General features: G+C 71.9%; 49 protein-coding genes and 3 pseudogenes (2 of these 52 running past the window's edge). 28 read left to right on the forward strand and 24 right to left on the reverse strand.

All coding sequences use genetic code 11. The features are described from left to right. Positions 1–700 carry the 3' end of a SpoIIE family protein phosphatase gene (locus ACZ4O3_RS38605; RefSeq protein ID WP_362720144.1) on the forward strand. Its footprint begins 1,385 nt before the window's first position, so only the last 700 of its 2,085 coding nucleotides appear in the window; its start codon lies off the left edge, out of view; the stop codon is at positions 698–700. A gap of 350 nt (positions 701–1,050) precedes the next feature. Here the strand turns inward: ACZ4O3_RS38605 and ACZ4O3_RS38610 are convergent, their stop codons facing one another. Both ACZ4O3_RS38610 and ACZ4O3_RS38615 read right to left on the reverse strand, forming a co-directional pair. Next, entirely contained in the window at positions 1,051–2,049 is a 999-nt protein-coding gene (locus ACZ4O3_RS38610; RefSeq protein WP_467726934.1) for a DNA polymerase Y family protein, read from the reverse strand. A gap of 5 nt (positions 2,050–2,054) precedes the next feature. Then, complete coding sequence (locus tag ACZ4O3_RS38615; RefSeq protein ID WP_467726882.1) at positions 2,055–5,507, reverse strand: DNA polymerase III subunit alpha; 3,453 nt, start codon at positions 5,505–5,507, stop codon at positions 2,055–2,057. A gap of 312 nt (positions 5,508–5,819) precedes the next feature. Between ACZ4O3_RS38615 and ACZ4O3_RS38620 the strand changes: the two are divergent. Together ACZ4O3_RS38620 and ACZ4O3_RS38625 are read left to right on the forward strand one after the other, a co-directional pair. Beyond that, positions 5,820–6,268: pseudogene (locus ACZ4O3_RS38620) on the forward strand (MarR family winged helix-turn-helix transcriptional regulator). A gap of 170 nt (positions 6,269–6,438) precedes the next feature. After that, the gene (locus ACZ4O3_RS38625; RefSeq protein ID WP_467726884.1) at positions 6,439–7,299 is read left to right on the forward strand and encodes an esterase/lipase family protein; all 861 of its coding nucleotides are present in this window, start codon (positions 6,439–6,441) and stop codon (positions 7,297–7,299) included. 76 nt (positions 7,300–7,375) lie between these two features. On the opposite strand, the gene ACZ4O3_RS38630 is transcribed toward ACZ4O3_RS38625, so the two are convergent. Further along, positions 7,376–8,335 carry a lytic polysaccharide monooxygenase auxiliary activity family 9 protein gene (locus ACZ4O3_RS38630; RefSeq protein ID WP_467726886.1) on the reverse strand — a complete coding sequence of 320 codons (960 nt, stop codon included), beginning with the start codon at positions 8,333–8,335 and terminating at the stop codon, positions 7,376–7,378. A gap of 185 nt (positions 8,336–8,520) precedes the next feature. On the opposite strand from ACZ4O3_RS38630, the pseudogene ACZ4O3_RS38635 reads away from it, so the two are divergent. Continuing rightward, positions 8,521–8,972 (forward strand): annotated as a pseudogene (locus ACZ4O3_RS38635) (GNAT family N-acetyltransferase). Positions 8,973–8,996: 24 nt separating this feature from the next. Here ACZ4O3_RS38635 and ACZ4O3_RS38640 read toward each other — a convergent pair. Next, entirely contained in the window at positions 8,997–9,131 is a 135-nt protein-coding gene (locus tag ACZ4O3_RS38640) for a hypothetical protein (RefSeq protein ID WP_362718018.1), read from the reverse strand. Positions 9,132–9,272: 141 nt separating this feature from the next. On the opposite strand from ACZ4O3_RS38640, the gene ACZ4O3_RS38645 reads away from it, so the two are divergent. Next, positions 9,273–9,887, forward strand: a complete 615-nt coding sequence (locus tag ACZ4O3_RS38645; RefSeq protein ID WP_467726888.1) for a class I SAM-dependent methyltransferase — start codon at positions 9,273–9,275, stop codon at positions 9,885–9,887. 26 nt (positions 9,888–9,913) lie between these two features. On the opposite strand, the gene ACZ4O3_RS38650 is transcribed toward ACZ4O3_RS38645, so the two are convergent. Further along, positions 9,914–10,414, reverse strand: a complete 501-nt coding sequence (locus tag ACZ4O3_RS38650; protein ID WP_467726889.1) for a ribonuclease FAU-1 family protein — start codon at positions 10,412–10,414, stop codon at positions 9,914–9,916. Continuing rightward, complete coding sequence (locus ACZ4O3_RS38655) at positions 10,395–11,324, reverse strand: GNAT family N-acetyltransferase (RefSeq protein WP_362718013.1); 930 nt, start codon at positions 11,322–11,324, stop codon at positions 10,395–10,397. The genes ACZ4O3_RS38650 and ACZ4O3_RS38655 overlap by 20 nt, the downstream gene beginning before the upstream one ends. Positions 11,325–11,394: 70 nt before the next feature. Here ACZ4O3_RS38655 and ACZ4O3_RS38660 point away from each other — a divergent pair, with 70 nt between their 5' ends. After that, positions 11,395–11,763 (forward strand): GntR family transcriptional regulator, encoded by a 369-nt coding sequence (locus ACZ4O3_RS38660; protein ID WP_467726891.1) that lies wholly within the window; start codon positions 11,395–11,397, stop codon positions 11,761–11,763. A gap of 7 nt (positions 11,764–11,770) precedes the next feature. Here the strand turns inward: ACZ4O3_RS38660 and ACZ4O3_RS38665 are convergent, their stop codons facing one another. From ACZ4O3_RS38665 to ACZ4O3_RS38675, 3 genes and pseudogenes are all read right to left on the reverse strand, one after another. Beyond that, positions 11,771–12,541, reverse strand: coding sequence for a DUF72 domain-containing protein (locus ACZ4O3_RS38665; RefSeq protein WP_467726893.1), 771 nt, complete (start codon positions 12,539–12,541; stop codon positions 11,771–11,773). A 15-nt stretch (positions 12,542–12,556) separates the two neighbouring features. After that, positions 12,557–13,651: a DUF5925 domain-containing protein gene (locus ACZ4O3_RS38670; protein ID WP_384996759.1), complete on the reverse strand. Its 1,095-nt coding sequence runs from the start codon at positions 13,649–13,651 to the stop codon at positions 12,557–12,559. Positions 13,652–13,943: 292 nt separating this feature from the next. Continuing rightward, positions 13,944–14,511: pseudogene (locus ACZ4O3_RS38675) on the reverse strand (lipopolysaccharide biosynthesis protein); the annotation flags it as partial. 280 nt (positions 14,512–14,791) lie between these two features. Here ACZ4O3_RS38675 and ACZ4O3_RS38680 point away from each other — a divergent pair. After that, complete coding sequence (locus ACZ4O3_RS38680) at positions 14,792–15,589, forward strand: SGNH/GDSL hydrolase family protein (RefSeq protein WP_384996757.1); 798 nt, start codon at positions 14,792–14,794, stop codon at positions 15,587–15,589. 11 nt (positions 15,590–15,600) lie between these two features. Here the strand turns inward: ACZ4O3_RS38680 and ACZ4O3_RS38685 are convergent, their stop codons facing one another. From ACZ4O3_RS38685 to ACZ4O3_RS38700, 4 genes are all read right to left on the reverse strand, one after another. Further along, complete coding sequence (locus tag ACZ4O3_RS38685) at positions 15,601–17,214, reverse strand: serine/threonine-protein kinase (protein WP_467726895.1); 1,614 nt, start codon at positions 17,212–17,214, stop codon at positions 15,601–15,603. A 45-nt stretch (positions 17,215–17,259) separates the two neighbouring features. After that, positions 17,260–18,825, reverse strand: a complete 1,566-nt coding sequence (locus tag ACZ4O3_RS38690) for a HoxN/HupN/NixA family nickel/cobalt transporter (protein ID WP_467726936.1) — start codon at positions 18,823–18,825, stop codon at positions 17,260–17,262. Between the two features lie 29 nt (positions 18,826–18,854). Continuing rightward, entirely contained in the window at positions 18,855–20,261 is a 1,407-nt protein-coding gene (locus ACZ4O3_RS38695; RefSeq protein WP_467726897.1) for a tetratricopeptide repeat protein, read from the reverse strand. Between the two features lie 144 nt (positions 20,262–20,405). Continuing rightward, complete coding sequence (locus ACZ4O3_RS38700; protein ID WP_362729213.1) at positions 20,406–21,929, reverse strand: DUF4331 domain-containing protein; 1,524 nt, start codon at positions 21,927–21,929, stop codon at positions 20,406–20,408. A gap of 206 nt (positions 21,930–22,135) precedes the next feature. On the opposite strand from ACZ4O3_RS38700, the gene ACZ4O3_RS38705 reads away from it, so the two are divergent. The 3 genes from ACZ4O3_RS38705 to ACZ4O3_RS38715 all read left to right on the forward strand — a co-directional run bounded on the left by ACZ4O3_RS38705 (position 22,136) and on the right by ACZ4O3_RS38715 (position 23,877). Next, complete coding sequence (locus ACZ4O3_RS38705) at positions 22,136–22,678, forward strand: sigma-70 family RNA polymerase sigma factor (RefSeq protein ID WP_362729215.1); 543 nt, start codon at positions 22,136–22,138, stop codon at positions 22,676–22,678. Continuing rightward, positions 22,675–23,478 carry an anti-sigma factor gene (locus ACZ4O3_RS38710; protein ID WP_467726899.1) on the forward strand — a complete coding sequence of 268 codons (804 nt, stop codon included), beginning with the start codon at positions 22,675–22,677 and terminating at the stop codon, positions 23,476–23,478. Before ACZ4O3_RS38705 ends, ACZ4O3_RS38710 begins: the two co-directional genes overlap by 4 nt. Positions 23,479–23,604: 126 nt before the next feature. Continuing rightward, positions 23,605–23,877 (forward strand): hypothetical protein, encoded by a 273-nt coding sequence (locus tag ACZ4O3_RS38715; protein ID WP_362732465.1) that lies wholly within the window; start codon positions 23,605–23,607, stop codon positions 23,875–23,877. A gap of 15 nt (positions 23,878–23,892) precedes the next feature. On the opposite strand, the gene ACZ4O3_RS38720 is transcribed toward ACZ4O3_RS38715, so the two are convergent. From ACZ4O3_RS38720 to hmgA, 4 genes are all read right to left on the reverse strand, one after another. Continuing rightward, on the reverse strand, positions 23,893–25,089 hold the full coding sequence (locus ACZ4O3_RS38720; protein ID WP_467726901.1) for a CaiB/BaiF CoA transferase family protein: 1,197 nt from the start codon (positions 25,087–25,089) through the stop codon (positions 23,893–23,895). A gap of 317 nt (positions 25,090–25,406) precedes the next feature. Next, complete coding sequence (locus ACZ4O3_RS38725; protein ID WP_467726903.1) at positions 25,407–26,558, reverse strand: type ISP restriction/modification enzyme; 1,152 nt, start codon at positions 26,556–26,558, stop codon at positions 25,407–25,409. Between the two features lie 12 nt (positions 26,559–26,570). Continuing rightward, positions 26,571–27,320 (reverse strand): GntR family transcriptional regulator, encoded by a 750-nt coding sequence (locus ACZ4O3_RS38730; RefSeq protein WP_362725396.1) that lies wholly within the window; start codon positions 27,318–27,320, stop codon positions 26,571–26,573. Positions 27,321–27,346: 26 nt separating this feature from the next. After that, on the reverse strand, positions 27,347–28,702 hold the full coding sequence (gene hmgA, locus ACZ4O3_RS38735; protein ID WP_362725394.1) for a homogentisate 1,2-dioxygenase: 1,356 nt from the start codon (positions 28,700–28,702) through the stop codon (positions 27,347–27,349). A gap of 157 nt (positions 28,703–28,859) precedes the next feature. On the opposite strand from hmgA, the gene ACZ4O3_RS38740 reads away from it, so the two are divergent. From ACZ4O3_RS38740 to ACZ4O3_RS38780, 9 genes are all read left to right on the forward strand, one after another. Further along, positions 28,860–29,402: a hypothetical protein gene (locus ACZ4O3_RS38740; RefSeq protein ID WP_362725391.1), complete on the forward strand. Its 543-nt coding sequence runs from the start codon at positions 28,860–28,862 to the stop codon at positions 29,400–29,402. Between the two features lie 64 nt (positions 29,403–29,466). Next, complete coding sequence (locus ACZ4O3_RS38745) at positions 29,467–30,084, forward strand: TetR/AcrR family transcriptional regulator (protein WP_362725389.1); 618 nt, start codon at positions 29,467–29,469, stop codon at positions 30,082–30,084. Between the two features lie 138 nt (positions 30,085–30,222). Next, the gene (locus ACZ4O3_RS38750; protein WP_467726904.1) at positions 30,223–31,605 is read left to right on the forward strand and encodes a CitMHS family transporter; all 1,383 of its coding nucleotides are present in this window, start codon (positions 30,223–30,225) and stop codon (positions 31,603–31,605) included. 23 nt (positions 31,606–31,628) lie between these two features. Further along, complete coding sequence (locus ACZ4O3_RS38755) at positions 31,629–32,873, forward strand: MFS transporter (RefSeq protein WP_467726906.1); 1,245 nt, start codon at positions 31,629–31,631, stop codon at positions 32,871–32,873. Positions 32,874–32,974: 101 nt separating this feature from the next. Then, on the forward strand, positions 32,975–33,688 hold the full coding sequence (locus ACZ4O3_RS38760; RefSeq protein ID WP_362732248.1) for a hypothetical protein: 714 nt from the start codon (positions 32,975–32,977) through the stop codon (positions 33,686–33,688). Then, entirely contained in the window at positions 33,675–34,322 is a 648-nt protein-coding gene (locus ACZ4O3_RS38765) for a class F sortase (RefSeq protein WP_467726908.1), read from the forward strand. The genes ACZ4O3_RS38760 and ACZ4O3_RS38765 overlap by 14 nt, the downstream gene beginning before the upstream one ends. Positions 34,323–34,481: 159 nt before the next feature. Continuing rightward, a complete protein-coding gene (locus ACZ4O3_RS38770; RefSeq protein WP_467726909.1) occupies positions 34,482–34,934 on the forward strand; it encodes a DUF3574 domain-containing protein in 453 nt (150 codons plus the stop codon). 89 nt (positions 34,935–35,023) lie between these two features. Beyond that, on the forward strand, positions 35,024–36,412 hold the full coding sequence (locus tag ACZ4O3_RS38775) for an aldehyde dehydrogenase family protein (RefSeq protein WP_467726910.1): 1,389 nt from the start codon (positions 35,024–35,026) through the stop codon (positions 36,410–36,412). 13 nt (positions 36,413–36,425) lie between these two features. Further along, positions 36,426–37,514, forward strand: coding sequence for a Zn-dependent alcohol dehydrogenase (locus tag ACZ4O3_RS38780; protein ID WP_467726912.1), 1,089 nt, complete (start codon positions 36,426–36,428; stop codon positions 37,512–37,514). A gap of 12 nt (positions 37,515–37,526) precedes the next feature. Here ACZ4O3_RS38780 and ACZ4O3_RS38785 read toward each other — a convergent pair whose 3' ends face one another. Together ACZ4O3_RS38785 and ACZ4O3_RS38790 are read right to left on the reverse strand one after the other, a co-directional pair. Further along, positions 37,527–38,486 (reverse strand): DMT family transporter, encoded by a 960-nt coding sequence (locus ACZ4O3_RS38785; RefSeq protein WP_467726914.1) that lies wholly within the window; start codon positions 38,484–38,486, stop codon positions 37,527–37,529. A gap of 74 nt (positions 38,487–38,560) precedes the next feature. Beyond that, positions 38,561–39,211, reverse strand: coding sequence for a TetR/AcrR family transcriptional regulator (locus tag ACZ4O3_RS38790; protein ID WP_362726378.1), 651 nt, complete (start codon positions 39,209–39,211; stop codon positions 38,561–38,563). 65 nt (positions 39,212–39,276) lie between these two features. Here ACZ4O3_RS38790 and ACZ4O3_RS38795 point away from each other — a divergent pair, with 65 nt between their 5' ends. From ACZ4O3_RS38795 to ACZ4O3_RS38805, 3 genes are all read left to right on the forward strand, one after another. Next, the gene (locus ACZ4O3_RS38795; protein ID WP_362726387.1) at positions 39,277–40,428 is read left to right on the forward strand and encodes an acyl-CoA dehydrogenase family protein; all 1,152 of its coding nucleotides are present in this window, start codon (positions 39,277–39,279) and stop codon (positions 40,426–40,428) included. Between the two features lie 59 nt (positions 40,429–40,487). Continuing rightward, on the forward strand, positions 40,488–40,775 hold the full coding sequence (locus ACZ4O3_RS38800) for a YiaA/YiaB family inner membrane protein (RefSeq protein ID WP_362726374.1): 288 nt from the start codon (positions 40,488–40,490) through the stop codon (positions 40,773–40,775). 91 nt (positions 40,776–40,866) lie between these two features. Beyond that, complete coding sequence (locus tag ACZ4O3_RS38805; RefSeq protein ID WP_362726371.1) at positions 40,867–41,490, forward strand: TetR/AcrR family transcriptional regulator; 624 nt, start codon at positions 40,867–40,869, stop codon at positions 41,488–41,490. A 35-nt stretch (positions 41,491–41,525) separates the two neighbouring features. On the opposite strand, the gene ACZ4O3_RS38810 is transcribed toward ACZ4O3_RS38805, so the two are convergent. Next, positions 41,526–41,987 (reverse strand): MaoC family dehydratase, encoded by a 462-nt coding sequence (locus ACZ4O3_RS38810; RefSeq protein WP_362726369.1) that lies wholly within the window; start codon positions 41,985–41,987, stop codon positions 41,526–41,528. A gap of 113 nt (positions 41,988–42,100) precedes the next feature. Between ACZ4O3_RS38810 and soxR the strand changes: the two genes are divergently transcribed. Continuing rightward, positions 42,101–42,559, forward strand: a complete 459-nt coding sequence (gene soxR / locus ACZ4O3_RS38815; protein WP_362726367.1) for a redox-sensitive transcriptional activator SoxR — start codon at positions 42,101–42,103, stop codon at positions 42,557–42,559. Positions 42,560–42,658: 99 nt separating this feature from the next. Here soxR and ACZ4O3_RS38820 read toward each other — a convergent pair whose 3' ends face one another. Then, positions 42,659–43,261 (reverse strand): hypothetical protein, encoded by a 603-nt coding sequence (locus ACZ4O3_RS38820; protein WP_384996709.1) that lies wholly within the window; start codon positions 43,259–43,261, stop codon positions 42,659–42,661. A gap of 268 nt (positions 43,262–43,529) precedes the next feature. Here ACZ4O3_RS38820 and ACZ4O3_RS38825 point away from each other — a divergent pair, with 268 nt between their 5' ends. After that, positions 43,530–46,319 carry a penicillin acylase family protein gene (locus ACZ4O3_RS38825; RefSeq protein WP_467726917.1) on the forward strand — a complete coding sequence of 930 codons (2,790 nt, stop codon included), beginning with the start codon at positions 43,530–43,532 and terminating at the stop codon, positions 46,317–46,319. 24 nt (positions 46,320–46,343) lie between these two features. On the opposite strand, the gene ACZ4O3_RS38830 is transcribed toward ACZ4O3_RS38825, so the two are convergent. Beyond that, a complete protein-coding gene (locus tag ACZ4O3_RS38830; protein WP_362728576.1) occupies positions 46,344–47,663 on the reverse strand; it encodes a serine-threonine protein kinase in 1,320 nt (439 codons plus the stop codon). An 80-nt stretch (positions 47,664–47,743) separates the two neighbouring features. Beyond that, the gene (locus ACZ4O3_RS38835; protein ID WP_467726918.1) at positions 47,744–48,994 is read right to left on the reverse strand and encodes an exo-beta-N-acetylmuramidase NamZ family protein; all 1,251 of its coding nucleotides are present in this window, start codon (positions 48,992–48,994) and stop codon (positions 47,744–47,746) included. Positions 48,995–49,227: 233 nt separating this feature from the next. On the opposite strand from ACZ4O3_RS38835, the gene ACZ4O3_RS38840 reads away from it, so the two are divergent. The 4 genes from ACZ4O3_RS38840 to ACZ4O3_RS38855 all read left to right on the forward strand — a co-directional run bounded on the left by ACZ4O3_RS38840 (position 49,228) and on the right by ACZ4O3_RS38855 (position 53,094). Next, a complete protein-coding gene (locus ACZ4O3_RS38840) occupies positions 49,228–49,992 on the forward strand; it encodes an SDR family oxidoreductase (protein ID WP_467726920.1) in 765 nt (254 codons plus the stop codon). Then, entirely contained in the window at positions 49,989–51,665 is a 1,677-nt protein-coding gene (locus ACZ4O3_RS38845) for a class I adenylate-forming enzyme family protein (RefSeq protein WP_467726922.1), read from the forward strand. Before ACZ4O3_RS38840 ends, ACZ4O3_RS38845 begins: the two co-directional genes overlap by 4 nt. A 29-nt stretch (positions 51,666–51,694) precedes the next feature. Further along, entirely contained in the window at positions 51,695–52,288 is a 594-nt protein-coding gene (locus ACZ4O3_RS38850; protein ID WP_362729047.1) for a TetR/AcrR family transcriptional regulator, read from the forward strand. 110 nt (positions 52,289–52,398) lie between these two features. Next, complete coding sequence (locus ACZ4O3_RS38855) at positions 52,399–53,094, forward strand: type 1 glutamine amidotransferase domain-containing protein (protein ID WP_467726923.1); 696 nt, start codon at positions 52,399–52,401, stop codon at positions 53,092–53,094. A 94-nt stretch (positions 53,095–53,188) separates the two neighbouring features. Here ACZ4O3_RS38855 and ACZ4O3_RS38860 read toward each other — a convergent pair whose 3' ends face one another. After that, on the reverse strand, positions 53,189–54,303 hold the 3' portion of the coding sequence (locus ACZ4O3_RS38860) for an acyl-CoA dehydrogenase family protein (protein ID WP_362726288.1). It continues 100 nt past the right edge of the window; 1,115 of the gene's 1,215 nt are visible here — the last part of the coding sequence; its start codon lies off the right edge, out of view; it ends in the stop codon at positions 53,189–53,191.

The raw sequence follows: 54,303 nt of genomic DNA on the forward strand, positions 1-54,303 counted from the left end.
CATCGCCCGTCCCGACGGAACCACCGAGGTCCTGGATCTGCCGAGCGGACCTCCTCTGGGCAGCGTCGCGGGGCCGCCCTTCGCCGCCACCACGGTCCCCGTCGCCGACGGCAGCGTCCTCGCCTTCTACACCGAGGCGCTGCCACGGATCTCATCGGCCCCGGACACCCTGCGACGGGTGCTCTCCCACCCCGGGCGGCCTCTGCAGGACCTGTGCGACGACGTGCTGTACCGGCTGCGCAACGGCGGCCGGCACAGTGACGTCATCCTTCTCCTCGCCCGCACCCGTGCCTTCCCCGCCGACCATGTCGCCACCTGGCATGTCGGTCACCACCCCAAGGCCGTGGCCACCGCCCGCAGCCAGGCCCTCCACCAGCTCCGCCGGTGGAGGGTCGACGAGGAGACCGCCTACACCACCGAGATGATCGTCAGCGAACTGGTCACCAACGCCGTCCGCTACGGAACCCCGCCGGCCCGGTTGCGGCTCATCAAGGACCGCACCCTCACCTGCGAGGTCCACGACAGCGACTCTCTGGCGCCACGGCTGCGCCATGCGAAGACCGCCGACGAAGGGGGGCGCGGCCTGTTCATCGTCGCCCAGCTCGCCCAGAACTGGGGCGTGCGCCATACGGCCGACGGCAAGACCGTCTGGGCCGAACAGACCCTCCCGCCCTCGGGCCGCCGTCGTCCGTGGCCGTAGACCGTGCGCCGCGGCGGGCGGCGTGACGTCGGACGACGGGAGGGGGACGGAGCGCGACCGTCCTGGCACACGAGAAGGCCCCGACTGGACGGGGGAGACCAGCCGGGGCCGTACGTGGTGGCGTGCGGAGGGCGGCCGCCTCTCGGCGAGGGGCTCCATGGGGCTTCAGCCGGACGATCGTCCCCATGGGCTGTAGGTGAGGCCCGGGGACACTGTCCCCTCCGCAGCCACGTAGAAGTGAACGGCCCGCCACCCAGGGGCGTTCCCCGTCCGCCGCCTCCACCGTGGTGACCTGCGGCACACCCTCCCCGGGGTCCGTGGAGCGCAGCCGGCAGGCCCCGCGACAGCGGTCAGTCGGCCAGGGCGGCCGGACGTACGGCCTGTCTCCCGAAGCGTCGGCGGGCCCGGTCCGCGGCGGCTTCGGCCGCGCGGGCGCGGGCGTCGCCGGGATCGAGGGAGAGCTGGCGGTAGGCGCTGTCGGCGGGCAGCAGACCGTCGGCACGGACCGCGAAGGCCCGGACCCTCGCTCGCTGCAACCCCAGGGAGGCCAGCAGTTCCAGGGCAGCCGCGGTGAGGGCGGGGGAGTGGGCGGTGGGTTCCGGCAGGGTCCGCGTGCGGGTGGTGGAGGTGCGGTCGGCGTAGCGCACGGTGAGGGTGAGCCGGACGGCGACCTGGCTGTCACCGCGCAGTCGTTGGCCGATCCGGTCGGCGAGTCCCAGGACCGCGCGGTGGTGCTGGGCCGGGTCGAGGCAGTCCCGCTCCAGGACGAGGTCGGTGATCAGGTGCGCTGCCGGTTCCGCCGGGGTGACCGGGCGGGGATCGTGGCCACGGGCGCGCTCGGCCAGCAGCCTGGCGGGACCCGCGCCGAGGAGCCGTTGCAGGGTCGCTGACGGCAGGTCGGTGATCTGGCCGATGGTGTGCAGGCCGTATCTGCGGAGCGTGTCCGCGGTGGTGCGGCCGACCCCGGGCAGGGCGGTGACCGGACGCGGATACAGCCACTCGGCCGCCTGCCCGGTGGGGACCCAGGTGGTGTCCCCCGGCGCGGAGGCGTCGGCCGCCATGGCCGCCAGCATGCGGTTGCCCGCGAGCCCCGCGCTGCTGTCGATGCCGTACAGAGCCTTCAACCGGAGCTTCGCCAACTGGACGACCTCGTAGGGGGACAGGCCGAAGTACCGGAGTGCCGACGTCAGGTCCAGTTGTACGGCGTTGGGCGGGACGGCCTGGACGTGCGGCGTGATACCGGACATCAGTTCGATTATGTCGGCGTACCGGGTCTCGCTCAGTGAGGTGTGCAGGTGGAGGTGGGCGATGTGCCGCTGCCGTGTGCCCGTCCCGTTCATCCCGTTCATCCCGTTCATCCCGCGCTCCCGGGGCTTCGGTGGCCGAACTTCTTCAGGTCGGCGGAGCGGGTGCCGGCGGGCTGGAGGTCGGCGTACGGGTGCAGCCGGGCGCCCGCGGTGCCGTCGGCCAGGGTGCGCGTCGGCTGGGCGGGGGTCGGGTGCGGGCGGCCTGCGCCGAGGAGGGCGAGGGCGGCCTGGGGGCCGTCGTCGCGGCGGGCGGCGGCGATCTCGTCCAGGTCCCAGGCCATGGTGCCGACGACGGTACGGCGGGTGCCGCGCACCTGGACCGTGCCGCGGACCAGGAGCAGGCCGCTGTGGAAGACGGTGTGGGCGCAGGCCGGGTGGGAGTCCTCGAAGAAGGCCAGGTCGACCAGGCCGGAGCCGTCCTCCAGGGTGACGAAGATGATCCGCCTGCCGCTCGCGATCGGCGGGGTCTGGGTGGAGGCCCGCACCCCCGCGACCAGTACCTGCTGACCGGCGCGCAGCCCGGCCAGGTGGGCCGCGTCGGTGGCGCCGATCTCGCGCAGCAGCCGGTGGTGGTGCTCCATGAGGTGCCGGGAGATGTCGATGCCGAGGGTGCTCAGCTCGGCGCTCAGGGCCTCACGGCCGGTCATCTCCGGCAGCCCGCTCGGCTCCGCCCCGCCGATCGCGCCGGTGTCGATGGGCAGTTGGCCCGAGGCCGCGGTCCGGTTGCGGGACTGGCGGTGGAGTTCGGCGATCTGGAGCAGCAGGTCGCGGCGGGTGAGCCGGCCGTCGTGCAGACAGGTGAGCGCGCCGATCTCGGCGAGGCGTTCGGCGACGGGTCTGCTGGGGCGGGCCCGCTGCCAGAAGTCCGACAGTGATCCGTACGGCTGTCCCGCCTCGATCCGGGCACACTCGTCCTCACCGATGCCGTGCACCGCGGACAGCGCGAGCCGCACGCCCCACTCCTGCTTCTCGGTCATCTCCACGGTGTGCCGCACCCGGGAGCGGTTGACATCGACGGCCAGTACCGGGACCCCACGGCGGCGGGCGTCGGAGACCAGGACCCGCTTGGGCCACATCCCGGGGTCGTGTTCGAGCAGGCCGGCCAGCAGGAACGCCGGATAGTGCGCCTTGAGCCAGGCGCTCTGCAGCGCGGGCACGGCGAAGGCGACCGCGTGGGCCCGGCAGAAGCCGTACGCGCCGAAGGCCTCGACGGTGCTCCAGACCTCGTCCCGGACGGCCGCGCTGTAGCCGCGCTCACGGGTCCGCTCGTGGAACCAGTCCTTGATCCTTGGCAGTTGCTCCTTGTCGCCGAGCGCCCGCCGGGTGATCTCGCCGAAGGCCCGGTCGCAACCGGTCAGCACCCGCAGCGTCTCGATGATCTGCTCGTGCCAGATGGTCACGCCGTAGGTGTCGGCGAGGACCGGCCCGAGGTCCGGGTGGGCGTAGTCGGGCGTGCCGCCGTGCCGGGCGGCGATGTAGCGCTCGGGCATGCCGCCGGCTACCGGCCCCGGACGGAAGAGGCTGATGTCGGCGATGACGTCCTGGACGTCACGGGGCTGGAGCCGGGAGAGCAGGTCCTGCTGGCCGGGGGACTCCAGCTGGAACAGGCCGAGGGTCTGACTGGCCTGGATGAGCTTGAACGCGAAGACGTCGTCGAGCGGCACCTGCCCGGGGTCGTCCAGGTCGATGCGGTCACCGGTGGTGCGTTCGATCTCGGTGACGGCGTGCGCCATCGCGGACTGCATCCGCACGCCCAGCACGTCGAGCTTGATGTTGCCCAGCGCCTCGATCTCCTCCTTCGCGGCCATGGCCATGGGGTAGTCGCCCTGCGGGGTGGGCTGCACCGGCAGCCGGTCCAGGAGGGTGGCGTCGCTGATGACCACACCGCAGGGGTGCATGGCCATGCCGTGGACGAGGGAGTCGAGGCCTTCGGCGAGTTCCCACAGGGGGCCGTAGCGGTGTGCCTCGGTGGCCAGTTGACGCAGCTCGGGCAGTTCGGCGAGGGCGCCGGTGATGTCGCAGGCGCGCAGGTGCGGGAAGCTCTTGGCGATCCGGTCGACGTCGGCGGGGGCGATGCCGAGCGCGAGACCGGTGTCCCTGAGGGCCCGGCGCGCCCGGTAGGTCTCGGGCATCGCGGTGACCGCGACCCGCTCCTTGCCGAACCGCTCGAAGATCGTGTCGTAGCACTCCAGGCGGCGGGCGGACTCCACGTCGATGTCGATGTCGGGCAGGGACTCCCGGCGTCTGCTCAGGAAGCGTTCGAACAGCAGACGGTGGTCGAGCGGGTTGGCGGTGGCGATGTCCAGGGCGTGGCAGACCAGGGAACCGGCGCCGGAACCGCGGGCGGCGACCCGGATGCCCTTGGCCCGGATGTCGGCGACGACCTGGCCGACGGCGAGGAAGTACGCGTCGTAGTTCCAGTGGGAGATGACGGCGAGCTCCTCGTCGAGCCGGGCGAGCGCCTCCTGGTCGCGGTCGAGGCCGCGCCGGGCCAGGCCGGCCTCGCTGCGCAGGCGGAGCAGCCGGGCCGCGCCGCCGGCTGTGGGTTCGGCGCCGAAGAGCGCCGGTTCGGGGAGGTGCGGGGTGCCGAGCCCGAGGCCGGCCGCGGGGTCGACGGTGCACTCGGCGGCCGTGGCGGCGGTGTCCGCCAGCAGCCGGCGGGCCCGGCGGACGTCTCCTGCGGCGCATTCGGCGATCATGAGGGCGACGGTCTCCATTCCTCTCTCGTCCTTGAGCCAGCGCTCTCCGCTGTCCAGCCGGCGCCGGTCGATCGGCCGCAGCAGCCGGGCGGCGTCCAGGACGTCGGCTAGGCGGTGCTGCTCGGGGTCGGCGTAGCGGACGGCGTTGGAGAGGACGGCGGTGGCGCCGGTGCGGTCGGCCAGGGCGAGGGTGCGGGCCGCCAGGCGCAAGGAGCCCGGACCCGTGCCGGAACGTTTCTGCGCGACGGCTTCCAATCGAACGCCCTTCCCGAAGATCTCCTGCCAGGGCGCCAGCAGCTTCATCGCCACGTCCTCCCGGCCCGCCGACAGCGCCCTTGCCGGTTCCGAGAGCGGGCCGAGCAGCACGGTCAGGCCGGGGCCCCCGTACTCGCGCAGTGCCTCCCACGGCACCACCGGCGGGGTGCCGGACACGGCGCCGACATGGGCGGCCGAGGTGATCCGGCACAGCCGGGCCCAGCCCGCCCGGTCCTGGGCGAGCAGCACGAACCGCAGTGGCGGCTCGATCACGTGCGCCCCACCGCGCGCCGGGGTGCGGCGGCGCCGGCCCGGCGGCGGAGGCGCGAGAGCCGCCACCGCCAGGTCGATGCCGAAGACCGGCCGGACCCCGTCCTTCGCGCAGGCCTGCGCGAAGCGGACGGCCCCGGTGACCGTGTCCCGGTCGGTGAGCGCGAGCGCGGACATGCCACGGTCCGCCGCCCGCCGGACGAGTTGCTCGGGATGGGAGGCGCCGTAGCGGGCGGAGTAACCGGACGCGACGTGCAGATGGGCGAAGCCCGTCATGCCGCACCTCCATCACTCCACCCCTTTTCGGCCACAAACCTGATACGCCCGATATGTTCATCGTACTCGCGTTCGATTACTCTAACCTCATCAGTCCAGGTAGGCGACACTAGATTCGAACGCATCAGCGATTCTTGAGGGAGGGGCGGCGTCCCGAACGGGCGCCGTCCGGTCGACTCTCCGGCGTGGCGGGGCAGTTGGGCGAAATCGTCTCCGCGATCTTCGTGGTCGGTCCACCGGGGGAGTGGCCGAGGGCACGGTCCGCCGGTTCGCCGGCCGGGGCCCCTTTCGGCGGGCCCCGGCGGCGTGCTGGTGCGCCCGCACGGCGAGGCCGTGGTCCTCTCCGCAGTCCTGCTCGCCGTCGCCGGCGAGCTGACCCGGCGCATCGACGCGGGGGTCGTCGCCCGCGGCCTCGAGGGGGTCGGGGCCGCCCATGGCTTCGTCTTCGCGCGGCTCGCCCCGGACGGGGCGACCGTCACCGAGCTCGCCGCGCCTCTCGGGGTGACCGGGCAGGCGGCGGATCGGCTCGTCGACGAAGCCGTACGCCAGGGGTGTGCCGAGCGGCGGGTGCGTCCCGGGGGTGCGCGGGCCCGGCTGGTCGTGCTCACCGAGCGGGGGTGGGCGTGCGCGCGAGCGGCGGAGGAGGCGGCCGCGGAGGTCGTGCGGGGCTGGAGTGACGCGTCGGGGAGGGTGAAGTGCGCGTGTTGCGGGACGGTTTGCCGCGTATCGCGCCCTATGGTCCCCTCAGGCCCGGCTGGTGACATCCCGTCAGGCGGGTGCCACGCGACTGGTTACTCGGAAGTTTTACCGACGCGTAACTTCACGCTTGCACTACTCGTCCGTAACTTGATGAGTGAAACAGCATCCTCGTGATCCGGATCACAGGGCGTAAGGCCGTCGCAACTCCCTTGAGCCGCAAGGAGATCACACGATGCTGCCCTGGAAGCGAGTGCTCAGACCCCTGACCGCACTGCTCTTCGCCGCCGCCGTCGCCACCGTCCCCGTCGCCACCGCCCATGCGTCGAGCGCCCCCAGCACCGGCTGGAACGACTACTCCTGCCGCCCCTCCGCCGCCCACCCCCGCCCGGTGATCCTGGTCCACGGCACGCTGGGCAACTCCGTCGACAACTGGCTCTCCCTCGCCCCGTACCTGGAGGACCGCGGGTACTGCGTCTTCTCCCTCGACTACGGGCAGCTGTCCGGCGTCCCCGTCTTCTACGGTCTCGGCCCCATCGACAAGTCGGCGGAGCAACTCTCCGCCTACGTCGACAAGGTGCTCTCCGCGACCGGCGCCGCCAAGGCCGACCTGGTCGGCCACTCCCAGGGCGGCATGATGCCCCGTTACTACCTGAAGTTCCTCGGCGGCGCCGCCAAGGTGAACGCCCTCGTCGGCCTCGCCCCCGACAACCACGGCGCCACCCTCAGCGGCCTCACCAACCTGCTGCCGTACTTCCCCGGCGCCTCGGACCTGATCAAGGCCACCACCCCCGGCCTCGCCGACCAGATCCCCGGCTCCGCCTTCCTCACCAAGCTCAACGCGGGCGGCGACACCGTCCCCGGAGTGCACTACACGGTGATCTCCACCAAGTACGACGAGGTGGCCACCCCCTGGCAGAGCCAGTATTTGAGCGGCTCGGACGTCCACAACGTCCTGCTCCAGGACCTGTGCTCGCTGGACCTCTCCGAGCACGTGGCCATCGGACTCTTCGACCGGATCGCCTTCCACGAGGTGGCCAACGCGCTCGACCCGGCACACGCCACCACCACCAGCTGTGCCTCGGCGTTCAGCTGAGCGGCCCGCCCGGCTGAACGCCGCCGGGGCCTGTCCGGCCTGAGCCGCCGGTCAGGCCCCGGGGAGTCATGAGGGATCAGTGCCGGTGCGCCCGTCGCCGTACGGACATGAAGAGCGCACCGGAGCCCAGCGCCAGGGCGGCCGCCCCGCCGACCGCGAGATACGGCGTACTGCCGCTGCCGCCGGTCTCGGCCAGGACCGTCTTCGAACTCCCGTCCGCCGCGACGGCGTTGTCGGGCGCCGGGCGGCTGCTCGGTTCGGCCGACGTGCCGGCGTCGTCGTCGCCGTGGCCGTGATGCCCGATCGTCGACTTGTCGGCACCGGCGGCGATCTGCCCGTCGGTGGGGGCGGAGGCGCTCGGGGGCGGGGAGGCGGCGCCGGTCGTTCCGGTACCCGTACCGGCGCTGCCGCCGAAGTCCACGTCCGAACAGGAGTAGAAGGCTTCCGGGCTGTCCGAACGCTGCCAGATCGCATACAGCAGCTGACGGCCGGTGCGCTCCGGGAGCCGTCCGGAGAACGTGTAGAAACCGCCGGCGGCGACCGGGTCGGTGGCCGTTGCCACGGGGTGATCGAGATCCAGGTCCGCCCAGGCCGGCGGCTTGGCCGGGTCGTAACCGGCCTTCGTGAGGTACACCTTGAAGGTGCCCCTGTGCGGCGCGGTCACCCGGTACTTGAAGGTGTACGGCCCGCCGCTCACGTTCGTCGCCGGCCAGTCGGCGCGGGCCAGATCGAGGCCCTTGAACTCGTCGTTGTCCGCGCTGCACAGCCTGCCGTCCGGGATCAGCGCCTGGTGCCGCCCGTTCGCGTCGCCGATGCGGATGCCGTTCCAGTCGTAGAGGGCCTGGGTGCCGCCGGCCGTGACCGCCGCCCTGCACGCCTGCGACGTCGGGCTCTCCGGGTTCTCCGCGTAACACTGGGCGACCCGGCTGACCGGGTCGCCCATCGTGCCGTGCGCGGACGCGGGGGCGGCGGCGAGAGCGGCCGCACCCACGCCGAGCGCGACGGCGACGGCGGCCTTGCGGCGTGCTGCGAACATGCGGGAACTCCTCGGAGCGACGGTCCTCGGGGCGGGTTCGTACCGCCGGGCTGGATCCCGTGGGGGCGATCAGAAAGCTAGCCCCAAGAAACCGCGGAATCGCCTGCTGGGAGCGGGCGGAAGAGATCCTTATGGTCGCCTTAAGGGAGTGTTCGGACTGCGCTGAGGTAGTTGGTGTCCGTGCCATGACGAACGACGAGATCCGGCCCGCCCGGGCCGCCGACGTACCGGCCGTGAAGGCCCTGACCGGCATGGCGTACCACCCCTACGTCGCACACATCGGTGTGGTGCCGCAGCCCATGGAGGCGGACCACGCGGCAGACGTGGCCGCGGGCAGGGTGTTCGTCGTCGGGGAACCGGTGACCGGGCTCGTCGTGATCGAGGCCCACGACGACCACCTTTTCCTCGACAGCATCGCCGTCCACCCCGACGCGCGTGGCCAGGGGGGGTGGGGCGGCGGCTGCTGGAGTTCGTGGACGCACGCGCGCGTGCGCTCGGCCTGTCCGAGGTCAGGCTCTGCACCAACGCGCTGATGCGGGAGAACCGGGAGCTCTACCCGAAGTACGGCTACGAGGTCGTCGGGCGGCGCGTGGACGGGCCGTACGACCGTGTCCATTACCGCAAGCGGCTGAGCTGAGAGGCCGGGGGGAACCCGGCCAGGTCAGCCGTCCGGCCACCAGGTGCGTGCGATGTCCTTCCGTACCTCGGGACGTCCGGCGGGGCGCTGGTCCGCCTCCTCGCGGATCCGGCGGCTTTCCGTCTTCTTCAGGGGCTTCTGCACGGTTGTGCGGCGCATGGCTGCCTCCTTCAGTGCCTACCGAGTTCCGTGTTTGTCACGGAGATAGACCCTTTTGGCGAGAGTTCCTCATCGGTGCCGGTCTGTCAGTGGTCGCTGTCACACGGACCGAGTGTCAGTGGTGGGTGTCACGCTTGGGGCATGACGAACAGGAGTGACCGGACAGTCGCGGTGAGTGTCGACTGGGATGCGCAGGCCGCCACCTTCGACGCCGAGCCGGATCATGGGCTGGGCCCGCCCGAGGTGCGCGCGGCCTGGGCCGAGCGGCTCGGGACCTGGCTGCCGGCACGCCCCGCCGATCTGCTCGACCTCGGCTGCGGCACCGGCAGCCTGGCCCTGCTCGCCGCCGAGCAGGGCCATCACGTCACCGGGGTCGACAGCTCGCCGGCGATGGTGGAGCGGGCCCGCGCCAAGCTGGCCGGCCGTGACGCGGTGTTCCTGCTCGGCGACGCGGCGGCACCGCCGGTGGGCGAGCGGCTCTTCGACACCGTGCTCGTACGGCATGTGCTGTGGGCGCTGCCCGATCCCGCGCGCGTGCTGCGGCACTGGCGCGGCCTGCTGCGTCCCGGCGGGCGGTTCGTGCTGGTGGAGGGGGTGTGGGGGACGGCGGCGCCGGTCGGCATACCCGCCGGGCGGCTCATCGCCCTGCTGACACCGCTCGCCGCGGACGTGCGCCTGGAGCGGCTGTCGGGGCAGGCGGACCTGTGGGGCAAGGAGGTGGACGACGAGCGGTACGCGGTGGTGGCGACGGTGTGACAGGGCGTGACGGCCGGTAGGGGACGTCAGGACAGCAGGGTCTCGAAGCCGGCCTCGCGGGCCAGCGTCTCCAGCGTGTCGAGCGCCGTCACGGCGGCCGCGGCGGCGGCCGGGTCCCGCTGCGCCAGCCCGCTCTCGGCGAACTCGTCCTCGTCCAGCCGGCGTACGTCCGTGCCGTCGGCGGACCGCCACAGGTCCAGGTCGAGATCCTCGACGACCAGTTCACCGCCGGTGAGCGTCGCCGGTCGGGTGACGTCGCAGTACCAGCCCTTGAGCGTGCCGTCGGCGGCACGGACCTCCTTGACCGCGTACCAGCGGTCGCGCCAGTAGAACTCGGTGAAGACATCGCCCTGTTCGAAACGGACGAAGCCGAAGTCGCGGGCGACGTCACCGGCCCACGGCGCGCGTACGGCGATCCGGACGCCGTCGTCGTGCAGCAGCTCGGCGGGGTAACGGATCTTCGTGCGGCCCGCCTTGACCAGGACGACGTCCACCGTGACCGGTGACTCAGCCGAGTTCACGGACATATCTGACCTCCGTCGCGCAGATGTCGTAGCCGAACCACTTGTTGATCGCCAGCATCGGGCCGTTGCCGCTGTCGTTGCCCGTGAACGCCTCCGTGCAACCGGCGGCGCGGGCGCGGTGCAGGGAGTGGTTCTTGGCGAGCTTGGCCAGGCCCCGGCCGCGGAAGGCACGGGCCGTGCCGGTCATGACCGTGCCATAACGTGGGCCGCCGTCGGTGCGCGCCGCGCTGAACGCCGCCGGACGTCCGTCCACCAGGACGACCGAGGTCAGCTCGGGGCTGAACAGGGGATGCCGCCAGGTCGTCTCCAGCCACGCCTCGTAGTCGGCGAACTCGGTGTCGATGTCGCTCGGTTCGTCCAGCGTCGTCTCCGCGTCGAGGGTGAAGAGCGGACGCGGGTCCTCGGCGAAGTCGGCGGCGGAGCGGAGTTCGACGCCGGGCGGGGGAGTCCGCAGCGGGGGGAGGGTGCCGTGCGCGAGGTCGAGACGGAGGAAGTGGGCGGAGCGGCGCGCCGCGTATCCGCGACGCTCGGCGAAGGCGCGGTGGGCCGGGGCGTCCAGGACCCAGGCGTACGAGGTTCTCGCGCCGGCCTGCGACAGGTGCGCCTCCGCCGTACGGACCAGGAGGGTGCCGGCGCCCCGGCCGGTGCGCCGCGGATGGACGTACACGTTGGCGAAGCCCTGGCCCGGCTCGGTGCTCTCGTGGGCGAGGCCGGCCTGGGCCGTGCCGATGATCTCGCCGTCCTCCTCCGCGACCAGCTGGCGGAAACGGGCGTCGGGGTGGGTGTGCGTCAGGTCGTGGACCAGGGACTCCGGGGTGAACAGCAAGTAGGGCAGGGCGAGCCGCCGCACCCGGACGAAGCCTTCGGCGTCCGACCGGACATCGGGGCGCAGATCGCGCACGATCACTGTCATGGGGCGCACGCTATGCGGGGGCGAACACGTGATGCCTCTCATTTTCCGGCGGATACGGGAGAATCGGGCCGTGACTCTGAAGATCCACATCGATGACAGCGCGCCGCCGTACGAGCAGGTAAGGGCGCAGATCTCCGAGCAGGCGCGGGGCGGGGTGCTGCCGGTGGGGTACCGGCTGCCGACGGTACGGGGACTGGCCGACTCGCTCGGGCTGGCCGTGAACACGGTGGCCAAGGCGTACCGGGCGCTGGAGACGGACGGCGTGATCGAGACGCGGGGGCGCAACGGCACGTTCGTGGCGGCCGCCGGCTCGGCCGCCGAACGTGAGGCGTCGTCGGCCGCACAGGCGTACGCGGAGCGGGTGCGCAGGCTGGGGCTGGGCGAGAAGGCGGCGCTGGCCGCGGTGCGGGACGCCCTGCGGGCGGCCTACGGAGAGTGAGGTGCGGTCAGCCGCTGACGCTCGGGTGCGGTGCCCGTGCCACCGGCAGCCCCGCCCTCCTCGCCGCTCTCCCGAAAGCCGCGGCGTCCCGCACCGCCGCTCCGCCCGGATCGTTGTTGAAGTACGTGTAGACATCGGCCCTCCTGGGATACGCCGTGGCGATGCGGTCGATCCAGGTCTCCAGAGCGCGCCAGCCGTAGCGGGGCCAGGGCGTGGCCCGGCCCTCGTGGAAGCGGACGTAGCCCCAGTCGGCCGTACGCCAGAGCGGGGTCATGGGGTGGGCCTGGATGTCGGCCCAGCACAGAGCCGCTGCCCGGGATTCCAGGACCGCGCGCGTCTGCCGCGTCCACCAGGAGTCGTGGCGGGGTTCCACCGCCACCCTCGTGCCGGACGGGAAGCACGCCAGGCAGGCGTCCAGCAGGGCCGGGTCGGCCCGGAGGGTCGGCGGGAGCTGGAGGAGGACCGGGCCCAGCCGGTCGCCGAGGCCGGCCGCACGGTTCATCAGACGGTCGACCGGCTCGGCGGGATCCTTCAGGCGTTTGATGTGCGTGAGATAGCGGCTCGCCTTGACGGCGATCACGAAGCCGGCGGGGACCCGGTCCCGCCAGGACTCGAAGTTCTCGCGGCTCGGCAGACGGTAGAACGCGTTGTTCAGTTCGACGGTCGTGAAGTGCGCCGCGTACTCCTCCAGCCACCGGCGCACGGGTGTGCCGGCCGGGTACAGGACGTCCCGCCAGTCCTTGTACTGCCAGCCCGAGGTCCCGATGAACAGGGGCATGTCCCTATCAAAGCACTACAGGTACAGCCCCGCGTCCGCGTCCTCCCGCGCGCCCGGTACCGAGGTCGGCGCCGTGCCGCGGCGTAGTGCGTACAGCTCCGCCAGGGTCGCTCCGTCGCGGCCCACCCCCTCGTCCGTGCCGAGCCAGTTCACCGCCTCGGGGCGGGTCAGCGCGCCCACCTCGATACGGGCCAGGCAGCGGCCGGGGCGGACCACGGCGGGGTGCAGACGTTCCAGGTCCTCGTTGGTGGTGACGCCCACCAGGACGTTGCGGCCCTGGCCGAGCAGCCCGTCGGTGAGGTTCAGCAGCCTCGACAGCGCCTGGCCCGCGGTGTGCTTGGCCTCGCCGCGGATCAGCTCGTCACAGTCCTCCAGCAGGAGCAGCCGCCAGCGGCCCTTGCCGGCGCCGTCCTCCTCGCCGATCGCGATGTCCATCAGATAGCCGACGTCGGAGAAGAGCCGCTCGGGGTCGAGGACGCAGTCCACCTGGCACCAGTCCCGCCAGGACCGGGCGAGCGTCCGCAGCGCGGAGGTCTTGCCGGTGCCCGGCGGGCCGTGCAGCAGCAGGAGACGGCCGGCGATGTCCTCGGGCGTCGTCTTCATCAGGCGGTCCATCGCCTCCGCCACCGGCGCCGTGTAGTTGGCGCGGACCTCGTCCCAGGTGCCGGCGGAGATCTGGCGGGTGGTGCGGTGCGGGCCGCGCCTGGGGGAGACGTACCAGAACCCCATCGTCACGTTGTCCGGCTGGGGCTCCGGCTCGTCCGCGGCGCCGTCCGTCGCCTCGTTCAGCACCTTCGAGGCCAGCTCGGCGGTGGTCGCGGTGACCGTGACGTCCGCGCCCCGGTTCCAGCGGGAGACGAGGAGGGTCCAGCCGTCCCCCTCCGCCAGGGTCGCGCTGCGGTCGTCGTCGCGGGCCACCCGCAGCACCCGCGCCTCCTTCGGCAGCAGGGTCGCCCCGGTGCGCACCCGGTCGATGTTGGCCGCGTGCGAATACGGCTGCTCACCCGTCGCGAAGCGGCCGAGGAACAGCGCGTCGACGACGTCGGACGGCGAGTCGGAGTCGTCGACGTTGAGCCGGATCGGCAGCGTCTCGTGCGGCTTGGCAGACATGCCGCCATGATCCGACAACGGGGCCCGCCGCGCACCCGTTTTCCGAAGTGGGCGGAGAGTGTCGGGTGTGCGCCGAGCTTCCGGAGTATCCGGAGTGTCCCCCCGGCCCTGCTGCGCGCCGCCGATCCCGGATACCTGCCCCGGGGGTGATTTCCACCCTTACTGTTGTCCCTGATGGGACGTCATGAGTGGCATTCGGGGGCTCGGCGGTGGCGACTCACCGCCCTGCTCGGTGTGGGCGTGGCCGCTCTCGCCCTGATCGTGACAGTGGTCGACACGCTCCCCGGGGGTTGACCAGGCCCGACACCAGCGCCAGGTCGGTCGGCGCCTGCGTCGGCAGGTAGTCGACCCGCTCCATGTCCTTCGTGCCCCACGGGATCGCCGGGGTCACGGCGGCGACCGTGTCGTTGCTCAGTCACAGCAGCCGTACGGTTGGCCTGTCGTGGGCGTAGACCCAGTCCATCGCGGCGGCCTCGCCGGGCCGGACCCGCTCGAAGGACTCGTTGCCCCAACGGGCCACCAGGAAGCCGCCCATGAGCAGCAGACCTGCCAGCAGCGCGGCCACCGGGGCCAGGCTGCCCCTGTCCTCCGCACGCTCCTTCGCCGTGGCACCGGTACGCGGGAACAGGGCGAGACCCGCCGGCAGGGCGGCGCCCGGCAGCGTGAACATGAAGACCCGCAGGGCCGTCTCGCCGCCGTACGTCGCGGTACCGGTGCAAGCGCCGCCGCCACCAGCCCCGGACGGCGAACAGCATCATGCCGCCGGCCGTGCCCGAGTCGGTCAGTGCGAGCAGCGCGCCGGTCCCGGCGACGGCGGTCGCGGCGCCCGTGAGCAGCGGTCCCAGGTCCCTCCCCGGTCCTGGTCGTTGCCGTGCGCCGCCCTGGGGTGACGGTGTCCTGAGCCGTATGGCCCGCATGGCCGACTCGCGCGGGCGAACGCGGAGCGTCAGGCGGGCCTGCGGACATGACCGTTCCCCGGGGACACCTGATGTCTCCTGAGGGCAAGTCGCCCAATTCCTTTACGGCATCGGCCCGGTGCGGACCGGTTGAGGCGCCGAAAAGTCTTGGCATGGACACTTCCCGTCAACACGCGTCATTGGTACGACGGTTGTGGCAGAGATCCTGCTAAAGGGAGGTTCCATGAGACGTTCCCGAATTACGGCATACGTGACTTCGCTCCTCCTCGCATCCGGCCTCGCACTCGCCGGAGCCGCAACCGAGGCGCAGGCGGCGACCGGTGGTTATGTGGCGCTCGGTGACTCGTACTCGTCCGGTGTCGGCGCCGGCAGCTACATCAGTTCGAGCGGCAGCTGCGACCGCAGCACGAAGGCCTACCCGTATCTGTGGAACGCCGCCCACAGCCCGTCCTCGTTCTCGTTCCTGGCCTGTTCGGGCGCCACCACGGACGACGTGCTCTCCGGCCAGCTCGCCACGCTCAGCTCCGCCACCACCCTGGTCTCGATCACCATCGGCGGCAACGACGCCGGCTTCGCGGACGTCATGACGACCTGTGTGCTCAGCTCCGACAGCACCTGCCTGTCCCGGATCGACACAGCCGAGGCCTACGTCGACTCCACACTCCCCGGCAAGCTCGACACCGTGTACGACGCCATCACCGCCAGGGCTCCCCACGCCAGGGTCGTCGTGCTCGGCTATCCCCGCTTCTACAAGCTGGGCACCACCTGCCTCGGCCTCTCCTCGACCAAGCGCTCCGCCATCAACAACGCCGCCGACTACATCGACGCCGCGATCGCCAAGCGCGCCGCCGACCACGGCTTCGTCTTCGGCGACGTCCGCACCACGTTCACCGGCCACGAGATCTGCTCCAGCAGCTCCTGGCTGCACAGCGTCAACTGGCTGGACATCGGCGAGTCGTACCACCCCACCGCGTCCGGCCACTCCGGCGGCTATCTGCCGGCCCTGACCAACAACGCGTGAGCTTCGGTACGTCAGTCCGAACCTGAAGGCGAAGGCGAAGAGGAGGCCCCGTCGGACGGGGTCTCCGTCGTCCTGGTGCAGGTCACGGAGAACGGCACCGAGTCGGACGTCACCGTCACCGGGCTGCGTACCTCGACGGCGATCGCGTCCTTCAGCGTCCCGCTGTCGGACCAGGTCGTCACGGTCACCTTGGTCTGCCGGGTCTTCCCGCCGCCGTCCGGGAAGGACAGCGTCTTCCACCCCTGGTCGTCGAGTGACCCCTTCTTCAGCACCCAGCGGTACTGCACCTCCGCGGGCACCCTGCCGACCGTGAACGTCGCCGTGAAGGCGGGGGCCTGCTCGGTCGGCGGAGGGCAGCTCCCCGAGTAGTCGGTGCCGGACCCGGTCACGCCGACCCTCACGCTCTGCGCCGCCGCACTGCTGCTCGCCGACGGCGACGGCGACGGCGTCGTGGACTCCGTCCTGCCGCTCCGGCTGGGCGCCGGGGAGCTGAGGCTGCCGGCCGACTGGCTGGGACCGGCGTTGTCGTCGCCCTTCTCGCCGTTGCCACCGTTGAGCAGGGCGTACGTGAGCCCGCCGAGCGCGAGGACGACCAGCACCAGCCCGATGATCAGCACGGTACCGGCCCTGCGGTTTCCGTCGCGGTCGGACGCGGGCGGCCGGGTGTCCGTGGGAGTGGGCAACGGCGTGGTGGGGGACGGCGGTTGCTGCTGACGTGCGACACGTGACGGGGCGTCGTACCGCCCCGGTATCGGCACGGTGGCGGCGGTGCCGGGGGTGCCCCCGAACGAGGGCGTGCCGCCCGACGCGATCAGCCGCAGGTCCCGCTCGGCCTGTTCGGCCGGCAGCCGCCCGGCCGGATCCTTGCGGAGCAGCCCTTCGATGACCGGAGCCAGGGCACCCGCACGGTGGGGCGGGGGCAACTCCTCGTCCACCACGGCACGGAGCGTGTTCAGCGGGGTGTCCAGCCGGAACGGGGAGGTGCCCTCCACCGCCGCGTACAGCAGCACTCCGAGCGACCAGAGGTCCGACTCGGGGCCGAACGCGCGCCCCAACGCCCGCTCCGGGGCCAGATACTCGGGTGAACCGATCACCTCGCCGGTCATGGTCAGCGCCGAGCTGCCCTCGACGGTGGCGATCCCGAAGTCGGTGAGTACCACCCGCCCGTCGTTCGACAACAGCACGTTGCCCGGTTTCACGTCCCGGTGCAGCACCCCGGCGGCGTGCGCGGCCCGCAGCGCGGACAGCACCTCGGCGCCGATGCCGGCCGCCCGCTGCGGGGACATCGGGCCCTCGGAGTCCAGTACGTCCGCGAGGGACACCCCGCGGATCAGCTCCATGACGATCCAGGGCCGTCCGCCCTCCATCGCCACGTCGTACACCGTCACCACGTTGCGGTTCGCGACCCGGGCCGCGGCCCAGGCCTCGCGCTCCAGACGGGCGTACATCCGCTCGACGTCGGAGCCGGGCAGCCCGGCCGGCGCCCGCACCTCCTTGACGGCGACCTCGCGGCCCAGCACCTCGTCCCGGGCCCGCCACACGGTGCCCATGCCACCCTCACCGAGCGGGGACAGCAGTCTGTAGCGGCCCGCGATCACTCGCTCACGGCCCGGCTCTTCGGTCACGGGTGCTCCCCACGGCAGCTCGCGCTGATTCATCACAAACGTAACTCAGAGCAGTGCGGATGCGGCGCCCTTGAGGACCAGTCCGGCGCCCAGGGCCACTACCACGAGCGCCGAGGCGAGCGGGGTGGTCCTGCGGACCAGTGTGGCCATGGGGTGGGTGGTCCACCGTGGGCGTTTGTCCAGCACCCGGGTCATTCCCGTACCCAGCTTGACGACGGCGAATCCGGCGGCGGTCAGGGTCAGTGCGAGACCGACGCCGTAGGCGACGACGAGCAGCAGTCCGAACCAGGCCTGCCCGAGGGCGGCGGCGCCGACGAGCACGACCACGGCGGAGGGGCTCGGGACCATGCCCCCGGCGAAGCCGAGGAGGAGGGTGCCGCGCAGGGTGGGGGCCGTGGAGTGGGTGTGGGTGAACCCGCCGTGACTGTGCGCCAGGCCGGTGTGGCCGTGGTCGTGGTCGTGGCCATGAAGGTGGTCATGCCCGTGGTCGTGTCCGTGCGTGTGGGCGCGCGTGTGTTCCTGCGCCCCGACCAGGGCCGGCTCCCGCACCTCGGACACCTCGTGCTGGTGATCGTGATGATGGTGGTGGTGGCCGTGGTCGGGTGCGGGTGTGTGCTGGTGCTCCCGGTTCCGCCATGCCCTGCGGGTCAGGTTCGCGCCGGCCGCCAGGACCATGAGGCCGCTCGCGATGCCCAGCCAGGCGATCACCGACGGAGTGGCCGCAGAGCCCGCCGTGACCAGGATGCCGAGGGCCACCACGCCCAGGGTGTGGGTGACCGTGACCGACGCCGCCAGCGGGAGGACGTCGCGCAGGCGCGCGCGGCCGCCGCGGGCCGCCGCCGTCGCCGCCATCAACGTCTTGCCGTGGCCCGGTGCGAGCGCGTGCATCGCCCCGAGTCCGATCGCGATGAACAGCGCGATCGCCGCGAAGCCGACGGTGAGGTGGTTGCGGGCGACCAGGTCGGTCAGGGCCTGGGTCCAGCGGTCGACGCCCCGGGGAAGGATCGCGGCACCCGGGGCGTCCTGGCGTTCCTCGGCGAGGGCCGGGCCGCCCGGCCGCACGCGCACCGCGGCGGACGTGACGTCGGCCGGGGAGGAGAGCAGGTCCTTGGGGTAGCTGGTGAGTTCGTGGGAGACGGACGTCCTCGGTACGTCCGTCGCGGTCAGTGTCATCCGGTCGCCGCGGGCCGTGATCTCCCGCCAGCCGGGACCGGTGTCGGCGCCCGCGCTGTGGAAGGAGAGGTCGGCCGTGCCGCCCTCGGGTAGGGGCGCGGTGAACCGGCACTCCACCCGGAGGGTGTGCAGACCGGCCTGGCCGGGCCGCAGTTCCGCGTGGCCGGCCGCGACGGTGAGCGCGGTCGCCCTGCCGCCGACGGTGAGTCTGCTGCCGTCGGCCGCGGTCGCGCAGCGCTGCTCGGCCCACCTGGCCGTGCCCAGCCGCTTCAGGTCCGGTTTGGCCTGCGTCGCCGGGATCTCGGCCAGGTCCTCGACATGGTCGACGCGGAGCTGCCCGGGGGCGGCGACCAGACCGTCGTACTTGTTGACCGTGAAGTTGCCGAGCGGGTGGGCGCTCGCGGCCGTGGCCGGCAGGAGCGTGAGGCCGCCGGCCATGACGAACAGGGCGGCGGCGCGGCGGAGGTTCACTTCGAGTCCTCCAGCGCCTTGCGGGCCGTACGCGCGCCCAGCGGGGAGAAGCCGGGGTTGAGCGCGAGGGCCTTGGTGAGGGCGGCCCGGCCGGCCGTCCGGTCGCCGTCGGCCAGCTCGATCATGCCCAGGTGGTAGCCGAAGGAGGCGTTGCGGTAGCCGGTGGCGGTGGCCCGGCGGGCGTACGGCAGCGCTTCCTCGTCCTTGCCGTTGACGTGCAGGGCCCAGGCCAGCGCGTCCGCCGTGTGCACCGTGCGGCGGCGGGCCCACTCGGCGCGGGCCGCCTTCAGTGCCTCGGCCTTGTCGCCGTGGTCGGCGGCGGCGAGCGCGGTGTCGAGGTCGGCGTTGACGCCGTTGGCGCGGGCGAGCGCGATCCAGGCCTCGACGAGCGCGTACTGGTCCGCCGCCTTCGCCCGGTCGCCCTTGGCGTTACGGTCCTCGTACAGCTCACCGAGTTCGACGAGGGGCTGGGGCAGGGGGTAGCGGGAGACGACCAGTTCCATGCCCTTGATGGCGTCGGCCCGGTCGCCGGTCGCCGCCTGGGCGCGGGCCCGGCCCTCCAGCGCGGGGAGGTAGTTCTCGTCGGCGGTCAGCGCGCGGGCGTAGTAGTCCAGCGCGCTCCTGTAGTCGCCCTGGTTCCAGGCGAGCAGGCCGAGCTGCGCGGCCACGTAGGCGATGTCGCCCTTCGAGGTGGCCGTGGACAGCGCCTGCTGGAGCACCTGCCGGGCCGTCCGCACGTCGCCCCGCAGCTCCCGCACATACGCGTACCGGGTGAACACCGGTACGCCCGGCTTGCGCCGGTCGGCCAGATCGGCGGCCTTCGCCGCATCGCCGTAGCGGCCGAGTTCGACCAGGGCGTCGATACGGGAGGACAGGGCGCCGGCGTTGTAGGGATTCTGTGCGAGGGCTCGGTCCGCGTGGGTGAGCGCCTGCGCGAACTGGTGCCGGGCGGCCGCGAGCGCGGCCTGGCCGGCCAGCGCCTGGTCGTTGTCCGGGGTGATCCGGAGCGCGCGCCTGAGGGACTTCTCCGCCTGCGGGTAGCGGGACGGATCGCCCTTGGTGCGCGCCTGCTCGACGTAGGCGAGGCCCAGGGTGGCCCAGCTGTCCGAGTCCTTCGGCTGGGTGCGGAGATGGGCCTGGAGGGAGGCGATGCTGCTGTCGAGGTCCCCGCTCGCCAGCATCGCCGGTGACACGGCACTCGACGCGGCCATCGGCGTACCGCCGTCCCCCGACGCCCCGACGGCGATCGCACCACCGGTCAACGCGATGGCCAGCAGCACGGCGGAACCCGCGAGTTGCGCGCGCCGCCAGTTCCGCCCCGCGGCGGCGAAGCGGCGCAGGGCGGTGACCCGCTCGTCGTCCTTCGGGCCGGCGGCCTGCTTGTCGTTCGTACCCGGGGCCATGCCCTCTCCTCGTAGATGTCGCACGGTGGCGCGGCCCGCTGCCGTGGGGGATTGGGTGGGAAGCGGGCCGCGCCGGTCACTGGGGGGCGTTGAGCGCCCCGGAAGGGGCGGGGGACCGCCCCCTTGTCTTCCTCGCGACGGCGTTCAGTACGGCCGTTGCATCCGGCGGCGCCACCAGCCGAACGCCGTGCCGATCAGCAGGACGCCCGCGGCACCCGCGGCCGCGGACCCGGCGATCAGCGTCGTGTTGCTGCTGTCGGAACTGGTCAGGGCGTCACCCAGCGCGCTCTTCGTGCTGCTCCCGGCAGCCTTGGCGAGCGCTCCGCGGGAGCCGGACGTCGGCTCGGCCACGTACGGGAAGTACTTCTCGAAGCCCTTGTCGTTCTTGTCGACCGCGTCGCCCAGGTCGTTCTTCGAACCGACCAGTTCGCCCTCGACGACCTGCAACGCCTCGTCGATCACGTCGTCGGTGAGCCGGCGCCCGTTCGGGAAGCCCGCGTTGTCGCCGTCGAGGACACCGAGCCGCTTGGGCTTGGCGGTGGGCTTGATGGACGTGTTCAGGCGGAGCATCTCCGACGGCGTCGCGTACGGCTGCTCCTGGTTGAGGCCCTTGACGCCCTTGAGGAACACGTCGACGAGGTCGTTGCGCGGTTCCTTCGGCGCCTTGATGTTGTAGATCGCCTCGATGAGCTTCGGCAGTTCCGGGTTGGTCACGTTCTTGAGGAACTGCGCGTCGTCCTTGGGCTGGGACGCGTTGAACTTGTCCTTGTCCTTCTGCGGGTTGACGACCTCGTTGACCAGCGGGTTGCCGAGGCGCGAGACCTGGGCGTAGTAGCCCTGCGCGTTCCGGCGCTGGGTCGTCGCGTAGATGCCGACGGTGGGACGCGACGCCGACTGCCGGATCAGCGAGTTCGGCACCTGGAGGGCGATCGTGTTGACGTTGTAGCCCTTGAGGGTGTCCCGGCCGACCTCGGAGAGGTTGCCGCCGTACAGCAGGTCGAAGACGCGCAGGTCGGCGAAGAACGGGTCGTCCGCCTGGCCGGCGAAGGTCGCGCCGCCGTTGACCGTCTTGTAGATGGCCTGGGAGCGCAGCTTCCCGTAGTCCGGCATCGACGCCTTGCCGACGTCCGAGGGGGCCGCCGGCACGTCGCTGGCGATCCTCGTCGTGTGCTGCTGCCTGCCGTTCCTGAACTTGATCAGGTCGAGGTTGTACGCCTGCGTGACGTTCAGGTCGGGGTCGGTCAGGTTGTCGACCACACCCGTGTTGTAGAGGAACGTCTTCTTGTTCTTGATCTGGGTGCGGAAGGTGTAACGGAAGATCAGGTCGTCCTTCGCGTCACCGTTGTTGTCGATGTGGATGTCGTACTGGGCGTCGTCGGCGAACTGGTAGAAGTTCGGGCCGCCCGCCGGTTCCTCGAAGGGGATGTAGTCCGACACGATGGTCGTGGTGTCGGGCTTGTCCGGGCTGACGAACGCGTACAGGTCCGTGTTGTCGTACTGCGGGGTGCCCGAGATGAGCGGGGCTTCCCGGTGGGAGGAGGCGGAGGCCGCTCCCGGTTCCAGCGCGGCGACGCTGGCGGCTGTGATCCCGCCGGTGGCCAGTGCCCCACAGATGAGCGGGACAAGGCCCTTGCGCCCCGCGCCACTCCTGGAGATTAGAGGTGTCATGCCGTCCGTCCCTCGGTCCCAACTTGCTTGACGGACGGGTATACGGAACGGGACGGCCGTTTGGATTGGTCGGAAGAAAAAAATCTTTTCTTCCTGCTCGACCCGCGTTTTCGGCCCGCGCGTACGTACTTCTGCCGGAGGTGCGTCAGTTGCGAATGCCTGGTGTGGGAGGACGGGCCGGGTGCGGCCACAGAAGGGGGAACGGGGTGGAGGCGGACGAACTGCTGGTGCTCGTCGCGGCCGGCGACCAGAAGGCGTTCGAGGACCTCTACGGACTGGTGTCCGGTCCGGTGTTCGGACTTGTGCGACGCGTGGTCCGGGACCCCGCCCAGTCCGAGGAGGTGGCCCAGGAGGTGCTCCTCGAACTCTGGCGCTCCGCACCCAAGTTCGATCCGGCCCGTGGCAGTGCCCTGTCCTGGATCCTCACCCTCGCCCACCGCCGCGCCGTCGACAGGGTGCGCAGCGCCCGCGCGGCCGGCGAACGCGAGCAGCGCGAGGCGCTGCGCGCGGGCGAACCGGCCTTCGACCAGGTCGCCGAGGAGGTGGAGGCCGGGCTGGAGCGCGAATGGGTACGCCGGTGCCTGGACCGCCTCACCGCCCTGCAGCGCCAGTCGGTCACCCTCGCCTACTACGACGGCTACACCTACCGCGAGGTGGCCGAGCGGCTCAAACTGCCGCTGGGCACGGTCAAGACACGGATGCGCGACGGACTCACCCGGCTGCGTGACTGCCTGGGAGGTGCCGTATGAGCCTGGTCGGCCGCCTGCTGCACCGCGAGGACCTGCACTCGCTGGCCGCGCCCTACGCCCTGGACGCCCTGGAGCCCAGCGAACGGCGCCGCTTCGAGAAGCACCTGGGGGGCTGCGACCGGTGCGCTGCCGAGGTCCGGGCGCTGACCGAGGACGCGGTACGGCTGGCCTGGTCCACGGCGGCCCCGCCGCCCCACGCGATGCGCGACCGGGTCCTGGCCGCCGTACGCGCCACCCCGCAGGCGGCGGCTCCCGCCCGGGAGCGCGTTCCCAGTCTGCCGCCGCACGTCTGGGGTGCGCAGCCCCCGCCGCCGCGCAGACGGCAGCGCCCGCTGTTCGTGCCGTTCGCCACCGCCACCGCGGCGGCCGCGCTGGTCGTGGCCTCCCTGTTCGCGGTGCAGGCCGACCGGACCCAGGACCAACTCGACGCGGCGCGGGCCCAGTCGAGTGAGATCGCCCACGTCCTGGCCGCGACCGACGCCCGTGCGACCAGCGGCAAGGACGCCCAGGGCCGAAGTATCGGAGCCGTGGTCTCCGCTTCGGAGCGGCAGGCCGTCGTCACGCTCAGCGGATACGGCGCGCTGTCGAAGGGGCGCGTGCACCAGCTCTGGCTCATGCGCCCCCGTGCGCAACCGCGCTCCCTCGGGCTTTTCAAGACCGACACGCCCTTGGTCGCGACCGGTCTCGACACGTCCGCCACGTCACTCGCCGTAACCGTCGAGCCCGCCGGTGGCTCTCCGCAGCCCACCAGCCAGCCGATTGTCCAACTCGCCCTGAAATCGGTCGGATTCGGAGAGTAGCCTAAGAGGGGTCGTCAACAGCCTTGCGGGAAAGGTGAATCCTGTGACCGCGATACACGAGTGCCCCATCGGGGCGATAGGGTTACCCTGCCCGGGCCGGGTGGACTCGTACGGGTGGGGAGTGACATGGAACAGATAACACGCAGCAGGGCGAGGGTTCCTGCGATCACCTGCGGGAGCAGCGCGACCAGTTCGCGCCTCGACCGCCATCTGTCGGTACTGGCGGGTCCCGCCATACCGCAGCAGCAGGCGATCGAGGCGACGTCACTGATGCGTGAGCTGACCGCGCGTGAGCCCGCACGCCGCAGCGACCGGGGTGCGCGGGTCAGCCGCGTCTCCCTCTTCGCGCCGCTTCGTCGGCTACGCCGTTCGCTGTTCGGCGGTAGCGACAAGCACTGACCGTCAGGCTCGCGCTCAGGCAGCCACACCGTCCCGGCGCAGCGCTGCTGTCTCGGCGTCCGTCATCCCCACGGCACGCAGCAGCGCGTCGGTGTGCTGTCCGAGCGCGGGTACGTCCCCCATCCGCGCCTCGTCCCCGCCCGGCAGCGTGATGGGCGGCAGCAACGCACGCAGCGGTCCGACCGGCGACCCCACCTCCCGCCACCGCTCCCGGGCCGCCAGCTGCGGATGTTCCGCCAGCTCGGACAGGTCCCGCAGCCGTGCGCAGGCGATGCCCGCGGCTTCCAGGCGTGCCACCGCCTCGTCCGCGCCGACCGATCCGAGAGCGGTCGCGACCAGCTCGTCGGTCCGTGCCCGGTTCGCCGCCCGCGCCGCGTTCGTCGCGAACGCCGGATCCGAACCCAACTCCGGCCGTCCGATCACCTGTTCGGCAAGCCGTCGCCACTCCCGGTCGTTCTGCACCGACAGCAGCACCCGCCCGCCGTCCCCGGTCGGATAGGCGTCGTACGGTGCGATCACCGCGTGCGCCAGACCGGTGCGCTCCGGCGGGGTCCCGCCGTGCAGGGTGTGGTGCAGCGGATGCCCCATCCACTCGGCCAGCGCGTCCAGCATGGACACCTGCACCGGCCCGCCCCGGCCGGTCGTGCCGCGCCGCACCAGCGCCGCGAGGACGCCGGAGAAGGCGTACATGCCCGCCGCGATGTCCGCCGCCGGGATCCCGGCCTTCACCGGCTGCTGAGGCGTGCCGGTGACCGACACCAGCCCCGCCTCGCACTGCACGAGCATGTCGTACGCGCGTTTGCCGGCGTACGGACCCGACGCGCCGTATCCGGAGACGTCCACGGCGACCAGGCGGGGGTGCGCGGCGCACAGCGTGGCCGCGTCCAGGCCGAGCCGGGCGGCGGCTCCCTGCGCGAGGTTCTGCACGAAGACGTCGGCGCCCGCGACGAGTCGTCCCACGACGTCCAGTCCGCGCGGGTCCTTCAGGTCCAGCGCGATGGACTCCTTGCCCCGGTTGCACCACACGAAGTGCGAGGCGAGCCCCTGGGCGGCGGTGTCGTAGCCGCGCGCGAAGTCGCCGCCGTCGATCCGCTCGACCTTGACCACCCGGGCGCCCAGATCGGCGAGCTGCCGGGTGGCGAACGGTGCCGCGACGGCCTGTTCGACGGCGACGACGGTGATGCCCTCCAGGGGCAGCGGGAGACGGTCCATGGCCTGGATCATGTCCCGCCACCGGCGGTCCTGTCAGCAGGAGGACGGCGACCAGGAGCGCGCTCCGGGCGCGCGGACCCGCGACCGGATGGGGCGCCCGCCGAGCGGACCCGTGGCGGCGGGCGCGTCGCCGAACAGGTGGCGCTCGCGGACCGCCCGGCCCGGAGGCGGACCGCCTCGGGTGCCTATCCGCGGAGGACTCGCGGCGTTCGCGGAGGACCCGGAGCCCCTCGGCCTGGCATCGTGGGGCTTGGCGGGCGCCGGAAGGGTACCGGACGGGTGCTGGGCTTCACACCGTCGTAGCCCGTGCGGACGAGTCACAGCAGCGTCAGTTGACCTGCCGGGCCCTCTTCCGTGTGCTCCAGGATCGACGCCGGTCTGCGGGCTGCCTCCGGGGGCGGGAGCACGCCCGCCGCCGTCAGCTGCGCCGCCGTGATCCGGGTCTCGATCTCCAGGGCGGCCCGCTGGGACCGTACGTCCGCGAGCAGGGTCAGGACCGTGATGAGCTCCAGCAGATCCGACGTCCACGCCTGGGGCCAGGACTGCGGAACGATCGCCGCCAGCGTCCCCGGTCGTGCCGGGGCGGTCCGGGCCGCGAACCATGCCTCCAGGACCCGCACGTCACCCGCCGCGAACTCCCAGGCCTGCGGCGGTACCGGTGAGACGCGGCCCTCGTCGATGTGCAGGGTCTCCTCCTCCGGGTCGTAGCGGATCGTGAGGGGGCGGGAGGGGAGCGGGGCGCGGACGTAGGGGCGGCGGCCGCCGGGGAGCTTCGGGCGTTCGCCGTCCCGGCGGAGCAGCCACAGGGCCCGCCGGCCCAGCCGCACGCCCCGGGACCACAGGTCGGGGTCCTCGGTGAGCGGGACCGTGTGGTCCGGGCGGATCACCGCCAGCGCCCAGGCCAGCACGTCCGGCGGGGCGAGGGCATGGCCCAGGCGGTCGGCGAGGTGCGCCAGCAGGCCCGGTGCCAGGTTCGGTTCGCCGCCGCCCGGGCGGCGGTACAGCGGGCGGACACGACCGGCACGGAGCGTGGGCAGCAGGGAGGTCGCCAGCAGCGGCATGCCCTCGGCCGACTCCACCGCGAAGATCTGGTGGCCGTCGGCCACCCGCCACAACTCCGGGCGGGCCGCGTCGATGAGGCGGTGGTCCGGAAGGAGCCATTCCTCGTCGAACGGGGCGGACAGCACGCGGACCGGATCCGCGCACGGGCCCGAGGCCCCCGCCAGCCGCTCCGTGCCGGTCGGCTGCCCCGGCAGCTGGGGCACGGCCGAATGGAGGGTCCGGGCGCGCGTCGGTTCGAACAGGGTCTCGCGCTCGGGGCCCTCGGCCTTCAGGAGCGCGTCCCAGCGGGCCTTGAGGGTCGCCGGATCGGGGGCCGTCGGCCACCCCCGGCCGAGCCGTAGTGGTGCGACGGACCACGGCATGAGGTCCGCCAGCGGCGGAGCGTCGTCGTGCGTCACGCCCGGCATCGTACGACGAGTTCAGGTGGCGTCGAGGGTGACCGTGAAGGAGAAACGGTCGCCCCGGTAGTGGATGACCGCCAGGTCCAGGACCCGGCCGGCGGTGTCGTAGGTGACTCCGGTGTAGTGCAGGATCGGGCTGAGGAGGGGGACCTGGAGCAGCCGGGCCGTCTCCGGGTCGGCCAGCCGGGCCTCGACCGTGTCCGTGATACGGCTGATGTCCGCGCCGACCACGTCGCGGAGCACCTTGGTCATGGGCCGGCGGGCCAGGTCCTGCGGATCGATGCGCTCGGCCAGTTCGGGACGGACGTGGTTGCGGGCGTGGTTGGTGGGCTCGCCGGTCTGCTCGTCACTGCGCAGCCGGTGGTACGTCGCCACCTCGTCGAGATCCGGGAAGTACTCGGCGAGTTCACCCGCCACGGGTGCCGTGCCGTGGTCCAGCAGTTCGGCCGTCATGCCGGACTGCTGGGCCACGATCGCGTCCACCGAGCCGAGGAGCCGTACCGGGGTGCCCCGCCGCACGTCCGGTTCGATGAAGGTGCCCCGGCGGCGGTGCCGGCTGATCAGGCCCTCGTCCTCCAGTTCCTTCAGCGCCTGCCGCATGGTCAGCACGCTCACGCCGTAGTGCTCCGCGAGCTGTTCCTCGGTGGGCAGCCGGAGCGGATCCCGGGGCGAGCGCCCGAGTATCGAGGCGCGCAGTGACTGCGACACCTGATACCAGAGCGGCAGCTTGCGGTTCAGGACGATCGAGTCCGGGGCGAAGGAGGTCACAGGGCATCCGTACCGTCGGGGGATCTTCAGTGCAAGGGCCGGAAGTGGCGCTCCAGGCCCTGCCACACGTCGTCGTAGCGCTGTTGCAGGTGCTCGGCGGTCGCCGCCTGCGGGGTGAGCGTGACCGGCCAGCGGGTCTCGAACATGAAGGCGAGGCCGTCGTCGACCTTCTGCGGACGCAGTTCGGCCGCGCTCGCCCGGTCGAACGTCTCCCGGTCCGGACCGTGCGCGGACATCATGTTGTGCAGGGAGCCGCCGCCCGGCACGAAACCCTCCGCCTTCGCGTCGTAGGCGCCCTCCACCAGGCCCATGTACTCGCTCATCACGTTCCGGTGGAAGTACGGCGGCCGGAAGGTGTTCTCGCCCACCAGCCAGCGCGGGGCGAAGACCACGAAGTCGACCCCCGCCAGGCCGGGAGTGTCCGACGGGGACGTCAGCACCGTGAAGATCGACGGATCGGGGTGGTCGTACGAGATGCTGCCGATCACGTTGAAGCGGCGGAGATCGTAGAGGTAGGGCACATGTGTGCCGTGCCAGGCGACGACGTCCAGTGGGGAGTGGTCATATGTGCTGGTCCACAGGCTGCCGCAGAACTTGTTGACCACCTCCACCGGACCCTCCACGTCCTCGTAGGCGGCCACGGGGGCCTGGAAGTCGCGGGCGTTGGCGAGGCCGTTGGCGCCGATCGGGCCCAGGTCGGGCAGGCGGAAGGGCGAGCCGTAGTTCTCGCACACATAGCCGCGGGCCGTGGCCTCCAGCAGTTCCACCCGGAAGCGGACCCCACGGGGGATCAGCGCCATGTGTCCCGGCTCCATGTGCAGCAGGCCGAACTCGGTGCGCAGCAGCAGCCCGCCGCGCTCCGGGACGATCAGCAGTTCACCGTCCGCGTCCGAGAAGACCCGCTCCATCGAGGAGTTGGCGTGGTACAGGTGCACGGCCATGCCGGTGCGCTGGGTCGCGTCGCCGTTGCCGCCGAGGGTCCACAGGCCGGCGAGGAAGTCCGTACCGGGGGCCGGCTCGGGCAGCGGGTTCCAGCGCAGCCGGTTCGGGTCCGGGGCGACGTCGGTGAAGGGCGCGGTGCGCAGCGCCCCGTCGCCCGCGGCCCGGGTGAACGCCGGGTGGGCGGCGGAGGGGCGGATCCGGTACAGCCAGGAGCGGCGGTTGTTGACCCTCGGCTCGGTGAAGGCCGTACCGCTGAGCTGCTCCGCGTACAGGCCGAGAGGGGCGCGCTGCGGGGAGTTGCGGCCCTCCGGCAGGGCGCCCGGCACCGCCTCCGAGGCGTGTTCGTTGCCGAACCCCGACAGGTACGCCAGCCCTTCCGCGGTCTTCCGCGCTCCCTCACGCTCGAACACGCTCGCGCGGGAGGTGCCCCCATCGCTCATGATCGCTCCCTGGACCGGTGAGTGCCTGATTCCTATGTATCACCGTAGGATTGAGTGGGGGCGGGTGCAAGAGGGCGGGGATCATCCCTGCGAGGGACGGCGAGAACCCGACTCGAGGGGGATCCGGTCCACTGCGCGCTGTTCTACGCTCCCGGGCATGTCGTGGACGCGTGGACTGCCGGGCGCGCTCGCGGCCGGCGCGCTGCTGCTGGTCGCTGCGGCGGCTTGCGGGACCGGGGAGGCGCACGAGCAGCGGGAGACGGGGGCGCCCTCACCGGTGGGCAAGATCCTCGACGACACGGACGAGGGCGGACGCCACTACCGGGAGGCCGGCGGGAAGCAGGCGCCCGAGGTGGGCACGGTGGTCACGCCGGACACCGCCGGAGGCTGGGACGTACGGCTCGACGTGCACCGCTTCCACCTCTCCCCGGCCGGTACCGCGGCCCGGGCGGTCGACGGGCACGGCCTCGCCTACCTCTTCGTGGACGGCGACCTGGTGACCCGGCTGCGCACCCCCGTCTACCACCTCCCCGCCAGGCTCGTCCCGCAGGGCACCCACCACGTCACCGTCCGCCTCTACGCGGACGACGGCACGGTGTGGGTCGTCCACGGCAAGCCGGTCGAGAGCACGGCGGACGTCACGGCATCGGGGGCGGAGACGGTCACGCCGACGGCGACGGACGGCCCCCCGCCCGGATGAGTGCATGGGCCATCCGTCTCCGTACTGGGGGGCGAGGTTCACCTGATCCCCGCGGAAAGGCATCATGAAGCCCGTGCCCCCAGCGCCCCCGCTTCGTAAAGCTCCTGTCCAGCGCCGCAGTGCGGAACGGCTGACCAGGATTCTCGACGCCTGCGCCGACCTCCTCGACGAGGTGGGCTACGAAGAGCTGAGCACCCGGGCCGTCGCGGTGCGCGCGGCGGTGCCCATCGGCTCGGTCTACCGCTTCTTCGGCAACAAGCGGCAGATGGTGGACGCCCTCGCCCAGCGCAACCTGGAGCGCTACACCGAGCGGGTCGCCGAGCGGCTGAAGGACGCGCCGAAGGGCGACTGGCGTGCGGCGACGGACGCGGTGCTGGACGAGTACCTGGCCATGAAGCGCACCGCCCCCGGATTCTCGCTCGTCGACTTCGGCAACCAGATACCGGTCGGCGCCCGCCACGCCGAACCCAACCGCAGGGTCGCCGACCGCCTCACCGACCTGCTCTCCGGCTACATCGGCCGCACCCCGGACGAGGCCCTGCGCCGCACGTTCCTGGTGGCCGTGGAGACCGCCGACACCCTGGTCCACCTGTCCTTCCGGATGGACCCGGAGGGCGACGAGACGATCATCGAGGAGACGCGGGAACTGCTGCGGGCCTATCTGGCGCGGGTGCTGGACTGAGACGAGACCCTCGTGACCTGGACTTTTGCGCTTATTGCTCGCGTGTCAACGTCTTGTTAACGACGTTTGGCGCGACCTAACGTCATCGCACCGCCTGCCCTGGCGGGAGTTCAAGGGCGAACGTTAGGTGTTCCACTCATGCTGACCATCCTCGGCTTCACCATGATCGCGACCTTCCTGGTCCTGATCATGCTGAAGAAGATGTCGCCGATCGCGGCGCTCGTGCTGATACCCGCGCTGTTCTGCGTGTTCGTCGGCAAGGGGGCCGAGCTCGGCGAATACGTCATCGACGGCGTCACCGGCCTCGCGCCCACCGCGGCGATGCTCATGTTCGCGATCGTCTACTTCGGCGTGATGATCGACGTCGGTCTGTTCGACCCGATCGTCAAGGGGATCTTGAAGTTCTGCAAGGCCGACCCGCTGCGGATCGTCGTCGGTACGGCTCTGCTCGCCACGATCGTCTCCCTCGACGGCGACGGCTCCACCACCTTCATGATCACTGTCTCGGCGATGTACCCGCTGTACAAGCGCCTGAAGATGAGCCTGGTCGTGATGACCGGGGTGGCCGCGATGGCCAACGGCGTGATGAACACGCTGCCCTGGGGCGGACCGACGGCACGCGCGGCGACCGCCCTCAAGCTGGACGCGAGCGACATCTTCGTGCCGATGATCCCCGCGCTCGCCGTCGGACTCCTCTTCGTGATAGCCCTCGCGTACGTCCTCGGCCGCCGTGAGCGCAAACGGCTCGGCGTGCTGACCCTGGACGAGGCGCTGGTGGAGGAGACCGAGACGGTCCTGGTGGGGGCCGGCGGGCCGCTCGCGCGTACCGGCGGCGGTCCGGGCCCCATGCCCGCCGGGCAGCCCCCGGCCGACGAGGACTTCCAGGGCCTGGACCCGCACCGCGAGACCCTGCGTCCCGGGCTGTACTGGTTCAACGCGCTGCTCACGGTCGCCCTGCTCACTTCGATGATCATGGAGTGGCTGCCGATCCCGGTGCTGTTCCTGCTCGGCGCCGCGCTCGCGCTGACGGTCAACTTCCCGCAGATGCCCGCCCAGAAGGCCCGCCTCGGCGCGCACGCCGAGAACGTCCTCAACGTCTCCGGCATGGTCTTCGCCGCCGCCGTCTTCACCGGGGTCCTCCAGGGCACCGGCATGGTGGACCACATGGCCGGCTGGCTCGTCGGCAACATCCCCGACGCCATGGGCCCGCACCTGGCCCTCGTCACCGGCGTGCTCAGCATCCCGCTCACGTACTTCATGTCGAACGACGGCTTCTACTTCGGGATCCTCCCGGTCCTCGCCGAGGCCGGCCAGGCGCACGGAGTCTCCTCCGTGGAGATCGCCCGCGCCTCGATCGTCGGCCAGCCCCTGCACATGTCGAGCCCGCTGGTACCCGCCGTCTACGTCTTGGTAGGCATGGCCAAGGTCGAGTTCGGCGACCACACCCGCTTCGTCGTCAAGTGGGCCGCCCTCACCTCACTCGTGGTGCTGGGGGCAGGAATCCTGTTCGGCATCATCTGACCTGCTCCACGGAGGACTTCACCATGGCGCCCGGCAGGAACCGCGGCTGGCTGCTCCGCCTCGTCATCGCCTTCGGCTTCGCGCAGGGCGCGGTGTCGATGGCCCGGCCCGCCGTCTCGTACCGGGCGCTCGCGCTCGGCGCCGACGAACGGGCCGTCGGTGTCATCGCCGGCGTCTACGCCCTGCTCCCGCTCTTCGCCGCCGTCCCGCTCGGCCGCCGTACCGACCACGGCCGCTGCGCGCCCCTGCTGCCGGTCGGCGTGGTGCTGATAGCCGGCGGCTGCGCGCTCAGCGGCCTCGCGAACTCCCTCTGGGCGATGGCCCTGTGGAGCGGGGTGATGGGCCTCGGCCACCTCTGCTTCGTGATCGGCGCGCAGTCGCTGGTGGCCCGCCAGTCGGCCCCGCACGAACAGGACCGCAACTTCGGCCACTTCACCATCGGCGCGTCGCTCGGGCAGCTGGTCGGACCGATCGCCGCGGGTGCGCTGATCGGCGGGCCCGACATGGCCGGCAGCAGCGCGCTGGCCCTCGTGGCGGCGGGTGCGGGTGCGGCGGTCGCGGTCGGCTCGCTGTGGCACATCGAGGACCGTACGGCGGTGACGTCCCGTCACGAGCGGGGCGTCCGCGTCCCGGTGGGCGGCATCCTGCGGGCCCGGGGGGTCCCGGCGGGCATGCTGATCAGCCTGTCGGTCCTGTCCGCGACCGACATCCTGACCGCGTATCTCCCGGTGGTCGGCGAGCACCGGGGCATCGCGCCGGCCGTGATCGGAGTCCTGCTCAGCGTCCGTGCGGGGGCGACGATCGCCTGCCGGCTGGTCCTCACGCCGTTGCTGCGGCTGCTCGGCCGGCCGCTTCTGCTGGCCCTGACGTGTTTCCTGGCGGCCGTGCTGTGCGCCGCGATCGCGCTGCCGGCCCCGGTGTGGGCGCTGGCCCTGCTGCTCGCCGCGCTCGGCTTCTGCCTGGGGGTCGGGCAGCCGCTGTCGATGACGACGGTCGTCCAGGCCGCTCCCGAGGGCGCCCGGTCCACGGCACTCGCCCTGCGGCTGACCGGCAACCGCCTGGGCCAGGTGGCCGCGCCGGCCGGAGCGGGGCTGGTGGCGGGGGTGGCCGGAGTGGCCGCGCCGTTCGTGATGCTGGGCGCGTTGCTGCTGGTCTCCGCGGGTGTGGCGGTGCGCTCGCCGGGGGCGTCGGGGCGGTCAGGGGGTGCCGGCCCGGAGCCGCGGACGCGGCGCGGGGGCCCGGCGTTGCGCCGCACGAGCGATATCTGACGGCGCGTCGAATGTCGGTGCCACGGGCCGTGGAGTGCATGGGTGACAGTCCAAACGAAAGGTCGATTTGTATGAAAATCGTCTAACTTGGAGGAGCTTGCATGCCCACGCTCACACTGCCCCGCGCCGCCGGTTCCCGAGCGGGCGCCACCGTCGTCCTCGCCGCCATCGCCGCGGCGGGTGCGTCGTGGGTGGCGGCGCCGAACGCGGCGGCCGTAGGAGAGAACGGCGACATCAGGATCCACCGGGTGGGCGTGCCCTTCGGCGTGTCCAAGGACGACCCGGTGGTCTGCAGGTTCTATCTCGACGCCGTCAACTTCGACGTCCTCCCCGCCATCGCCTACACCATCACGCCACAGCCCCCGCTGCCCACCGCGGCCACCGTCGCCGGCACCATCCAGCTCGCCGGAGGCGCCGGTCACACCGACCCGCTGGGGCTGGCCGACGGGCAGTACAAGCTCTCGTGGACGGTGTCCGGCGCGTTGAAGGAGAAGGTCTTCCGGGTCAACTGCCGCGACGGCAAACAGGACGGGGCGCCGGGCCAGAACGGCCCCAACGGCCCCAACGGCGAGAACGGTCAGAACGGCCAGGGCGGTCCCAACGGGCAGATCGAGGACAACCAGCGGGGCGACTCCTGGGTGCAGGGCGGGGACCGCGGCGGCCCGCAGGGCGGTGTGCACGCGGGCGGCGGCGGCCTCGCCGACACTGCGGCCGCGTTCTCGCCGCTGGCGGCGGCGACGGCCGTGGGCCTGGTCGCGGCCAGCGGTGTGGTGTACGTCCGGCTGATCCGCCGTCGCCCCCATGGCGCCGCGTAGGCGCAGACGCAGGCCCTGGTACCGGACCCGCGCCTTCCGCCTCGCCAGGACCGCCCTGCTGGCGATCGTCCTGGTGACCGTGGTCCGGTGCGGGGGTCCGGGCGGTTCGGACGCCTCGGCGGCGGCCGGCCCGGGCGCGGGTCGGCCCGGGGCCGAGGGGCCCCCGCCCCGCCCGCTGCCCCGGTCCCGGCCGACGTCGATGCGCATCCCCGTCCTGGGCGTCGACGCGCCGGTCATCGGGGTCCGGCTCGACCAGGGGCGGCAGTTGGAGACACCGCCGGTCGACGACCCGAAGCTGATCGGCTGGTTCGAGGGCGGCGCCACGCCGGGCGAGTCCGGGCTCGCAGTGGCCGTCGGCCACCGGGACACCAGGACGGGGCCCGCCGTCTTCGCGGCGCTCGCGCAGGTCAAGCCCGGCAAACGGATCGAGGCCGGGCGCGCGGACGGCCGTACCGCCGTGTACACCGTGGACCGGGTGAAGGTCTACGACAAGGCCGACTTCCCGAGCGAGGAGGTGTACGGCCAGACCCGGCGTCCCGAACTCCGCGTCATCACCTGCGGTGGTCTCTTCAGCCGGAGGACGGGCTACACCAGCAACGTGGTGGTCTTCGCCCATCTGACCGCGACGCGGTGACCGGGCGGCGGCCCGCACCGCCGGCGCGCGGTGTGCGGCCGTCGCGGCCGGCCGTCCGGTTTCCCGCGCCACCGAGGGGACGTGGCGGTTCCGGCCTGGACGAGTGAATCCCGGCGGGAAGCCGGGACCAGGGAGGGACAAACCGCCTAAGAAGGTCACATGCGTACTCGTTCGCTCCGTAACCGCTCGGCCCTCGCCCTGGCCGGAGTGCTGCTCGCCGGCGCCCCGGCCGCGTACACCGCCCTGGCCGACGGCCGGCCCGCCGCCGTGCCGGCGCGCGGCAAGGCCTACGTCGAGACCCGGCTCTTCTTCGGTACCGCACGGCCGGACGGCGGCCCAGCCGTCACCGACCGGCAGTTCACGGCCTTCGTCGACAAGGAGGTCACCCCGGACTTCCCCGACGGGCTGACCGTGCAGAGCGGGCGCGGGCAGTGGCGGGACGCGCACGGCACGATCGAGAAGGAGCGGTCGTACGAACTGATCCTGCTGTATCCGGAGCCGGCGGTGAAGAGCGGCGACCGGAAGATCGAGGAGATCCGGCGGGCCTACGAGAAGGCCTTCGCGCAGGAGAGCGTGGGGCGGGTGGACGAACAGGCCCGGGTCGACTTCTGACGATCCCGCCGTCCGTCCGTCTCTGGCGCCGAAAAACTATCGCCGCTAGTTTGTGAGGCCTGAGACCCTGCCCGCCGGGAGGAAGCAGCATGAAGGCACACGACGGCCTGTACATCGACGGCGCCTGGCGCGCCGCCGAGAGCCAGGACGTGATCGAGGTCGTGAACCCGGTCGACGAGCAGGTCATCGGCCGGGTCCCGGCGGGCGGCGCGCTGGACGTCGACACCGCCGTGCGCGCCGCACGTGCCGCCCTCCCGGTCTGGGCCGCCACCCCGCCCGCCGGGCGGGCCGCCCGGCTCGGCGCGCTCCGCGACGCGCTGGCGGCACGCAAGGACGAGATCGCCGAGACGGTCACCGCGGAGCTGGGCGCCCCGCCGCAGTTCTCGCAGGCCGTGCACGCGGGGCTGCCGATCGCGGTCGCCGGCTCGTACGCCGAACTGGCCGCGGTCCATCCGTTCGAGGAGAAGGTCGGCAACTCGACCGTCCACCAGGAGCCGGTCGGCGTGGTCGGCGCGATCACGCCCTGGAACTACCCGCTGCACCAGATCGTCGCCAAGGTCGCCCCGGCGCTCGCGGCCGGCTGCACGGTCGTCCTCAAACCCGCCGAGGACACCCCGCTCACCGCCCAGCTGTTCGCGGAGGCGGTGGCCGACGCGGGCTTCCCGGCCGGTGTGTTCAACCTGGTCACCGGCCTCGGTCCGGTGGCCGGGCAGGCCCTCGCCGAGCATCCGGGGGTGGATCTGGTCTCCTTCACCGGTTCGACGGCCGTCGGCAAGCGGATCGGCGCGGCGGCCGGGGCGGCCGTGAAGAAGGTGGCCCTGGAGCTGGGCGGCAAGTCCGCCAACGTCATCCTGCCGAGCGCCGACCTCGCCAGGGCCGTCAACGTCGGCGTGGCCAACGTGATGTCCAACTCCGGGCAGACGTGCAGCGCCTGGACGCGGATGCTGGTACACACCGACCAGTACGCGCAGGCGGTGGAGCTGGCCGCGGCAGCCGCCGCCAAGTACGCGGAGCGGATCGGACCGGTCGTCAGCGCCAAGCAGCGTACCCGGGTGCGGGGTTACATCGAGCAGGGTGTCGCGGAGGGCGCCCGGCTGGTCGCCGGGGGCCCCGAAGCCCCGCGCGAGCAAGGCTATTTCGTCAGCCCGACCGTGTTCGCCGATGTCACCCCGGAGATGACGATCGCGCAGGAGGAGATCTTCGGCCCGGTGCTGTCGATCCTGCGTTACGTGGACGAGGAGGACGCGCTCCGGATCGCCAACGGCACGGTCTACGGCCTCGCGGGCGCCGTCTGGGCGGGGGACGAGGCGGAGGCGGTGGCCTTCGCCCGGCGCATGGAGACCGGGCAGGTCGACATCAACGGCGGACGCTTCAACCCGCTGGCGCCGTTCGGCGGTTACAAGCAGTCGGGCGTCGGCCGGGAACTCGGCGCGCACGGCCTCGCCGAGTACCTCCAGACCAAGTCCCTTCAGTTCTGAGGAGGCCGCTCTGATGGCTGCCACAGTCCGAGCCGCCGTACTGCCCGCCGTGGGCGCTCCCCTCGCGGTCACCGAGATAGTCCTCCCGGACCCCGGACCGGGCCAGGTCCGGATCCGCCTCGCCGCCGCCGGCGTCTGTCACTCCGACCTCTCCCTGTCCGACGGCACCATGCGGGTGCCGGTCCCCGCCGTCCTCGGACACGAGGGCGCGGGCACGGTGGCCGCCGTGGGGGAGGGCGTCACCCGGCTGGCGCCCGGTGACCCGGTCGTCCTCAACTGGGCGCCCTCCTGCGGAAGGTGCCACGCCTGCGCGCTCGGCGAGGTCTGGCTGTGCGCCGACGCGCTGGCCGGCGCCGCCGGCGTCCACGCCCGCACGGCGGACGGCACCGACCTGCACCCCGGCCTGAACGTCGCCGCGTTCGCGGAGGAGACGGTGGTCGCCGAGTCCTGCGTCCTGCCGCTGCCGGGCGGCATCCCGCTCACCGACGCGGCCCTGCTGGGCTGCGCGGTGCTCACGGGCTACGGCGCCGTCCACAACTCGGCGCGGGTCCGGGAGGGCGAGACCGTCGCGGTGTTCGGCGTCGGCGGGGTGGGCCTGGCCGCGGTGCAGGCCGCCCGGATCGCGGGCGCGTCCCGGATCGTCGCGGTGGACGTCTCCGCGGCCAAGGAGGAACTGGCCCGGGCCGCCGGGGCCACCGACTACGTGGTGGCCTCCGACGCCACACCCCGGGCGGTCCGGGGGCTCACCGGGAAACAGGGAGTCGACGTCTCGGTGGAGTGCGCCGGCCGCGCGGTCAGCATCCGCGCGGCCTGGGAGTCCACCCGCCGGGGCGGCCGTACGACGGTGGTCGGCATCGGTGGCAGGGGCGAGCAGGTCACCTTCAACGCCCTGGAGCTCTTCCACTGGGGCCGCACCCTCTCCGGCTGCGTCTACGGCAACTCCGACCCGGCCCGCGACCTGCCGGTGCTCGCCGAGCACGTCCGGGCCGGCCGCCTGGACCTGGGCGCGCTGGTGACGGAACGGATCGCCCTGGAGGGCATCCCCTCGGCGTTCGAGAACATGCTGGTGGGCAAGGGCGGCCGGGCCCTGGTCGTCTTCTGACCCCGAGGAGGGTCACGGCACCCGTTCGGGGTGCGGCTCCCCGGCCGTCGGCACGGTACGGGGGGCCCGCGTCCGGGCCCGGGACCGGGACACCGCCACACCGGCCAGGCACAGCACCCCGCCCGCCAGGGTGACCGGCCCCGGCACCTCGCCCAGGGCCAGCCAGGACATCAGCACGACCAGCGCCGGCACGGCGTACGTCGTCGCGCCCATCCGGCTCGCCGTGGTCCGGGCGAGGGCGTATGCCCAGGTCGTGAAGGCGAGGGCGGTCGGGAAGATCCCGAGATACACCATGTCGAGGGTCGCGGACAGTGGTGCGCCCGCGACCTGGTGCACCAGCTGCCCGGCGAACGGCAGGGTGGCCACGGTGCCCACGAGACACCCGTACGTCGTCACCTGGAGCGCGCTCGCCCGGGCCAGGGCGGGTTTCTGGGAGACCACACCGGCCGCGTAGGCGACCGCCGCGAGCAGGCACAGCACCACGCCCAGGACCGAGGAACCTCCCCCGCCGGCCATCGAAAGACCCACGGTCACGGCACCCGCGAACGACACCGCCATCCCGGCGAGCAGCCGGGGCGGCATGGGGTCGCCGAGCAGCCGGGCCCCGAGCAGGGCGATCAGCAGGGGGCCGACGTTCACCACGAGGGCGGCCGTCCCCGCGTCGACCTGCTGCTCGCCCCAGTTCAGGGCGACCATGTAGAAGCCGAACCAGAGCACGCCTGATATCCCGACACCCCGCCACGCGGACCGGTGCGGCAGCCCTTCGCGCCGCACCAGGCAGAGCAGCCCGAGCGCGACCGACCCGGAGAACAGCCGGCCGAGGGCGAGGGCACCGGGGGAGTAGGAGTCCCCCGCACTCCGGATGGCCACGAAGGCGGAGGCCCACAGCACGACGGTGACGACGGCGGCTACGGCGGGGAGGGCGGAGACGGCGGGGGCACGGGGGAGGGACCGGGGCGCGGGATTCGTCATGACACCGAGGTTAGAGAAGGCGGCGGGGGCGGGGCTTGCGGATTTCGGACGGCTGGCCGGGACCGGGGCGCGGCCTACCCCGCCGTCTCCTTCACCTGGGTGAACTGCTGGGCCAGCCCGTCCAGCAGCGCCCGCACCCCCGTCTCGAAGGCCCGTTCGTCGATCTTCTCCTGCTGGTCCGCCAGCAGGTGCGCCTGGCCCAGATGCGGGTAGTCGGCCGGATCGTAGGCGCTCGCGTCGTCCACGAAGCCCCCGGCGAACGATCCCAGCGCCGATCCCATGACGAAGTAGCGCATCAGCGCCCCGATCGACGTCGCCTGCGCCGGCGGCCACCCCGCGTCCACCATCGCGCCGTAGACCGCGTCGGCGAGCCGCAGCCCGGCGGGGCGGCGGCCGGGACCGCGGGCCAGGACCGGGACGATGTTCGGGTGGTCGCGCAGCGCGGCCCGGTACGACACCGCCCAGTCGTGCAGCGCGGTCCGCCAGTCCCGCCCGTCGCCGCGCCCGAACATCGACAGGTCGACCTGCGCGCTCACCGAGTCCGCGACGGCCTCCAGGATCTCGTCCTTGGTGCGGAAGTGGTTGTAGAGCGAGGGCCCGCTCACCCCCAGCTCGGCCGCGAGCCGGCGGGTGGAGACGGCCGCCAGGCCCTCCGCGTCCACGAGTTCCCGTGCCACCCGGACGATCCGGTCGGTGCTGAGGAGGGGCTTGCGCGGTCGGGCCATGGCGCACATAGTAGGGCTGCACCAGTAAACTAGCACTGCTAATTTAAATGTGGGGTGATCGCATGGTGGACCTGGGACTCAGCGAGGAGCAGACCGCCGTACGGCAGCTCGCGCGGGACTTCGTCGAGCGCGAGATCGCCCCGCACGTGATCGCCTGGGATCGCGCCGAGGAGGTGGACCGGGGGATCGTGAAGAAGCTCGGCGAGGTCGGTTTCCTCGGCCTGACCGTCGACGAGGAGTACGGCGGCTCGGGCGGCGATCACCTGTCGTACTGCCTGGTCACCGAGGAACTCGGCCGCGGTGACTCCTCGGTGCGCGGAATCGTCTCGGTCTCCCTGGGCCTGGTCGCCAAGACCGTCGCCGCCTGGGGCAGCGAGGAGCAGAAACGGCGGTGGCTGCCGGGGCTGACCTCCGGCGGGTACGTCGGCTGCTTCGGTCTCACCGAACCCGGCACCGGCTCCGACGCGGGCAGCCTCACCACCCGCGCCGTTCGCGACGGCGACGACTACGTCGTCAACGGCGCCAAGATGTTCATCACCAACGGCACCTGGGCCGACGTGGTCCTGCTCTTCGCCCGCTCCACCGACGCGCCCGGCCACAAGGGCGTCTCCGCCTTCCTGGTGCCCGCCGACACCCCCGGCCTGACCCGCCGGGCCGTGCACGGCAAGCTCGGCCTGCGCGGCCAGGCCACCGCGGAACTCGTCCTGGAGGACGTCCGGGTGCCCGCCGCCGCGATGCTCGGTCCCGAGGGCAAGGGCTTCTCGGTGGCCATGTCGGCGCTGGCCAAGGGGCGGATGTCGGTCGCCGCCGGCTGCGTCGGGATCGCCCAGGCCGCGCTGGAGGCGGCCGTGGGGTACGCGGGGGAGCGCGAGCAGTTCGGCACCCCGATCGCCGGCCACCAGCTGGTCCAGGAGCTCATCAGCGACATCGCCGTCGACGTGGACGCGGCCCGGCTGCTGACCTGGCGGGTCGCCGACCTGGTCGACCGCGGCCTGCCGTTCGCCACCGAGTCCTCCAAGGCCAAGCTCTTCGCCTCCGAGGCCGCCGTGCGCGCCGCCAACAACGCCCTCCAGGTCTTCGGCGGCTACGGCTACATCGACGAGTACCCGGTCGGCAAACTCCTGCGCGACGCGCGGGTGATGACCCTTTACGAGGGCACCAGCCAGATCCAGAAACTGCTCATCGGGCGGGCACTGACAGGTGTTTCGGCGTTCTGAGTAGGTCTCTGAGTATCCCGACGGATGTGGCGCGGGCCACGTCCGCCGATCATCGGACCATGAATGACACACCGGTCAGACAGCAGAACACGGCCGCCTACTACGGCCAGGCCGTCGCCTCCTTCGCCATCGCCATCACGGCCACCGCCATCGGCATCTTCCGGCTGCACGCCGACGCCTGGGTGCGCGCCTTCCTCGGCATCGCCGTCCTCTACCTGGTCACCTCCGCCTTCACCCTCGCGAAGGTCGTCCGCGACCGTCAGGAGGCCGGGCAGATCGTCAGCCGCGTCGACCAGGCCAGGCTGGAGAAGCTGCTCGCCGAACACGACCCCTTCGAGAAGCTCTGAGTCGCGGGACAAGCTCTGAGCGGGCATGCTAAGCGCTCGCTCAGCTTCGGCGGTATGGTGGTGCTCCGGTACCGAGAGGGGCGAGCGAGCGATGAGTACGGCGGAGGAGACGACCGGCGGCGAGGTCGAGCCGTGGGACGAGGTCACCCCTGACGCGGCCCGGCGGCTGCTGGTCGCCGCCGTGGAGGCCTTCGCCGAGCGCGGCTACCACGCCACCACCACCCGCGACATCGCGGGCCGCGCCGGCATGAGCCCGGCCGCGCTCTACATCCACTACAAGACCAAGGAAGAGCTGCTCCACCGGATCAGCCGCATCGGTCACGACAAGGCCCTGGAGATCCTCCAGACGGCGGCCAGGCGCGAGGGCACCGCCGCCGAGCGGCTCGCAGACGGCGTCAGCTCCTTCGTCCGCTGGCACGCCGGACGGCGCACCACCGCCCGGGTCGTGCAGTACGAACTGGACGCTCTCGGCCCCGACGCGCGCGCCGAGATCCTCGCGCTGCGCCGCCAGGTCGACGCCGAGGTGCGCGGGATCATCGAGGACGGCGTCGCGTCGGGGGAGTTCGACGTCATCGACATCCACGGCACCACCCTCGCGGTGCTCTCCCTCTGCATCGACGTCGCCCGCTGGTTCAACGTGGACGGCCCCCGCACACCCGAGCAGGTCGGCGCGCTCTACGCCGACCTCGTGCTCCGGATGGTCGGGGCCAGGTAGCCCTGCGGACCGGACGGCCTCGCGGGTGGCCGCTCCTACAGGTAGTACCGGGACACCGACTCCGCCACGCAGACCGGCTTGTCGCCGCCCTCGCGCTCCACGGTGAAGGCGACACTCACCTGGACGCCGCCCGTGACGTCCGTCACGTCGGTGATCGTGGCGGTGGCGCGCAGCCGGGAACCGACGGGGACAGGGGCAGGGAAACGGACCTTGTTGGTGCCGTAGTTCACGCCCATCCTGACGCCCTCGACCGAGATCAGCTGGGGGCCGAAGAGCGGGAGCAGCGACAGCGTCAGGTAGCCGTGCGCGATGGTCGTCCCGAACGGCCCCGCGGAGGCCTTCTCCGGGTCGACGTGAATCCACTGGTGGTCGCCCGTCGCCTCCGCGAACAGATCGATCCGCTTCTGGTCGACCTCCAGCCAGTCGGTGTGGCCCAGTTGCTCGCCCACGGCCGCCTTCAGCTCGTCGGGGGAGGTGAAGATCCTCGGTTCTGCCATGTTCCCGGCCCTCTCGCGGTCGCACGTCCATACCTAAGCGACTGCTTAGCATGGTCGGGAGCGGGCTCCCTGTCAACGGAGCGCGGCCCGCGCGGGTCGGTAGGCTCTGCGGGGTGCCGCAGATTCCCGACAAGATCCAAGAGCTGAGCGTGGGCCAGTTGTCCGCGCGCAGCGGCGCAGCCGTCTCCGCACTCCACTTCTACGAGGCCAAGGGGCTCATCAGCAGTCGGCGCACCACCGGCAACCAGCGCCGCTACACCCGCGACACGCTGCGCCGGGTGGCCTTCGTCCGGGCGGCACAACGCGTCGGCATCCCCCTCGCCACCATCCGCGAGGCCCTGAGTGAACTTCCCGAGGAACGCACCCCGACCCGGGAGGACTGGGCCCGTCTCTCGCGCGCCTGGCGCGCCGAACTGGACGAACGCATCAGGCAGCTCAACCGGCTGCGCGATCACCTCACCGACTGCATCGGCTGCGGCTGTCTCTCGCTGGACACCTGCGTGCTGTCCAACCCGGACGACGCCTTCGGTCAACGCCGGGCGGGCTCGAGCCTGTTGCCGGAGCGCCCCTGAACCCGGCCGGCGGCGAGCACGCGCGGGAGCGGCGGCCGGCGTCGACGCGGCCGGTCCCGACGCCAGTTGGGGGGTGCGCCCCCGACGCACCCCCAGGGGTCAGGCCGACATGAGCAGCCGTCCGCGCCTGGCGTAGGCCAGGGCCTCGGAGGTGAGCACCGGACGCGGCACCAGGATCCCGCAGTCCGTGCAGACCGGACCGGCGGAGGGCTCGTGGTCCAGGTCGTACTTCCAGATGAGGCGCTCCCCGGCGCACACCGGGCAGACCGCGCCCGGTTCGCGCTCCAGGGCGGCGATCAGCCGTCGCAGCACCTCGGCCAGTGGTTCGTCGGGATGGACCCGCGGGTCGTCGCACCAGGCCACTCCGAATCCGCCCCAGGTCAGCCGGTGCCAGTCGTCCACGCTGCCCGGGCGGCGCAGCCCGTCGTGCTTCTCCTTCTTGCGGCGCTCCGCGAACTCGACCTCGTAGGCCAGCCAGACCGCCCGTGCCTCTTCCAGCTCCTCCAGTGCGCCCACGAGACGCGCTGGATCGGGGGACCGGTCCTCAGGACCGAACCCGGCCCGCGAGCAGAGATGGTCCCAGGTCGCACGGTGCCCGTAGGGAGCGAACCGCTCCAGGCACTTGCGCAGCGAGTAGCGCCGCAGCGCCAGATCACACCGTGGGTCTCGCACCTGTCTCGCCAGACTCCGGAAACCGGCCATCGCCCTGCACCTCCGTCACACCTGCACCTGTACTCCGGTCACTTCGGCGGCGTCGCACGGACGTCGCGCGGCGTTGCCGTATAGACGTATCGACACTCGAATCGGCTCCATCCGATTTCCGATGCCGTCCATAAGGCCGCCCGCCTTGACCGACGGCCGGTGACGCCGCCGACTCGGGCCACGACTCCAAAACTTGACGCATGTTCATCTTCAATCTCGGGGATACCGGCGGTAACGTCCGGCACCACCCCCGTCGTGAGGAGTCGCCATGCCCCGGCGCACCAGACATCACGCGTTGTTCGACAGACTGAGAACTCCCCGCAAGCTCCCCGGGTTCCTGAAAGCGGCATCTGTATGCGTCCTCGTCGCCGGTCTGCTCTCCCCGCTGGCCCAGGCCACTCCGGCCGCGGCGGCCACGGCCTCCAACGACTACTGCGGCGGCCGGTGTTCGGACATCCTTCCGCCCGGTGAGAACGGCAACGCCACTCTCGCCCAGGTCCTGCTCAACCAGGTCTTCGGCACCCAGCCCGCGCACGCCGAGGACCAGTTGGGCCCCTACAACAACCTGGCCACGGGTTACTCCACCCTCACCGACGCGAAGATCAACACGTTCTTCAACGACTCCTCGTTCGGGGTCGCCTCCGATCAGGTCGCCTCCACGGAGAGCCCGGCGGGGCGCAGCGACGTGACGATCGTCCGCGACAAGAAGACGGGCGTCCCGCACATCACCGGTACCACCAGATACGGCACGGAGTTCGGCGCCGGCTATGCCGCGGCTGAGGACCGGCTGTGGCTGATGGACGTGTTCCGGCACGTCGGCCGCGGCCAGCTCACCACCTTCGCCGGCGGCGCCGCCTCCAACCAGGGCCTTGAGCAGGAGTTCTACCGCAACGCTCCCTACACCGAGGCCGACCTCCAGGCGCAGATCGACAACGCCGTCGCCAACAACGGCACCCGCGGCCAGCAGGCCCTCGCCGACGCCAACGCCTACCTCGCCGGCGTCAACTCCTACATAGACGCCTCCGACAGCGGCCGTTACTTCCCCGGCGAGTACGTCCTGACCGGTCACAAGGACTCGATCACCAACGCCGGCACCATCGACCACTTCAAGATCACCGACCTGGTGGCCCTGGCCTCCGTGGTCGGCTCGCTGTTCGGTTCCGGCGGCGGAGGCGAGGTCAACAACGCCCTCTCACTGCTCGCCGCCCAGCAGAAGTACGGCGTGGAGCAGGGCACCAAGGTCTGGGAGTCGTTCCGCGAACGCAACGACCCCGAGGCCGCGCTCACCGTCCACAACGGCGAGAGCTTCCCCTACGGCACCAAGCCGTCCAGCCCGCAGGGCGAGGCACTGCCGGACTCCGGTTCGGTGGCGACCGAGCCACTGGTCTACGACGCCACCGGCACCGGCGCCGACCAGAGCGCCTCCGCCGCCTCCGCCGCGGCGACCGCGACCGCCCTCAGCTCGGCCAGGCGCGGGATGTCCAACGCGCTCGTGGTCAGCGGCAGGCACACCGCGAGCGGACACCCGGTCGCCGTCTTCGGACCGCAGACCGGCTACTTCGCCCCGCAGCTGCTCATGCTCCAGGAGATCCAGGGCCCGGGCATCAGCGCCCGCGGCGCCTCCTTCGCGGGTCTGAGCATGTACGTCGAACTCGGCCGCGGCCAGGACTACGCCTGGTCCGCCACCACCTCCGGCCAGGACATCATCGACAGCTACGCCGTCGAGCTCTGCCAGGACGACTACCACTACCTGTACCACGGCACCTGTACGGCCATGGACGAGGTCGAGCAGAAGAACTCCTGGAAGCCGACGACCGCCGACGGCACGGCCGCCGGCTCGTACACCATGCGCGTGTGGAAGACGAAGTACGGACCCGTCGAATACCGCGCGACCGTCGGCGGGAAGAAGGTGGCCTACACCACCCTGCGCTCCTCCTACATGCACGAGGCCGACTCGATCATCGGCTTCCAGATGCTCAACGACCCCGACTACGTGAAGAGCCCGGAGACCTTCCAGAGCGCGGCGCAGCACATCAACTTCACCTTCAACTGGTTCTACGCCGACTCCTCGCACACCGCGTACTACAACAGCGGCGACAACCCGGTACGGGCGACCGCCGTCGACCCCGAGTTCCCGGTCTGGGCGCAGGCGGCCTACGAGTGGCAGAACTGGAACCCGGCCACCAACACGTCCGACTACACCCCGGCCTCGCAGCACCCCAACTCCATCGACCAGGACTACTACATCTCCTGGAACAACAAACAGGCACTGAACTACACGACGGCGAGCTGGGGCGACGGATCCGTCCATCGCGGCAACCTCCTCGACGACCGGGTGAAGAAACTCGTCGCCGCCGGGGGAGTCACCCGCTCCTCGCTCGTGAAGGCCATGTCGGACGCGTCGCTCACCGACCTGCGGGCCGAGGACGTGCTGCCGGACCTGCTGAAGGTCGTCAACAGCAGTACGGTGACCGACTCCACGGCCGCCGCGGCCGTCACCAAGCTCCAGACCTGGCTGACCGCGGGCGGCAAACGCACCGAGACCTCGGCCGGTTCGAAGACCTACGCCAACGCCGACGCCGTCCGGATCCTGGACGCATGGTGGCCGCTGCTGGTGAAGGCCGAGTTCCAGCCCGGCCTCGGTGACAGCCTGTACACCGCGTTCACCAACAACCTGTACATCGACGAGACCCCGTCGGCCGCGCACGGTCCGACCGGGGCCCACGCCGGAAGCTCCTTCCAGTACGGCTGGTGGAGCTATGTCGACAAGGACATCCGGTCGGTGCTCGGGCAGAGCGTGTCGGGTCCGCTGGCCGCGCAGTACTGCGGCGGCGGCAGCCTCAGCGCCTGCCGGGACGTCCTGATCAGCACGCTGAAGACGGCGGCCGGCACGAGCGCGTCCACGGTCTACCCCGGCGACTCCCTCTGCTCGGCCGGCGACCAGTGGTGTGCCGACTCGATCGTCCAGCGCACCCTGGGCGGCATCAAGCACTACAACATCAGCTGGCAGAACCGCCCGACCTTCCAGCAGGTCGTGGAGTTCACCTCGCACCGCTGAGCAGGCAGTTCCACGGCGGCGGGGTCAGCCGATCCGCCCCGCCGCCAGCACCACCCTCGCCAGTTCGGGGTGCACGATGTCACTGTGCGCCCCGCACGGCGGGCCGCCCCTGCTGACGACCGCCGCCGCGTCCACGTTCACGCAACCGGGCGCGGCGAGCGGGCCGCGCAGGGCCGCCGCCAGGTCCAGTGACCGGGTGCCCGGTACCGCCTGCACACCGTCGTGACCCATCGCGCCCCACCGGGCGCCCAGCGCCCCGCCCACGTTCAGGCCCAGTACCGACTCGCCGTCGTCCGCCATCCGCGAGGCCAGCGGATACATCGTGCCGAGCGCCCCGTCGAAGTGGGAGTAGCAGCACACCAGGGGACCGTCGATCCGGTTCTCCTGGCCCTGCAGCACCCCGCCCGCACGCGCGTCGTGGGGCAGCCGGGGGGCGAACGCGTAGTGCGAGAAGGCCCCTTGCAGCAACGTCACGGACTTCACCGTGTGCACCCCGTCCGGCAGCCCGCGCAGCGCGAACGACACCAGCCGGCCGCCGAAACTGTGCCCCACCAGATGCACCCGCAGCCCTGGCGCGACACCGGCCAACTGCCCCACGACCCGGCCCAGCCCGCGCTCCCCGACGGTCCCGGCGCGGCGCTTCATCGCGTAGTACGTCGCCTGCCGCAGCAACTCCTTCGCGCCGTCCCAGGGATTCGGCAGCGCGAACTCCGCCGTGCCGGTCCCCGGCCGGACGGAAGCCAGCGTCTGCGCGAACTCCTCGCACAGAGCCGTCGTGTCCCCGGTGAACAGCACCGGGTCGTTCTGCGGGACGCCCTCCGCGACGGTGTCCGCCGCGAACAGCGGCTGGGGGCCGCCGGGCAGGACCTCGACGAGGAGCCGTACCAGCCGCCCGAACTCCTCCAGCTCGGCCGCGGGGCGCTGCTCCAGCATCCGGGCGATCTGGTCGACCACGGTGGCCCGGCCCGGGAACGTGTCGAGGAGCGCGTGCCGGGTGTCCTTGTCGAGGACGGGGGCCGGTCTCTCCTCCGCCTCCGTGGCCACCACCGACTTCGGGAAGTCCGGGATCGGCTCGTCGCAGAACCGCATCGACGGCCACACCACCCCGACGTACCCGATCCGCGCCTTCGGCGCCAGTTTCGGGATCGGTGCGAAGAACCGCCGGTACAGGGCGGTCGCGCCCGAACGGTCGTTGTTCCAGCCGTGCGCGAAGACGATCAGGTCGCGGACGCCGTGCGCCGTCACCTCGCCCAGCAGCCGGTCGCGTTCGGCGCCGTCCGGGTCGCCGTCGGCGTCGAAGGTCAGCTCCCAGTAGGGAGCCACGCTCATCCCAGAATCCGCCATGCCAGGCTCCTCGTGCCCCGAACCGGTGCGATGTGCGCGCATCGTCCCGCTGCCGGGCAAGGTTGGCCATACAGCGCGCCTCACCCGTAGAGCAGAAATTCCTTTCGGATCCGGCGGAACGCGGCGAGTTCGTCCCGCCAGGCGCCGACGACCTCGTCCGTTCCGGCGCCCGCGTCGGTCATCGTGCGCACGGTCGTGGATCCGGTGAGCCTGTCGATCCAGTCGTCGGACCGCCAGGCGAAGTCGCTCCACACCTTCTTGGCGGTCACCAGGAGCGCGATCCCGGTGCGTACCGGGTCGTAGGCGGCCCGGTCGTGCACGTGGATCTGCACCCCGCCCACCGTCTTGCCCTGGAACTTGGAGAACGTCGGCGTGAAGTACGCCTCCCTGAACCGCACGCCCGGCAGACCCAGCTGGTTGGCGGCGGACGCCCACCGTGCGTCGACGCCCTCCGCGCCCAGCAGTTCGAAGGGGCGGGTCGTGCCGCGCCCCTCGGAGAGGTTCGTGCCCTCGAACAGACAGGTTCCCGAGTACACGAGGGCGGTGTCGGGGGTGGGCATGTTGGGGCTCGGCGGCACCCAGGGCAGTCCGTAGGCGTCGTAGAAGCGGTCCCGCCGCCAGCCCGTCATCCGCACGACGTCCAGCTCGACCGGGGAGGTCAGGAACTGTGCGTTGAACAGTTTCGCGAGCTCGGCGACCGTCATCCCGTGCGCCTGCGCGATCGGCTGCCGGCCGACGAAACTGGCGAACTCCCGGTGCAGGACCGGGCCCTGGGCCGTGCGTCCGGTCACCGGGTTGGGGCGGTCGAGCACGACGAAGCGCCTGCCCGCCAGCTGGGCGGCCTCCATGCAGTCGTACAGCGTCCAGATGTACGTGTAGAAGCGGGCGCCGACGTCCTGGATGTCGAAGACGACCGTGTCCACGCCGGAGGCGGTGAAGACGTCGGCGAGGGGCCGGCCGCTCTTGAGATAGGTGTCGTAGACGGGCAGGCCGGTCGCCGGGTCGTCGTAGCGGCCCTCGGAGCCGCCCGCCTGGGCGGTGCCGCGGAAGCCGTGCTCGGGGCCGAAGACCGCCGTCAGCTCGACCCGCGGGTCGGCGTGCATGACGTCGACGATGTGGCGGACGTCGCCGGTCACGCCGGTGGGGTTGGTGACGATGCCGACCTTCTGGCGGGCCAGGAGGGCGTAGCCGTCGGCGGAGAGGCGGTCGAAGCCGGTCTCGAAGTGCGCCCCGACGCGGCCGGGGGCGTCGGCCAAAGACGCCGCGGGTACGGGTGTCACGGCTGCCGCCGTGGCCGCGGCGAGCACACTGCGTCGGGAAGGGCGCCGCATGAGAGGCCTCCGTCGTCGTCCGGGTGCGGATCGTGCGTGGCTGGTCGCGCAGTTCCTCCCCAGCCGGCGGCCGGGGGTGCCCCCAGTGCCCCTGGGGACGGCGGTCCTGGTGTGTCGGGCCGTGGCCCTGCGCCCTTAAAGGGGGTGTGACCGTCGCCCTTTTCTCAAACATACCGACCGGTTAGTGTGTCGTGACTGGGCCGTGTTGTTTCGCGCCGTGTCGAAGGAGACCGATGGTGGGAGCCGTGCAGGATGCGGGAGTCGTCGTCACCGGGGCGGGAGGCGGCATCGGTGCCGCCCTTGCCCGGAAATTCGCCGCCGAGGGTGCCCGCGTCGTCGTGAACGACCTGGACGCCGGGAAGGCGGGCGCCGTCGCCGAGGAGATCGGCGGGATCGCCGTGCCGGGGGACGCGTCCGGCGTCGTCGCCGCCGCCCGGGACGCGCTCGGCGGGCGCGTGGACGTCTTCTGCGCCAACGCCGGGCTCGGCTCCGGCGGGTCCGAGGCGGCCGACGCGGCCGTGTGGGCCTCGGCCTGGGACGTCAACGTCATGGCCCATGTGCGGGCCGCCCAGGAACTGCTGCCCGCATGGCTGGAGCGGGGCAGCGGCCGGTTCGTGTCCACCGTGTCCGCCGCCGGGCTGCTCACCATGATCGGGGCCGCGCCGTACAGCGTGACCAAGCACGCCGCCTACGCCTTCGCCGAGTGGCTGTCGCTGACCTACCGGCACCGCGGACTCAAGGTGCACGCGATCTGCCCGCAGGGCGTCCGCACCGACATGCTCGCCGCCACCGGCAGCGCGGGCGACCTGGTGCTCCAGCCGACCGCGATCGAACCGGACGCCGTCGCCGACGCGCTGTTCGAGGGCATGGCCGAGGACCGGTTCCTGATCCTGCCGCATCCGGAGGCCGCCGGGTACTACCGGGCGCGGGCCGCGGACCCGGACAACTGGCTGACGAGCATGAACCACATCCAGCAGAAGTGGGAGGCCACCCGGTGACCCAGTCGCGGACCGAGTCCCTCTACGCCACCCGGCCCTGGGTGGCGCTCCTCGACGAGGCCCAGCGCGGCCCGGTCGATCCTCCCGCCTCGATGGTGCACGCCCTGCGCACCGCCGCCGCCGAGGCGCCCGACCGCACCTTCCTCGCCTACTTCGACGCCCGGCTCGGCTTCCGCGAGGTCGACGAGCTGACCGACTCCGTCGCCGCGCACCTCGCCGAGAGCGGCCTGGAGCGCGGGGACCGGGTCGCCGTGATCCTGCAGAACTCCCCGCACTTCGTGATCGCGCTGCTCGGCGCCTGGAAGGCGGGCGCGACCGTCGTACCCGTCAACCCCATGTACAAGTCGGGGGAGGTCTCCCACGTCCTGCGGGACGGCGAGGTGGCCGCGCTGGTCTGCTCGCAGCGGGCCTGGGAGTCGTACCTGCGCGACACGGCCGCCGACTCGCCGGTGCGGATCGTGCTGACGGCCAGCGAGCTGGACTTCCAGACGCGCGACGACGCGCGCGTGCTGGCCTTCGAGCGGCTGCCGCAGGCCGCCGACGCCGAGGACCTGGTGGCGGTCGCGCGCCGGGGTGGCAAGGCCCCCCAGGGGCGCGACCCGGTACCGTCCGACATCGCCCTGATCAGCTACACCTCGGGGACGAGCGGTACCCCCAAGGGTGCCACCAACCTGCACGGCAACATCACGTACAACGCCGAGCGGCAGAAGACCGGGCTCGGGCTGCCCGACGCGCCGGTCTACTACGCCCTCGCGCCGCTCTTCCACATCACCGGCATGGTCTGCCAGCTCGGCGCCTGTCTGAACAGCGCGGGCACGCTGGTGCTGACGTACCGCTTCGAACCGGGCCTGGTCCTCGAGGCGTTCACCGAGCACCGGCCGCACTACACGGTCGGCCCCTCCACCGCCTTCATGGCCCTGGCCGCCCACCCGGACGTCACCCCGGAGCACTTCGCCTCCTTCGTGAACATCTCCTCCGGCGGCGCGCCCCTGCCGCCGGCCCTGGTCGAGAAGTTCCGTGCCGGGTACGGGCCGTACATCAGGAACGGCTACGGGCTCACCGAGTGCACCGCGCCCTGCGCGTCCGTGCCGCCGGTCCTGGAGGCGCCCGTGGACCCGGTCTCCGGGACCCTGGCGGTCGGGGTGCCCGGTCCAGACACCGTCGTCCGCATCGTCGACGAGGCGGGCGAGGAGGTGCCCTTCGGCGAGCAGGGCGAGATCCTCGTGCGCGGGCCGCAGGTCGTGCCCGGGTACTGGCGGCGGCCCGAGGCCACCGCCGAGACCTTCCCGGACGGCGAGCTGCGCACCGGCGACATCGGCTTCATGGACCCGCAGGGCTGGCTGTACGTCGTCGACCGCAAGAAGGACATGATCAACGCGTCCGGCTTCAAGGTCTGGCCGCGCGAGGTCGAGGACGTGCTGTACACCCATCCGGCGGTGCGCGAGGCGGCCGTGGTCGGGGTGCCCGACGGCTACCGCGGGGAGACCGTCAAGGCCTACATCAGTCTTCGCCCCGGCGCTGCAACCGATCCGGACGATCTGGCCCTCTATTGCAAGGAAAGACTGGCCGCCTACAAATATCCGCGGCTGGTGGAGATCCTGCCCGATCTGCCGAAGACGGCAAGTGGGAAGATCCTCCGACGGGAACTTCGTTCCCGGCCGCAACAGGGTTAGCAGACATACCAGAGAGGCAGGTGGCGGCAGTGGCCAGGACGACGGACGGCGACGGAGCTCCTGTTCCGCAGCGGCTCCTGGCCGCCGCCACCCGGCTCTTCGCGGAGCAGGGTTACGATCGCACCTCCGTGCAGGAGATCGTGGAGGCGGCCGGCGTCACCAAGGGAGCGCTGTACCACTACTTCGGCTCCAAGGACGACCTGCTGCACGAGGTGTACGCGCGCGTGCTGCGGGTGCAGCAGGAGCGCCTGGACGCCTTCGCGAACGCGGACGAGCCGATCGAGAAGCGGTTGCGGGGGGCCGCCGCCGACGTCGTCGTGACGACGATCGAGAACCTCGACGACGCGTCGATCTTCTTCCGGTCCATGCACCATCTGAGCCCGGAGAAGAACAAGCAGGTGCGCGCCGAGCGCCGGCGCTACCACGAACGCTTCCGTGCGCTGATCGAGGAGGGCCAGCGGGAGGGCGTCTTCTCCGCCGCGACCCCGGCCGACCTGGTCGTGGACTACCACTTCGGCTCCATCCACCACCTGTCGACCTGGTACCGGCCGGACGGCCCCATGACCCCGCAGGAGGTCGCCGACCAGCTGGCCGACCTGCTGCTGCGAGCCCTGCGCCCCTGACCGGCAGGGTCCGACGGACCTGGGGCACATGCATCCGGCCATGTGTGTGTCTAGGCTGAAACGGCTGAATTCCTCCACGAGTCGACTCGGGGGGAAGGAGACCGAGCGCGATGGCGAAAGTACTTTTCATCGTCAGCGGAGCGACCTACTGGGTGCTCAAGGACGGCACCAGGTACGCGACCGGTTACTGGGCCGAAGAGTTCGCGATGCCCTACAAGAAGCTCACGGAATCCGGCCACGGGGTCGTGGTCGGCACCCCCGGCGGCGTGGTCCCGAACGTCGACATGATGAGCCTGCGTCCGTCGATGGCCGGAGGTGAGGAGATGGCCCTCGAACTGGAGGCGATCATCCGCTCCGCCGAGGTGATGCGGCGGCCCCTCCAGCTCTCGGACGTCCGCCTGGAGGATTACGACGCGGTGTACCTGCCCGGCGGCCACGGCCCCATGGCGGACCTGGCGTTCGACGCCGACGTGGGCCGCCTGCTCACCGCGCAGCTCGCCTCCGGCAGGCCGCTCGCGATCGTCTGCCACGCCCCCGCCTCCATCCTCGCCACCAGGATCCACGGCAGGTCGCCCTTCGAGGGATACCGCATCACCTGCTTCACCGACGAGGAGGAGGAAGCCGTCGGCCTGGCCTCCCGGGCACCGTGGCTGCTGGAGACGGAACTGAAGGAGAAGGTCGGCATCGACTTCAGCCGCGGCCCGATGTGGGAGCCCTACATGGTCGAGGACCGCAACCTCGTCACCGGTCAGAACCCCCATTCGGCGGCGATCCTGGCCGATCACCTCCTCCAGATCCTCAAGTAGGCGATGTGGCCGGCCGGCCGGACGGGCCGAGGAGGACGGCGGGAGGCCGGTGCGGGCGTCCCTGACGCCCGCACCGGCCCGGGCCGCGCGTCGTCTACATGTACTTCATCAGCTCCCGGCGGGCCAGCGAGCGCTGGTGCACCTCGTCCGGGCCGTCGGCGATCATCAGCGTGCGGGCCCCGGCGTACAGGTCGGCCAGCGGGAAGTCCTGGCTGACGCCGCCCGCGCCGTGCAGCTGGATCGCGCGGTCGATGATGCCGACGACCGCCCGCGGAGTGGCGATCTTGATGGACTGGATCTCGGTGTGGGCGCCCCGGTTGCCGACGGTGTCCATCAGCCAGGCGGTCTTCAGGACCAGCAGCCGCAGCTGTTCGACGGTCACCCGGGCGTCCGCGATCCAGTTGTGGACCACGCCCTGCCGCGCCAGCTCCTTGCCGAAGGCGGTACGGGACACGGCCCGCCGGCACATCAGCTCGATCGCCCGCTCGGCCATGCCGATCAGCCGCATGCAGTGGTGGATCCGGCCGGGGCCGAGCCGGGCCTGGGCGATGGCGAAGCCGCCGCCCTCCTCGCCGACCAGGTTCGACACCGGCACGCGCGCGTGGTCGAAGACCACCTCGGCGTGGCCGCCGTGCGCGTGGTCCTCGTAACCGAAGACCTGCATCGCCCGCTTCACGGTGACACCCGGGGTGTCGCGCGGGACCAGGACCATGGACTGCTGGCGCCGGATGTCGGCGCCGTCCGGGTCGGTCTTGCCCATCACGATGAAGATCTTGCAGTCCGGGTTCATCGCCCCCGAGATGTACCACTTGCGGCCGGTGATGACGTAGTCGTCGCCGTCCCGCTCGATGTGCGTGGTGATGTTGGTGGCGTCGGAGGAGGCCACCTCCGGCTCGGTCATGGCGAACGCGGAGCGGATCTCACCGGCTAGGAGCGGCTCCAGCCACTGCTTCTTCTGCGCGTCGTCGGCGAACTGGGCCAGCACCTCCATGTTGCCGGTGTCCGGGGCCGCGCAGTTCAGCGCGGTGGGCGCCAGGTGCGGGGAGCGGCCGGTGATCTCGGCGAGGGGTGCGTACTGGAGGTTGGTGAGGCCGGCGCCGTGTTCGGCGTCGGGGAGGAAGAGGTTCCACAGGCCCTGCCTGCGCGCCTCCGCCTTCAGCTCCCCGACCACGGCCGGGGTGTCCCACGGTGAGGCGAGCGCCGCCCGCT

This window comes from Streptomyces sp. NPDC026515, assembly GCF_055567595.1.

Bases quoted from the DNA above. Each gene is read 5' to 3' on its own strand.
- ACZ4O3_RS38805 (WP_362726371.1), top strand. From the start codon at position 40,867: ATGAGTACGGCGGAGGAGACGACCGGCGGCGAGGTCGAGCCGTGGGAC.
- ACZ4O3_RS38775 (WP_467726910.1), top strand. From the start codon at position 35,024: ATGAAGGCACACGACGGCCTGTACATCGACGGCGCCTGGCGCGCCGCC.
- ACZ4O3_RS38665 (WP_467726893.1), bottom strand. From the start codon at position 12,541: ATGCCCCTGTTCATCGGGACCTCGGGCTGGCAGTACAAGGACTGGCGG.
- ACZ4O3_RS38720 (WP_467726901.1), bottom strand. From the start codon at position 25,089: ATGGACCGTCTCCCGCTGCCCCTGGAGGGCATCACCGTCGTCGCCGTC.
- ACZ4O3_RS38650 (WP_467726889.1), bottom strand. From the start codon at position 10,414: ATGTCCGTGAACTCGGCTGAGTCACCGGTCACGGTGGACGTCGTCCTG.
- ACZ4O3_RS38825 (WP_467726917.1), top strand. From the start codon at position 43,530: ATGCCCCGGCGCACCAGACATCACGCGTTGTTCGACAGACTGAGAACT.
- ACZ4O3_RS38640 (WP_362718018.1), bottom strand. From the start codon at position 9,131: ATGCGCCGCACAACCGTGCAGAAGCCCCTGAAGAAGACGGAAAGCCGC.
- ACZ4O3_RS38745 (WP_362725389.1), top strand. From the start codon at position 29,467: ATGAAGCCCGTGCCCCCAGCGCCCCCGCTTCGTAAAGCTCCTGTCCAG.
- ACZ4O3_RS38855 (WP_467726923.1), top strand. From the start codon at position 52,399: ATGGCGAAAGTACTTTTCATCGTCAGCGGAGCGACCTACTGGGTGCTC.
- ACZ4O3_RS38810 (WP_362726369.1), bottom strand. From the start codon at position 41,987: ATGGCAGAACCGAGGATCTTCACCTCCCCCGACGAGCTGAAGGCGGCC.
- ACZ4O3_RS38840 (WP_467726920.1), top strand. From the start codon at position 49,228: ATGGTGGGAGCCGTGCAGGATGCGGGAGTCGTCGTCACCGGGGCGGGA.
- ACZ4O3_RS38835 (WP_467726918.1), bottom strand. From the start codon at position 48,994: ATGCGGCGCCCTTCCCGACGCAGTGTGCTCGCCGCGGCCACGGCGGCA.
- ACZ4O3_RS38770 (WP_467726909.1), top strand. From the start codon at position 34,482: ATGCGTACTCGTTCGCTCCGTAACCGCTCGGCCCTCGCCCTGGCCGGA.
- ACZ4O3_RS38695 (WP_467726897.1), bottom strand. From the start codon at position 20,261: ATGGCCCCGGGTACGAACGACAAGCAGGCCGCCGGCCCGAAGGACGAC.
- ACZ4O3_RS38710 (WP_467726899.1), top strand. From the start codon at position 22,675: ATGAGCCTGGTCGGCCGCCTGCTGCACCGCGAGGACCTGCACTCGCTG.
- ACZ4O3_RS38780 (WP_467726912.1), top strand. From the start codon at position 36,426: ATGGCTGCCACAGTCCGAGCCGCCGTACTGCCCGCCGTGGGCGCTCCC.
- ACZ4O3_RS38690 (WP_467726936.1), bottom strand. From the start codon at position 18,825: ATGGCCGGCGGCCTCACGCTCCTGCCGGCCACGGCCGCGAGCGCCCAC.
- ACZ4O3_RS38820 (WP_384996709.1), bottom strand. From the start codon at position 43,261: ATGGCCGGTTTCCGGAGTCTGGCGAGACAGGTGCGAGACCCACGGTGT.
- ACZ4O3_RS38760 (WP_362732248.1), top strand. From the start codon at position 32,975: ATGCCCACGCTCACACTGCCCCGCGCCGCCGGTTCCCGAGCGGGCGCC.
- ACZ4O3_RS38765 (WP_467726908.1), top strand. From the start codon at position 33,675: ATGGCGCCGCGTAGGCGCAGACGCAGGCCCTGGTACCGGACCCGCGCC.
- ACZ4O3_RS38680 (WP_384996757.1), top strand. From the start codon at position 14,792: ATGAGACGTTCCCGAATTACGGCATACGTGACTTCGCTCCTCCTCGCA.
- ACZ4O3_RS38725 (WP_467726903.1), bottom strand. From the start codon at position 26,558: ATGCCGGGCGTGACGCACGACGACGCTCCGCCGCTGGCGGACCTCATG.
- ACZ4O3_RS38740 (WP_362725391.1), top strand. From the start codon at position 28,860: ATGTCGTGGACGCGTGGACTGCCGGGCGCGCTCGCGGCCGGCGCGCTG.
- ACZ4O3_RS38615 (WP_467726882.1), bottom strand. From the start codon at position 5,507: ATGACGGGCTTCGCCCATCTGCACGTCGCGTCCGGTTACTCCGCCCGC.
- ACZ4O3_RS38700 (WP_362729213.1), bottom strand. From the start codon at position 21,929: ATGACACCTCTAATCTCCAGGAGTGGCGCGGGGCGCAAGGGCCTTGTC.
- ACZ4O3_RS38655 (WP_362718013.1), bottom strand. From the start codon at position 11,324: ATGACAGTGATCGTGCGCGATCTGCGCCCCGATGTCCGGTCGGACGCC.
- ACZ4O3_RS38645 (WP_467726888.1), top strand. From the start codon at position 9,273: ATGACGAACAGGAGTGACCGGACAGTCGCGGTGAGTGTCGACTGGGAT.
- ACZ4O3_RS38790 (WP_362726378.1), bottom strand. From the start codon at position 39,211: ATGGCCCGACCGCGCAAGCCCCTCCTCAGCACCGACCGGATCGTCCGG.
- hmgA (WP_362725394.1), bottom strand. From the start codon at position 28,702: ATGAGCGATGGGGGCACCTCCCGCGCGAGCGTGTTCGAGCGTGAGGGA.
- ACZ4O3_RS38785 (WP_467726914.1), bottom strand. From the start codon at position 38,486: ATGACGAATCCCGCGCCCCGGTCCCTCCCCCGTGCCCCCGCCGTCTCC.
- ACZ4O3_RS38670 (WP_384996759.1), bottom strand. From the start codon at position 13,651: ATGTCTGCCAAGCCGCACGAGACGCTGCCGATCCGGCTCAACGTCGAC.
- ACZ4O3_RS38800 (WP_362726374.1), top strand. From the start codon at position 40,488: ATGAATGACACACCGGTCAGACAGCAGAACACGGCCGCCTACTACGGC.
- ACZ4O3_RS38630 (WP_467726886.1), bottom strand. From the start codon at position 8,335: ATGTTCGCAGCACGCCGCAAGGCCGCCGTCGCCGTCGCGCTCGGCGTG.
- ACZ4O3_RS38610 (WP_467726934.1), bottom strand. From the start codon at position 2,049: ATGAACGGGATGAACGGGACGGGCACACGGCAGCGGCACATCGCCCAC.
- ACZ4O3_RS38830 (WP_362728576.1), bottom strand. From the start codon at position 47,663: ATGGCGGATTCTGGGATGAGCGTGGCTCCCTACTGGGAGCTGACCTTC.
- ACZ4O3_RS38715 (WP_362732465.1), top strand. From the start codon at position 23,605: ATGGAACAGATAACACGCAGCAGGGCGAGGGTTCCTGCGATCACCTGC.
- ACZ4O3_RS38755 (WP_467726906.1), top strand. From the start codon at position 31,629: ATGGCGCCCGGCAGGAACCGCGGCTGGCTGCTCCGCCTCGTCATCGCC.
- ACZ4O3_RS38750 (WP_467726904.1), top strand. From the start codon at position 30,223: ATGCTGACCATCCTCGGCTTCACCATGATCGCGACCTTCCTGGTCCTG.
- ACZ4O3_RS38625 (WP_467726884.1), top strand. From the start codon at position 6,439: ATGCTGCCCTGGAAGCGAGTGCTCAGACCCCTGACCGCACTGCTCTTC.